The 45012-nt window shown below is 40.8% G+C and carries 35 protein-coding genes, 2 pseudogenes and 1 riboswitch (1 of these 38 cut by a window edge); of the genes and pseudogenes, 13 read left to right on the top strand and 24 right to left on the bottom strand.

The annotated features are described in order from the left end of the window. From ATS75_RS20690 to ATS75_RS18060, 8 genes and pseudogenes are all read right to left on the bottom strand, one after another. Positions 1–128: pseudogene (locus ATS75_RS20690) on the bottom strand (alpha-amylase family glycosyl hydrolase); the annotation flags it as partial. Positions 129–356: 228 nt separating this feature from the next. Next, positions 357–1085, bottom strand: coding sequence for a LytR/AlgR family response regulator transcription factor (locus tag ATS75_RS18090; protein ID WP_058561824.1), 729 nt, complete (start codon positions 1083–1085; stop codon positions 357–359). Positions 1086–1145: 60 nt separating this feature from the next. Then, positions 1146–2219 (bottom strand): sensor histidine kinase, encoded by a 1074-nt coding sequence (locus tag ATS75_RS18085; RefSeq protein WP_058561823.1) that lies wholly within the window; start codon positions 2217–2219, stop codon positions 1146–1148. Positions 2220–2341: 122 nt separating this feature from the next. Beyond that, entirely contained in the window at positions 2342–3700 is a 1359-nt protein-coding gene (locus ATS75_RS18080) for an alpha/beta hydrolase family protein (protein WP_058561822.1), read from the bottom strand. 321 nt (positions 3701–4021) lie between these two features. After that, positions 4022–4834, bottom strand: a pseudogene (locus ATS75_RS18075) (IS3 family transposase); the annotation flags it as partial. Positions 4835–4957: 123 nt separating this feature from the next. After that, positions 4958–6208 (bottom strand): NRAMP family divalent metal transporter, encoded by a 1251-nt coding sequence (locus ATS75_RS18070; RefSeq protein WP_058561820.1) that lies wholly within the window; start codon positions 6206–6208, stop codon positions 4958–4960. A gap of 132 nt (positions 6209–6340) precedes the next feature. Then, positions 6341–6697 carry a ribosome hibernation-promoting factor, HPF/YfiA family gene (gene hpf, locus ATS75_RS18065; protein WP_058561819.1) on the bottom strand — a complete coding sequence of 119 codons (357 nt, stop codon included), beginning with the start codon at positions 6695–6697 and terminating at the stop codon, positions 6341–6343. Between the two features lie 183 nt (positions 6698–6880). After that, positions 6881–7192 (bottom strand): pyrimidine/purine nucleoside phosphorylase, encoded by a 312-nt coding sequence (locus ATS75_RS18060; RefSeq protein ID WP_058561818.1) that lies wholly within the window; start codon positions 7190–7192, stop codon positions 6881–6883. 451 nt (positions 7193–7643) lie between these two features. On the opposite strand from ATS75_RS18060, the gene ATS75_RS18055 reads away from it, so the two are divergent. Beyond that, positions 7644–9608 carry a DUF1800 domain-containing protein gene (locus ATS75_RS18055; protein ID WP_058561817.1) on the top strand — a complete coding sequence of 655 codons (1965 nt, stop codon included), beginning with the start codon at positions 7644–7646 and terminating at the stop codon, positions 9606–9608. A 9-nt stretch (positions 9609–9617) separates the two neighbouring features. Then, positions 9618–10946, top strand: coding sequence for a DUF1501 domain-containing protein (locus ATS75_RS18050; protein ID WP_058561816.1), 1329 nt, complete (start codon positions 9618–9620; stop codon positions 10944–10946). Positions 10947–11086: 140 nt separating this feature from the next. Here ATS75_RS18050 and tkt read toward each other — a convergent pair whose 3' ends face one another. After that, positions 11087–13078 carry a transketolase gene (tkt, locus tag ATS75_RS18045; RefSeq protein ID WP_058561815.1) on the bottom strand — a complete coding sequence of 664 codons (1992 nt, stop codon included), beginning with the start codon at positions 13076–13078 and terminating at the stop codon, positions 11087–11089. Between the two features lie 277 nt (positions 13079–13355). Here tkt and metK point away from each other — a divergent pair, with 277 nt between their 5' ends. Next, positions 13356–14507 carry a methionine adenosyltransferase gene (gene metK, locus ATS75_RS18040; RefSeq protein WP_058561814.1) on the top strand — a complete coding sequence of 384 codons (1152 nt, stop codon included), beginning with the start codon at positions 13356–13358 and terminating at the stop codon, positions 14505–14507. 273 nt (positions 14508–14780) lie between these two features. Here the strand turns inward: metK and ATS75_RS18035 are convergent, their stop codons facing one another. From ATS75_RS18035 to ATS75_RS18020, 4 genes are all read right to left on the bottom strand, one after another. Further along, the gene (locus ATS75_RS18035) at positions 14781–15188 is read right to left on the bottom strand and encodes a diacylglycerol kinase (RefSeq protein ID WP_058561813.1); all 408 of its coding nucleotides are present in this window, start codon (positions 15186–15188) and stop codon (positions 14781–14783) included. A 53-nt stretch (positions 15189–15241) separates the two neighbouring features. After that, entirely contained in the window at positions 15242–17230 is a 1989-nt protein-coding gene (locus ATS75_RS18030) for an LTA synthase family protein (protein WP_058561812.1), read from the bottom strand. A gap of 339 nt (positions 17231–17569) precedes the next feature. Then, positions 17570–18232, bottom strand: a complete 663-nt coding sequence (locus ATS75_RS18025; protein WP_082665519.1) for an START domain-containing protein — start codon at positions 18230–18232, stop codon at positions 17570–17572. 32 nt (positions 18233–18264) lie between these two features. Continuing rightward, positions 18265–19785, bottom strand: a complete 1521-nt coding sequence (locus ATS75_RS18020) for a CYTH and CHAD domain-containing protein (protein WP_058561811.1) — start codon at positions 19783–19785, stop codon at positions 18265–18267. A gap of 209 nt (positions 19786–19994) precedes the next feature. Here ATS75_RS18020 and ATS75_RS18015 point away from each other — a divergent pair, with 209 nt between their 5' ends. Next, the gene (locus ATS75_RS18015) at positions 19995–20594 is read left to right on the top strand and encodes a TIGR04211 family SH3 domain-containing protein (RefSeq protein ID WP_058561810.1); all 600 of its coding nucleotides are present in this window, start codon (positions 19995–19997) and stop codon (positions 20592–20594) included. A gap of 55 nt (positions 20595–20649) precedes the next feature. Here the strand turns inward: ATS75_RS18015 and ATS75_RS18010 are convergent, their stop codons facing one another. Continuing rightward, positions 20650–21129, bottom strand: coding sequence for a winged helix-turn-helix transcriptional regulator (locus tag ATS75_RS18010; RefSeq protein WP_058561809.1), 480 nt, complete (start codon positions 21127–21129; stop codon positions 20650–20652). A gap of 170 nt (positions 21130–21299) precedes the next feature. Here ATS75_RS18010 and putA point away from each other — a divergent pair, with 170 nt between their 5' ends. Then, complete coding sequence (gene putA / locus ATS75_RS18005; RefSeq protein WP_058561808.1) at positions 21300–25103, top strand: bifunctional proline dehydrogenase/L-glutamate gamma-semialdehyde dehydrogenase PutA; 3804 nt, start codon at positions 21300–21302, stop codon at positions 25101–25103. A gap of 105 nt (positions 25104–25208) precedes the next feature. Then, on the top strand, positions 25209–26408 hold the full coding sequence (locus tag ATS75_RS18000; RefSeq protein WP_058561807.1) for an HD-GYP domain-containing protein: 1200 nt from the start codon (positions 25209–25211) through the stop codon (positions 26406–26408). 30 nt (positions 26409–26438) lie between these two features. Here the strand turns inward: ATS75_RS18000 and ATS75_RS17995 are convergent, their stop codons facing one another. Both ATS75_RS17995 and ATS75_RS17990 read right to left on the bottom strand, forming a co-directional pair. Then, entirely contained in the window at positions 26439–27491 is a 1053-nt protein-coding gene (locus ATS75_RS17995) for a general secretion pathway protein GspB (RefSeq protein ID WP_058561806.1), read from the bottom strand. Positions 27492–27503: 12 nt separating this feature from the next. Further along, a complete protein-coding gene (locus ATS75_RS17990) occupies positions 27504–28421 on the bottom strand; it encodes an ExeA family protein (RefSeq protein ID WP_058561805.1) in 918 nt (305 codons plus the stop codon). 127 nt (positions 28422–28548) lie between these two features. Between ATS75_RS17990 and ATS75_RS17985 the strand changes: the two genes are divergently transcribed. Further along, a complete protein-coding gene (locus ATS75_RS17985) occupies positions 28549–29673 on the top strand; it encodes a tRNA nucleotidyltransferase (protein WP_058561804.1) in 1125 nt (374 codons plus the stop codon). On the opposite strand, the gene ATS75_RS17980 is transcribed toward ATS75_RS17985, so the two are convergent. The 4 genes from ATS75_RS17980 to ATS75_RS17965 all read right to left on the bottom strand — a co-directional run bounded on the left by ATS75_RS17980 (position 29670) and on the right by ATS75_RS17965 (position 33015). Continuing rightward, a complete protein-coding gene (locus tag ATS75_RS17980) occupies positions 29670–30179 on the bottom strand; it encodes a DUF1566 domain-containing protein (RefSeq protein ID WP_058561803.1) in 510 nt (169 codons plus the stop codon). The two genes, ATS75_RS17985 and ATS75_RS17980, sit on opposite strands and share 4 nt — an antisense overlap. Next, positions 30176–31855: a DUF1566 domain-containing protein gene (locus tag ATS75_RS17975; RefSeq protein WP_058561802.1), complete on the bottom strand. Its 1680-nt coding sequence runs from the start codon at positions 31853–31855 to the stop codon at positions 30176–30178. The genes ATS75_RS17980 and ATS75_RS17975 overlap by 4 nt, the downstream gene beginning before the upstream one ends. 102 nt (positions 31856–31957) lie before the next feature. Further along, a complete protein-coding gene (locus ATS75_RS17970; RefSeq protein ID WP_058561801.1) occupies positions 31958–32290 on the bottom strand; it encodes a hypothetical protein in 333 nt (110 codons plus the stop codon). A gap of 23 nt (positions 32291–32313) precedes the next feature. After that, positions 32314–33015, bottom strand: a complete 702-nt coding sequence (locus tag ATS75_RS17965) for a DUF2982 domain-containing protein (protein ID WP_058561800.1) — start codon at positions 33013–33015, stop codon at positions 32314–32316. 244 nt (positions 33016–33259) lie between these two features. On the opposite strand from ATS75_RS17965, the gene ATS75_RS17960 reads away from it, so the two are divergent. From ATS75_RS17960 to msrA, 3 genes are all read left to right on the top strand, one after another. Next, positions 33260–34312, top strand: a complete 1053-nt coding sequence (locus ATS75_RS17960; RefSeq protein WP_058561799.1) for an efflux RND transporter periplasmic adaptor subunit — start codon at positions 33260–33262, stop codon at positions 34310–34312. 3 nt (positions 34313–34315) lie between these two features. Then, positions 34316–37414: an efflux RND transporter permease subunit gene (locus ATS75_RS17955; protein ID WP_058561798.1), complete on the top strand. Its 3099-nt coding sequence runs from the start codon at positions 34316–34318 to the stop codon at positions 37412–37414. A 142-nt stretch (positions 37415–37556) separates the two neighbouring features. Next, positions 37557–38090 (top strand): peptide-methionine (S)-S-oxide reductase MsrA, encoded by a 534-nt coding sequence (gene msrA / locus ATS75_RS17950; RefSeq protein ID WP_058561797.1) that lies wholly within the window; start codon positions 37557–37559, stop codon positions 38088–38090. A gap of 97 nt (positions 38091–38187) precedes the next feature. Here the strand turns inward: msrA and ATS75_RS17945 are convergent, their stop codons facing one another. Together ATS75_RS17945 and ATS75_RS17940 are read right to left on the bottom strand one after the other, a co-directional pair. Further along, positions 38188–40041: a TonB-dependent receptor domain-containing protein gene (locus ATS75_RS17945; RefSeq protein WP_058561796.1), complete on the bottom strand. Its 1854-nt coding sequence runs from the start codon at positions 40039–40041 to the stop codon at positions 38188–38190. Positions 40042–40074: 33 nt separating this feature from the next. Beyond that, a riboswitch (cobalamin riboswitch) is annotated at positions 40075–40233 on the bottom strand. Between the two features lie 369 nt (positions 40234–40602). Then, the gene (locus tag ATS75_RS17940; RefSeq protein ID WP_058561795.1) at positions 40603–41085 is read right to left on the bottom strand and encodes a YajQ family cyclic di-GMP-binding protein; all 483 of its coding nucleotides are present in this window, start codon (positions 41083–41085) and stop codon (positions 40603–40605) included. Between the two features lie 152 nt (positions 41086–41237). Between ATS75_RS17940 and ATS75_RS17935 the strand changes: the two genes are divergently transcribed. After that, positions 41238–41588, top strand: a complete 351-nt coding sequence (locus tag ATS75_RS17935) for a VanZ family protein (protein WP_058561794.1) — start codon at positions 41238–41240, stop codon at positions 41586–41588. After that, positions 41581–42480, top strand: coding sequence for a ketopantoate reductase family protein (locus ATS75_RS17930; protein WP_058561793.1), 900 nt, complete (start codon positions 41581–41583; stop codon positions 42478–42480). Before ATS75_RS17935 ends, ATS75_RS17930 begins: the two co-directional genes overlap by 8 nt. Positions 42481–42516: 36 nt before the next feature. Here ATS75_RS17930 and thiI read toward each other — a convergent pair whose 3' ends face one another. Continuing rightward, positions 42517–43974, bottom strand: coding sequence for a tRNA uracil 4-sulfurtransferase ThiI (gene thiI, locus ATS75_RS17925; protein ID WP_058561792.1), 1458 nt, complete (start codon positions 43972–43974; stop codon positions 42517–42519). 92 nt (positions 43975–44066) lie between these two features. Next, positions 44067–44729, bottom strand: coding sequence for a TetR/AcrR family transcriptional regulator (locus ATS75_RS17920; RefSeq protein ID WP_058561791.1), 663 nt, complete (start codon positions 44727–44729; stop codon positions 44067–44069). Between the two features lie 244 nt (positions 44730–44973). On the opposite strand from ATS75_RS17920, the gene coaD reads away from it, so the two are divergent. Next, positions 44974–45012, top strand: the start of a protein-coding gene (coaD, locus tag ATS75_RS17915; RefSeq protein ID WP_058561790.1) for a pantetheine-phosphate adenylyltransferase. The gene runs 444 nt beyond the window's last position; only the first 39 of its 483 coding nucleotides appear in the window; its start codon is at positions 44974–44976; its stop codon lies off the right edge, out of view.

Raw genomic sequence — 45012 nt, 5'->3', positions numbered from 1 at the left:
CGATGATCAAAGTTTTGACCTGTGTATTTATCATCTCCACACAAAAATGCGCGCCTAACACATCGTGAGATCAAGTGATAATAAGATGTGGATGCTAAATCAATCAGCTTTTTTCTTGCACGAGTCATAAAATATCAACTTTAGTTTAACTGTATATAACAACAGTAGTTGATACTGTGAGTTTTGCAAAAAATTTGTGCCTGTCCTATTTTACTCCCTTTGAATAACAGAATAGTCATGGGGTCTATATTGATTAGTTTTCAAAAGCGCGCTCAACATTGAGATAGTTCGCATTGAAGTTCAGTGGCTTAAAATTTTTTTGTCAGCCAATAAGTTAACTTATTTCAGTAGGCAAATTACAACGCTAACATTGACTTAAATACACTGGCTTGACGGCGCGACACCTCAGCTATGGCACCGCTTTTTAACATAAGTTCTAAGCCGCCGGAGCTGCAAGGGGTTATATTAACAATTTTATTTAATTGCACTATATTCTGTCGGCTTATTCGAAAAAAACTGTCACTAGGTAGGCGCGGTTCAATTTGCGCAAGTGTTCTATATATCATAGGTTTTTTATCTTCAAAATATACACGAGTATAATTGCCCATAGCTTCAAAACGTTCTACTTGATCAAGTTTAATTAACCAACAGCTTTTTCCATCTTTTACAAAGAACTGGCTCCCTAAGGTCATTAAACTATTAGGGTCAACCGGTACCTTATTATGCTCGTTAGCATTAATTAGTTTAAATTTATCACACGCTTGCCCTAACCTTTTTTGAGTGTAGGGTTTTAACAAATAGTCAATCGCATCTTGATCGAAAGCTTTTAAAGCAAACTCGTCAAAAGCCGTTGTAAAAATTACATGGGGGGCCTGTGCAAGTTGTGCTAAAAAGTCAAAGCCACTGCCGTCTGGTAAATTAATATCAAGAAACACTATATCTGGTTTGTGTACTTCATATACCTCAAGTGCCTGTTCAACACTTTCTGCCTCAGCAACACAATAGATGTCGCTAATTTCTTCTAGCTGCGACTTAAGCTCAAGCCTTGCTAACCTTGAGTCTTCAACAATAATTGCTTTTATCATTTCGGTTTCCACTGATTAAAGTTGCACACTAAACTATTTGCCCTGTTTGATATACGTAGTTTATAAAGGGAGCTTAATGGTAGCAATAACCCCCCTAGATGATGATGCAAGCGAAAAGCTAGCTTGTTCACCATAAACAAGCGATAAACGTTGTTTAATATTTTTTATTCCTACACCAGGATTCTCATGGTTTTGCGCCGTATCAAGTAATAATTCACCACTATTTTCGACAGTGATTGTCCAATAATGTTCATACGATTGGCTAGTGATCACAACCTTACCACCTTGCTTTAGTTTCCCAATACCATGCTTAAGTGCGTTTTCAATTAATAACTGTAAAATCATTGGGGGAAGCGAATAATTTAACGTTTTATCAACTACGTTATACTGCACTTGTAATTTGTCTTCAAATTGCAATTTATTTAATGCAATGAATTGCTTAACTACTTCTATTTCCTCACTAAAAAGGATTAACTCCTCTCGGTCTATCTGCATGGTATAGCGCATAACTCCAGATAAATCGGCCAACATGTCACGTGCTTTATTTGTATCTTCTAAAATCAACGCTCGAATATTGTTAATCGCGTTGAAGATAAAGTGAGGATTTATCTGACTTAGCAATACCTCTAATCTAGCCGCCTTTAATGATTGCACTAAAGTGTCTTGTTCTTGTTGAGCATATTTTAATTGTTGCTGTTTTTTGAACATTACATAGATAGCTGACCAAGCAAGTATTAAAAAGAATATCATCGGTGAGCTCAGTAGAATTTGTTGCCACAGCAATTCATCTTTCGTATTAAAAATAGCCACTTGATTGGGCACAATAACTACTGCATATAACAATATAGTGCCAAGTGCAGCAATCATTGAGCCGACTAATATTTGTAAAAAACCGGTCAACAAACTTTTTGCCTTTAGCTTATATTGATAGAATTTTCTTAACCCGCCAGTTGAAATAATCAAACAAACACCGAGCACTATTGAATTGACCAACTCAGAAAAATGAAAGTGAACAAAGTATTGTCTACCCGCTAAATTTAACAGAGTAAATAGGCCCCAACCGCCTATTTGCAGGCTCCAAAATAAGATATTTAAATTATTTATTTTTTCTGTCGTTTGGATTTTATTATTCATAGCGTTAGTTATCGTTCAATTGGGTAAATTGATTTTTACAGGTTACAAGAGGCAGCTGTCGTACTTTGCCTTTGCCAACCTCAAATAGCAAAGGCTTTATACAACTTTAACTAACAATTTTGTTAACCGAGTGACTTTATCCAGCGACTAATGTCTATGCTTACCTGTTCTGAAAAAGTAATATCAATTTGACTATACTCTTCAGGTAAACCGGTTACTGCAGGTTGGAATAAGTGATTTAACCCCGCATAAATAGTTGTGGTTAATTTTGATGAATTAACCGCTTGCTTAATGCCCGCTATGTTCTGGTCTGCCAACACTTGAGCATCTAACTCTCCATTCAGTGCGAGTACGGGAATATGTAATTGAGATAGGTATTTTTTAGGGTCTTCTTTTACAAAGAATTCAAACCAAGGAGAAGTCATCTGTTTTGCTTGTGCCTTGGCCTGTGCTACTGGAACCTTTTGATTAACCAGCAATTTAATAAGCATTTCTTCTGAAATTCCGTCAGCAATAGCGCTAACAACTTCTTTCTGCAATCTATCATCCTTTTCTAAGCGTTCTTTATCCATGCCTCTTAACTGTTGTATATGAAATGATTGGTCAATTAATATTTGTGCGCCACTAGTGCCCGGCCCCGCAAGACTGACAAAAAAATCAACATTCGGGTTTTCTGCTGCGGCAATTGCCCCAATCAACCCGCCTTCACTGTGGCCAATAAAGCCAATATTACTGCTCTTAAATTTAAGATTATTCGCTATAAATTGGTAAGCTGCATTAGCATCATTAGCAAAATCTTTACTGGTGGCTGCAGAAAAGTCGCCTGTAGACTTACCCACTCCCCGATCATCATATCTCAACACTGCAACATTTTGTCGTGTTAACTGATCAGCCAGCACCGCAAAAACCTTATGACCAAATGCATCTGCATCACGCGTTGTAGGCCCAGAACCCGAAAGTAATATAGCCACTGATTTAATATCACCCGCCGGATATGAAAGTGTACCTGATAACTGATGCTCACCCGTTATGCTACTAAACTGCACTTGTTCAACTGAATAAGGTAGATTGTCGAAGTTTTCTTGAATTTTTTTCTGTCTCATAGCCGTTTTAGTTGCTGGCACTAAAGTTAATGGCGCTTTAAAAGCTCCTTGAGAATAAGTTCCCGTAATTTCATTACTCGAGAATGTAGCGCTGTATTTCATATTAGCCACATCCATCGCTAACTCTACCTTATCACCATTAACGATCACTTTATTAAACTCTAAGCCAAACTGTTGTTGAACGGGCACATCTACTGTTGCCTTGAAGCCCGACTCTACTTTTTTGAAGTGAAATACCATTTCCATTGACTTTTCAGCTGTTATCGACAAGTTTCCTTGCCAGCTTCCTTCAACAAACTGTGTTTCTTGCGATTTAGCAGCACAAACACTAGTAAACAAAGCACCTGCTGCGAATGAAATTACTGTTAATTTATTCATTGTATTTTCCTTTTTAATTATTCTGATTCAGTAAAGTAAGCACTTAAATTGCTAGCGCTTAATTGTTCTGTGAATGACTATAACGAAACTAAAAAAACAGAAGTTAAAAACTATCTTAGTGGTTAATTTTCTATGTGAACGGCAGCAGTACATTAAATATCAAACAAGCAACATGCCAACAAGCTGCGATAAAGACAATGATGAAGTAAAAAGACGACGTTAAATTATCTTCTTTTAGTGACTGCTTATTATTCAAAAAATAAAAAATAGCTGTAGGCGGCTATCAATGCCGTGTCCCGTCCTGAAATAGGTTGACGGTTTTTAATGAAAGGCCAGTAGCTTTTGCTCCTGGTCTTTTTTGTGTACTTGATTTGGTGTTTGCATTCCCAAACTTAAGTGCGGTCTCATTTCATTATATATAAATATTGATTCTTCAACTAGTCGCTTTAATTCATCGATATTTCGACATTTATATAAAAGAAATTCTTGTTTTAATATACCGTTAATTCGCTCTGCTAGTGCGTTCTGATAACAATCATATCCATCGGTCATCGAAGGTGTAATGTTGTTACTTTCTATTAATTTAGCTTGGTACACCTCTGAGCAATACTGTAAGCCCCTATCAGAATGATGGATAGTATCATTCTGATATAGCCGCTCTTTTACAGTCATATCGAGCGCTTTTACGACATCTGTTGCTTTCATTTCATCACTTAATTCATATCCCATAATTTTTCGGCTATAGGCGTCAGTGACGAGAGATAAATAATGTACACCTTGCTCTGACTTTACATAAGTAATATCACTAACAAAGACTTCTTCAGCCGTACATGGTTTGTACTCTTTCAGTAAGTTAGGATGCTTACGCATCCAATGCTGACTGTTGGTTGTCTTGATATAGTTTTTCTTTGGTTTAACAAGCAAATGATTTTCCCTCAAATAATCAAAAAAGCTATCCCTTCCTAGCTTAATGCTGAGCGATTCAAGCTTTGGTTTGATAAGTTTGTACAGTTTTTTTCCTCCTATACGAGGCATAAACTGTCGCCAGTACATGACTAAACCTTTGACTGGCTCTAGTTGTTTTTCCCGAGCAACCATTCTACGTATGGCTTGATAATAACCTTGTGATGTTATGCTGTAGCATATCTTTATGGTGGCCTTGCAATAATGCAATAACATCTGGATGTGCAAGTTCGCCAGTTTTAATGTTCATTTATTCCTCTTTACTCGTTGTATTACGGTTTTATTTATTACTTTTTAAGCGGCTAATTTCCAAATTATAAACGCCAACGCAAAACCAATCAGATAAACCAAGCCTACCCAACTTAAAGTACGTACTCGTTTAGAATGTTGAATACTGGGCTCTGAGCGCACTAAACTAAAATTAAGCCATGCAAAAATGGGAGTCGTTACAAACGCAAGTGTCATGGCAAAGGTAAGCATGGGGCCGAGGGCTGATTTAAAAAATAAAATCACCGCCATGCCCGCGAATGATTGCAGTATTAGCCAGATATTTAAGCTGTGTTTAGATTGCTTAAAACCTAATAATTTATGTGATTCATTAAGTGTGCGGGCATAGCCATCGAGCACCGTCAAGGTAGTACCAAACATACATAAAAAAGCGATAACCGACACCAAAGGCCGCGCCCATTCGCCGATTGTGAAGGCGTACATATCAATAAGCTGCTTTGCGAATGCCACGCCGCCTAATGCAATTTCATTGTTTTGGCCGTATTGCACTAGCACACCCAAGGAGAAAAACACCAGCGCTAATGCGGCGGTTAGCCAATAACCAACATTAAAATCAAACAAGCCCTGCTCACATGTTACCATTTGTTGGCTTTGTTTTTCTTTAAGCCACAATGAGCTAAGCGCTGAAATTTCAATCGGTGCGGGCATCCACCCCATTAACGCCACCATAAACCCCAGCATAGCAAGCTCATACGGTGACGGGCCAATATAATCTACAGGTGCTAGTGTTCCATGGTTCATAGCGCCATTACTAACTGCAATAACAAGCGCTATCACGGTAGCTATAGTGAGTAAGCCCATAATCGCTTTAGCCACGTTATCAAGCGCTTTAAAATGGCCAAGTAATAAAATAACTAAGCAAACCGCTAATATTAACCAACATAATAAGGTTACTGAAATACTCATTGGCAGCGCATAGTGCAGCAGGCTTGCAGTGAGTAATAACACGCCAGCCGTATTCACTACCGCAGCTATAATATTCAAACCGATAAAGCTGTAAAAAAACCACGGGCCTTTACCTTGGTAGCCTTCAACTAGGCTTTTTTTAGTGGCGAGTGTGTATTCAATACCAAAGCGAAAAAACGGGTATTTAAGTACATTAATAACCACAATGAGCCAAAACAACTGCCAACCAAATATGGCGCCTGCTTGGGTTGATGCAACAAGGTGAGAACCACCAATTGCCGCCGTTGCCATTAATATACCGGGGCCTAATGCGTTTAAACGAGTGTGCCAAGTTGATGTTGTTGAATGCATGTCCATGCTTACATTTTATTTTTATTAATAAGCAAGTTACAGCGTTTTAGTGAGGATTGAAAGTGAGAAAGTGAGTGGAAGATTAAACGGTTCGCTAGATCCTAGTTACCTAGAACCTAGCGCCTTTAATTATTAACGTAAGTCCATTTCTTGAACTTTTTCGTGAGCAATCTCAGGTGTTGTGCTCACTGGTTTTTCGTGTAGGTTCGCTTTGATTTGTCCTTTACGATGCTTTAGTGCCGCATCGAGTTTTTTAGCTGCGCTTGAAATGGCAGGATAAAGAACTTCGTTCTCGCCTTTTACCGATAAACGCGCGCCTTCGTATATGGTGCTAATTTCTGCTTGGAGCTTATGATGCTCTTTCGAAAGAATAATATCGAGTGCGATCAGAGATGGAAAATGGCTCGCAATTTTTGAAAACTTTTCGTTGATGTGTTCTCTAATAGAGTCAGTAACGTCAACATGGTGACCAGAAAGATTAATTTTCATAGGGTATCCTTTTTATTGTTACCTCAACTCTAGTATTGGGGGCTATTTAGATTTACACAAGCGCAAAACACAGAAATATGACATTTATTTGTTAGTAAAGCTGATTCAGATCATTCTAAGAGCATTAAATATGCAAAACCCCGCGTGTTGCGGGGCTTTTAGCTTATTCACTTAATTTGTATATTAAGTGTACGAACAACAGTAATCGGCAAAATCAGTCACTTTTACTTGAAAAGTAATGTTAGCATCAACATTAAATGACTCACCCGCTGACATAGTTTTCCATTCGCTTTCACCGGGGAGTAACACTTCCCACTGACCACCGTTAAGTTCCATCAGCTCTTTTTTACTAGTCGCAAATTCAAACTCACCCGCTTGCATAAAGCCTAATGTTTTGGTGCTGCCATCTGCAAAAATCACTGTACGGCTTGACACTTTACCATCAAAGTACACGTTCGCTGTTTTAACAACACTGACATTATCAAACTGAGACATCCTCACTCCTGTTTATTGTTTTATAATTTATTAACACCCACAGTGCCTGATACTCATAAGCCTTGCAAGGAACAAGATGTGAAAAATGCTCACGTAAAAGGCTGTCACTTCCCCCCACCCAAGCCACATAAATGGTTTAGGCCTTAAAACTCACTTTATACATGATAAAAAGGGTAACGCAGTGCCTATCAAAGTAAGTGCCAACAACACAATGCCCGCATAGTTTATTGCAAACATGACTTAAGGCTCGCAGTATTTTAAAATTTTCTAACGTGAAAAATTAACCAACCGTTCAGGTTGTGTCCCTTATTTTTATTATGCGAACGAGTAGTAGCCACTTACTTGTTCAGGTATGACCAGAAACGTGAATAAAATTCATACCAAATAACTAAGCAACATTAAATTTACAATGCTAAATTACTAATAATTTAATTAACATTAAGGCATTGAAATGAGTAAGCGTATAGCACTGGCTATCCTTACAAGTTGTTTTTTAGTTGCATGTGGTGGTGGCAATGAAGCAAACACAAGTAAGGAAGCACCTGTATCAGATACCCCAACAACCCCTCCTGTTAGCGAGGACCCGTCAGATGACGATACGACCACCGATAACACAGCTCCGGTTATTAGCCTCTCCCCTCCCGATAATGTGAGCCACGGCCAAACCCTCACTTTAAACGCCAGCGCAAGTGATTCAGAAGGCGATACACTCAGTTATAGTTGGCAACAGCTTTCGGGCCAGCCAATTGAAACCTCAAGCGATGACGTGTTAACAGTGACTATTCCCTCTCCCCTTAGTGGATATGATGAAACGTATCGCTTTTTGCTTAGAGTAACGGATGAACACGGCGCACAAAGTGAGTTTGAATTTGGCTTTACAGCCAAAGCCACTATGGACCTTGCACACGCGGCTCGATTACTTCATCAGGCTAGTTTAGGTCCAACCTATGAAGAGATTTTATCGGCGCAGGGGTTAAGCGCTGAAGAGTGGATAGATGCTCAAATGCAGCTACCCATTAATTACCATGTTGATTACCTGGAAAACTACCCTGATAGAGATTACCCTCGGCAAATTAACCGTATTGATGCTTGGTGGAAAGGCAGCATTAACGCATCTGATCAACTCAGGCAACGTGTAGCCTATGCTATGAGCCAAATTTTTGTGGTGTCTGATTTTAATAACTCACTCGCCAATGAGCCTAAGGGTATGGTGAGTTACTACGATATGTTGTTAGAAAATGCATTTGGTAATTACCGTGATATTCTCGAAACCATCTCCCGATCGCCTATTATGGGAAAATATTTAGATCATTTGGGCAACGAAAAAGCCGACGAAGAGCGTAACATTCGCCCTGATGAAAACTATGCCAGAGAGCTTCTGCAGTTATTTAGCTTAGGCTTAGAAGAGCTCGAAATTAACGGCTTGCCAAAAAAAGACGAAAATGGCCTGCCTATTCCCGCTTACACCCAAGCTGATATTGAAGGGTTTGCTAAAGTGTTTACAGGGTGGACATTTGGTGCCAGTGAGTTTTGGGGTCGCCCGAGTAATAACCATTCAATTCTTATGAGCCCATTCGAGGCGTATCATTCTACCGCTGAAAAACATTTAATTAGTGATGTCGTTATTCCTGCCAATACTGATGCAGAAACCTCACTTAAAATAGCGCTCGATACCATATTTGAACACCCAAATACGGCCCCGTTTATAAGTAAGCAATTAATTTTAAAATTAATTACCTCAAACCCATCTCCTAATTACATTGCACGAGTAGCACAGGTTTTTAATGATAATGGCCAAGGTGTTAAAGGTGACTTGAGTGCGGTAATTAAAGCAATCTACCTTGACCCTGAGGCTCGGCAGTTCGCCGCCCCCCTTGCCTATTTTGGTAAAATTAGAGAGCCACTTCTTAAACAAATGCAACTGTGGCGGGTATTTAAGGCTAAGTCGTTAAATAATCGTTATTACACCAGCAATTTAAGCTTACAGTTTGGCCAAGGCCCGTTGCAATCCCCTTCTGTGTTTAACTTTTATCAGCCCGATCATCAACCTCAAGAGCTGTCAGGCTCTATGCTCGTTGCACCGGAATTGCAAATTGCCAACGATGCTTATGTTATCAATACACTGAATACTCATTTTAATGAAATGAGCCGACGCGTTGCAGAGCGTTATGACGAACTCAATGAAAACTACGTCTATCTATACATGGCTGATGACTTGGAGTTACTGGCTAACTTTGGCTTAAATGCAGTTATCGATAAGTACGACACATTATTTTTTGCAGGCTCCATGTCACAAGACATGCGCAACGCAATTTATGATATGGACGCTTATTTTTCGTCAAGTGAAAGCCATTTAAGGCTTTCGTATATCGTTTACTTAATTACCGTGTCAGCCGAATACAGCTTGCAACAATAGGAGAGAGTCATGGATAGAAGAAAATTTTTAGACCTATGTTTAAAAGGCGGGATATCAATGGCTGCATTGACCCAATTGCAATTGCAAGCTTTTCAAGGCTCGACCAGTGCCGTGGGGGATGAATATAAAGCGCTGGTATGTGTTTATTTAAGTGGCGGAAATGACTCTTTAAACATGCTAGTGCCAGTTGAAGGCGAAGCGCGCAGTTTGTATGAAGCAAGTCGACAAAATTTGGCGATTAGTAACCCTTTACCATTGTCACCTGATACTGCGCAGGAAGGCGGTGTTGGTTTACACAATTCTTTAGCGCCATTGCAAAGTATATTTGAAGAGCGCCAACTGGCCTTTGTTACCGGCGTTGGCAGTTTGATTGCGCCCACAACACAGCAAGATGTTATCAATAAATCAGTGCCGCTGCCGCTGCATCTTTTTTCACATAACAAACAGCGCGCAACGTGGATGTATGGTCAAGAGCAACGTTCCCTTAATAGTGGCTGGGGGGCAAGGCTATTAGAGCGCTTAGAGCAAAGTGAACAGTTTGGCGGAAATATTTCACTTTCAGGAATGAATCACTGGCAAACCAGCCGCGACAGTATGCCCTTTAGCTTAAGCAGCAATGGTATAAGTCGTATTGACGCATTAAGTGGCTCTCAAGAGCGAAGCGAGCACGTGAGCAATCTATTTAATCGCGTATTAACAGGGCAAACAAACCCAGTTTCACAGGCGTATGGTTCTCGCGTGAAAGCATCCATAGATAAAACTTCTGCGATGAATATAGCACTTCAGTCGTCTGATCCTATTGATGGTGTGTTTTCGAATTCAACACTATCACGCAGGCTTAAAACGATTGCGCGTACCATCTCTATTCAATCTCAGTTAGGGTGTAAACGTCAGGTGTTTTATGTGTCTATGGGTGGCTTTGATACTCATGGCAATCAAAATCGCAGTCATGCTTCATTACTGAGTCAATTATCGCAATCGCTGTCTGAGTTTAACCGCGCAATGGCTTACTTAAACCAACACAATAATGTAACCCTGTTTACCATGAGTGAATTTGGCCGAACGTTAACCTCTAATGGCGATGGCACAGACCATGGCTGGGCGGGTAATCATCTTGTTATGGGTGGCGCGGTTAATGGTGGCGATTTATATGGTTCATTATTGACTCAACATTTAGGTGGTCCAAAAGACACCCGAGGTGGCCGATTAATACCTGACGTTGCCAATGAGCAGTACTTTGCAACACTCGCTAAGTGGTTTGGGGTACCCGATTCAGAACTGGTGGATATATTCCCTAATTTAGCCAACTTTAACCAACATACTCTCGATTTTATTTAACGCTTACTCTGGCTAATTTGCTTATAATGTTAGCCTGCATTCAATGAGAAAATAATAAAAAACCCGCTTAGTTTATATCACTAAGCGGGTTTTCTCTTGTTAGGCTCGGCATTAATAGCTGACCATTAATACCTCAACACTTAGAACAGTTCGTTTGCCTTGTTGACGATGTTTTCTACTGTGAAACCAAAGTGTTCAAACAGCTCATTAGCAGGGGCAGACTCACCAAAGGTCGTCATGCCGACTACTGCGCCATTTAGGCCAACGTATTTGTACCAGTAATCAGCGATACCCGCTTCTACAGCTACGCGGCGTGAAACGCTTGCTGGCAATACGCTTTCTTTGTAAGCAGCATCTTGCGCATCAAATACATCTGTTGATGGCATTGATACAACACGCACCTTTTTACCTTGCTTACGTAATTCAGCCGCAGAGTCTTGTGCTAATTGCACCTCAGAGCCAGTCGCGATTAAGATAAGCTCAGGCTCACCATCACAGCTAAGTACATAACCGCCTTTTTTCACATCGCTTAATTGCTGCGCTGAACGAGTTTGTTGAGCAAGACCTTGGCGAGTAAAGATAAGTGACGTTGGACCGTCCTTACGTTCAATCGCTTGTTGCCATGCGATTGCAGACTCAACTTGGTCACACGGACGCCAATTAACTAGGTTAGGCGTTAAACGCATGCTCGCAATTTGCTCTACTGGTTGGTGAGTTGGACCATCTTCACCCAAACCAATTGAATCGTGCGTGTATACAAAAATGCTTGGCACTTTCATTAATGCAGCCATACGAACAGCGTTACGTGCGTATTCCATAAACATTAAGAAAGTCGCGCCGTAAGGGATAAAACCTTTATGCAGCGCAATACCATTCATAATTGCTGACATACCAAACTCACGCACACCGTAGTAGATGTAGTTACCGCTTGCGTCATTGGCTTCAAGGCCTTTAGAACCTTTCCAAATTGTTAGGTTTGAACCTGCTAAATCAGCAGAGCCGCCCATAAATTCTGGCAATAAAGGACCAAATGCATTCAGTGCATCTTGTGATGCTTTACGAGATGCAGGGTTTGCTGGGTTTGCATCAAGTTGCTCAATATAAGCTTGTGATTTTTCAGCCCAATCAGCTGGCAACTCGCCGCTTGTACGACGTTTAAACTCTGCTGCTAGCTCAGGATGTGCCGCTGCATAGGCTGCAAACTTTTCATCCCAACTTGCTTCAAGTTGCTTGCCTTTTTCTTTGCCATCCCACTCGCTGTAGATGTCAGCTGGAATGTCAAATGCCTCTCCAGTCCAACCAAGGAACTCACGTGCTGCTTTAATTTCGTCTTCACCTAATGGTGCACCGTGACAATCGTGGCTACCTGATTTATTAGGTGAACCGTAACCAATCACTGTTTTACAACAAATTAGTGTTGGCTTGTCTGTGATACTGCGTGCTTCTTCGATTGCTGCGCGAATAGCGTCTGAATCATGGCCATCAACACCGCTGATTACATGCCAGCCGTAAGCTTTAAAACGCGCAGGCGTATCATCGCTGAACCAGCCTTCGACTTCGCCATCGATTGAAATACCGTTGTCATCCCAAAATGCCACTAACTTACCTAGGCCTAACGTACCAGCAAGTGAACACGCTTCATGAGAAATACCTTCCATAAGGCAACCATCGCCCAGGAATGTGTATGTGAAGTGATCAACAATATCGTGGCCTTCACGGTTAAACTGAGCCGCTAGCGCTTTTTCAGCAATCGCCATACCGACAGCATTTGTGATCCCTTGACCAAGTGGGCCCGTAGTGGTCTCAATACCAGGTGCATACCCATACTCTGGGTGACCCGGTGTTTTTGAATGCATTTGACGGAAGTTTTTAATTTCGTCAATCGGCAAGTCATAACCACTTAAATGCAATAGAGAATAAATAAGCATTGAACCGTGGCCGTTTGAGAGTATAAATCGATCTCTGTCTACCCACTCTGGATTAGTTGGATTATGATTTAGATAATCGCGCCATAGTACTTCTGCGATATCTGCCATGCCCATAGGGGCTCCAGGGTGGCCAGATTTGGCCTGTTGTACTGCGTCCATTGATAAGACGCGAATAGCATTTGCAAGTTCTTTGCGAGACGGCATGAATTCTCCTACCTTTACTGTATTTGCGCTGGTTGATTGTGTGTTTTTCAAGAACACCCATTCTTACTTATTGTAGGGGCTGTGTGCAATTAAAAACCCTGATTAAATTGGCTATTATGAAAATTTTTTAAGAACTAAAAGTTATTAGTAATTTTATTTAGACGTCTAGGCGTAAAATTACTATGCAAATATATTTGTTTTAGATAAAATACGTCCCTTAATTTTTTAGCGCTCTTACCGACGTTTGTGAAGCGCAATATTTGTGAGCAGAAATACAATGGCAAAACATTTATTTACTTCTGAATCAGTTTCTGAAGGTCATCCGGATAAAATCGCGGATCAAATCTCTGACGCGGTACTAGATGCCATCTTAGAGCAAGATTCTCATGCACGTGTTGCGTGTGAAACTTACGTAAAAACCGGTATGGTCATGGTCGGTGGTGAAATCACTACTAGCGCATGGGTTGATATCGAAGAAATTACACGTAAAACGGTACGTGAAATTGGCTACACGCATTCAGACATGGGTTTTGATGCTGATTCGTGTGCAATTTTAAACACAATCGGTAAGCAATCACCTGATATCAACCAAGGTGTTGACCGTACAAGCCCTGAAGAACAAGGCGCTGGCGACCAAGGTTTAATGTTTGGTTACGCATGTAATGAAACTGAAGTGCTAATGCCTGCACCAATCACATACTCTCACCGTTTAGTTCAACGCCAAGCGCAAGTACGTAAAAGTGGCGAGCTTAACTGGTTACGTCCTGATGCAAAATCACAAGTAACGTTTGCATACGAAAATGGTAAGCCTGTTGGCATTGATGCGGTTGTTCTTTCTACTCAGCACAGTGAAGAAATTTCACAAAATGACTTAGTAGAAGCGGTTATGGAAACTATCATCAAACCAGTACTTCCTGCTGAGCTAATTACTAGCGCAACGAAATTCTTCATCAACCCAACTGGCCGTTTTGTTATCGGTGGCCCAATGGGTGACTGTGGTTTAACAGGTCGTAAAATCATTGTTGATACCTACGGCGGTATGGCACGTCACGGTGGTGGTGCTTTCTCAGGTAAAGATCCATCAAAAGTTGACCGTTCAGCTGCGTACGCTGCACGTTATGTCGCTAAAAACGTTGTTGCTGCTGGCCTTGCTGATAAGTGTGAGCTACAGGTTTCTTACGCTATCGGTGTTGCAGAGCCTACGTCAATCAGTGTTGAAACGTTTGGCACTAGCAAATTAGAAGAAGCTCGTTTAATCGAACTTATTCGTGAACACTTTGACTTACGCCCTTACGGCTTAATTCAAATGCTTGATCTTGAGCGCCCAATTTACTTACCAACAGCGGCTTACGGCCACTTTGGTCGTGATGAATTCCCATGGGAACGTACAGATAAAGCAGACGCACTTCGCGCAGCAGCTGGCTTATAAGCCACGCTTTGTGTGAACGAAAAAAAGCGCCTTTAGGCGCTTTTTTTGTCTCTGACGTTTATACTTTTTAAGTTAACCTGAACTCTGGTTAAGAGATGTACTTATATATTGATATTAAATAACAAATTTTTTTCTTAGTCTCCAGCCGGAGACTTTTAGCGATAACAAGACGAATTTACGCGTCAATAGCTGGCCTATTGCAAGTAAATTCAACGCAGTTAGCGTTGAAAGTAGCCGCTGGAGATATATTTATTATCCAGAGCTCAGGTTAAGTTAGTACATCAAGCTAATAACCTTCTCATACCCTGCTGCCGCCCATACTATCAACAAGACTATTAAAGCTAAGGTTACTGCTGCTGATGCTATGTCCTTAGCGCGCCCCGATAGCACATGATATTCAACCCCTACTCTATCTGTTAATGCTTCAATAGCCGAGTTAAGCAATTCAACAATCAATAAAAATAAAAAGCTAACAATGAGTATCACCCAGTGTTGTAGAGACTGTGCTAACCAGAACGATAAAGGCAACAAAATGACACCTAATGCCAACTCTGTTCTGAAGGCCGACTCTTCTTTAAAAGCCGCTTTAAACCCTTTTATAGAGCACTGAGTGGCTTTTATAATGCGGCCTATACCTATGCCGTTAGGTTTATTAACTAAATCTATTTCTGGTTTATTCATTTTATAATCTTTTAAAAGCGGCTTTAATTTTGTGGTGTATTACTAGCAAGGTTTCAATCCATACCACGAGTAAGCAAGTGCCATGCAGTGGCCATATAACGATTATAAGCTTGCTCTGTATCAGCATCAATATATTCAACTCCTGATGGACTGAATGACGTTAACTGAGCTTTATCGTGTTCATTCACCTTATAATACCCGTAAGTCGCCTTTAAATCTCCCTTCCACAGTTTTTCATTGCGACGAATAGTTTGAAAACCAAAAACGGTGCGCTGTTCCTGAGCACTTAACAATGATTGGCCCATACTATAAAACGCTGTATTTTTTGGTGCGATTAAATTAAGTAAGGTCGGCGCAATATCCATATGACTTGCAACGTGTTGCGATGACAATAAATCAGGTGTAATTCCTTGCCCATAAATCACCATTGGCACGTGTGTTAGTTCAAACAAATTAGGCCGGCTATGTAGGTAACGACGACTAAAATGATCCCCCGTGATCACAAAAAGTGCATCAGGGTAACGCTGTTCCATTTTACGCACAAACTCACCCAGCATTTTATCTGCATACCATAAATGCCCTAACACATAAGGGTCTAATAATTCCCCTTCTAACGATTGTATTGTTGCTGGGTAATCATCATAAGAGGCGTATGGGTAGTCAAGTTGCGCTAAGTCTAAGTTGAATGGGCCATGATAACTGCCGCTTAGAATTACATTAAAACTTTTCTGCTCGCTTTTAGCCGCTGCGAGTTCAAATAGTTGACCGTCATCAATTCCCCATACACCCGCGCTGCCTTTACCACCAGCATCTGTTGCGGAATAAATATTATCGACACCTTGCGATTCTACATATTCACCTACATTTTGCCATGAGAGTAATCCCCCATAAAAAAACTGACTGGTGTAACCAAGCCGCTCCATTTGATTAATAAAAGAAAGCTTACTGGCTGGTTGTTGCGGGCCAATACGACTCATGTTCACACCTGAAAATGGAATACCAGACAAAATACTTGATAGTGAATTCATCGTACTACTAGCAGCAGGTAGCATATTATCTAAATAGATCCCCTTGCGCGCTAAGCTTTTTAATTCATTAGTCACATTAAGTGATGCGTATTTTTGCTGCAGAGGCCACGAGTCATAACTTTCCATGATTATCAAAAATACCTGTGATGGAGGGTTAATAAACGCCCCTTTTGTATGTTGCTGATAATCAAGTAATGGGTTATTAAGTGGTGCTGCATTTGAACTCAAATATGGGTTTTTGCCATCCATTCCATGATTTTGCAGTTCGTTATAATCTTTTATTGCATATACAAAACTACGAAAAGGGTTAATGACTAGATTGTTTACAAACGGATCAGGTGTCACCGCTGACCACTTGCGGGAAGCCGGACGGGATTCGAATGAGCCGCGAATAGCGCAAATAAAAAGTACTGTAATCAAAATAACAAGTATTGATCGTTTCCATTTACAAACAGTATAAATGCGCGATAGAAAACCAAGGCTAGTGTGGTTAACATGCTTACAATATCTAAACGCAATAAACAGCAGAAGCACTAAACTTATAAGGCTTCCCCAAGGTTTGTATTGCTTTATTGCGGTTAATGCGATGGCCTGCTGGTCATCATGTAGCCCTTCAAACATAAAATAGTTAAATTGCGTACCATACTCAGAGATATAGGTGACGCTGGTAATGCATAATAAAATCATTACGCTAAAAAATACTCTCGCAGTAAAGACACGAATGTTTGAAACCCAGTGCCCTAATCGCATTGGTTGAAAAATACAATTGAGTAAAAAAGGAATGCTAAAACACACCCCACTCGCTGCTGAGTCAAAAGCAAAGCCAGTCTTTAACGTATTGTATAGAGCTGTTGCATCTAAAGGTGCTGCAATATGATCATAAAAATACACTAAGAAGAAAATTCGAAAGCTCATGAAGAGCAATACACCTGCAAACCAAAGCGCAGCTAAACGCCAACACTCTGTTACAAATGAAAACCAACGGCTAGAGGGCGTTGAAGTAACAGTAAACACTATCTATGTCCTTATAATACATATTCCTAAAAAAGGAACTGTACCATTAAGAGGCACAAATTCAATTTAGATTATGTGTTAATGTGTAAGAAAGTGTAATAAATACAATTGATTAACTTATAAAAAAAAGGAGGTAACACTATATAACCTGAACTCTGGTTAAGAGATGTACTAATATATTGATATTAAATAACAAATTTTTTTCTTAGTCTCCAGCCGGAGACTTTTAGCGATAACAAGACGAATTTAAGCGTCAATAGCTGGCCTATTGCAAGTAAATGCAACGCAGTTAGCGTTGAAAGTAGCCGCTGGAGATATATTTATTATCCAGAGCTCAGGTTATATAGAACAATGACCCTCTTTGATAACAGTAGGCGCAGCACGATATCGCTCTTGAGCCAGCTCACGACGTAATGCTTGTAGTGTTTTGAGTGTACTTTGCAGACCCACTTTATTGCTTAACCAATGGGGGATTGCACCACCTGGGTCGGCATAAACGGTGTGGGTGAGCGTCAAACTGACTTTTCCTGGGGTATTATTTTCTTCGAGTAACCAAGTCGCTTTTAAATCCTTGATGCGCACAACAGAGTCAACTTCATTTTTAAACCCTGGGTAAGCACTAATCGTTAATAACGTTTGCGTGGGACTGAGTTGTTTGTAGCAGGAATAACTCACCATATCCCTGTCTCTAACAGGCCACGGCGAGTTTATTTTTGTATAAACAATGGTTTCTGCGTCACTTGGCCGCGATAAAACCTCAACATGAGTCACGTTCTCTACCCATAAAGGGGCACGTTGAGTATCACTCAAGAGCATCATAAAATCGTCCGCGGTTCGATCGTTTATGCTTAAGGTGCCTTGTACTTCAAAAATACCATTTGTATGTTTAATAAAGGAAACACTAATTCCCTCTTGAGATTTCCATAATTGCCATTGCGATTGCTGCGCTGTTACTTCTGTACAGCAGAGTAACATTAATAACAGTGCAATGAGTTTGCGCATCTACATTCCTTTGTTTTAGATTCATTCACAAACTATTCCCAGTATGGCGAGATCTTAAATGATGCCAACCGGCTTTGCTCCATCGCACTCACTAAGAATTCAGATTTCATCTCAAGCCAATGCTGAATTTTGGCAAGCTCTTCATCTTCTTGGCCTGCACAGAGCTGTTTTAAATAATCAAGCGTACACAGTTCATAAATACCATGAGAAATATCTAGCCAAGGAATACGAAATTCACTGCGATCGTCTTTATCAAACAATGCGCCTAAACAGTTGCCGCTCAGTAAACTATTTTCAAGACGGGTACGTAAATTTAAATAGTCTTTACAGGTAAGGGTTTGCTGTTCTGGTAATAACTGATGTAAGTCCTGCCAGTCCTTTTGAAATAAGCGGTTTGCTATTTTATCAACTGAGCGCTCTGCAGCTTGAAACTCAGTTTGCCCCCAGCTTTTACGCCATTGTTTATCAACCAGCCATGTTGTTAAGCTCAGGAGTAATCGATTATACCGTGCGCTGTGAAATAACGCGTTGATGTCATCAATACTTGGCTGTAATTCTTTAAGGTCAGTAATAACTTGAGTAAGCTCTGGAGCACTATTAATTTTTTTGTAGTAAGCATGACGTTTTGATGTGTATGTTTTAAGCTGAATAGCATTCTCAACCCACGCCAGTTCACTTAACAACCATTTAAGCTCTACTCTCAATGACTCTGTGGTACTTTTATCTACAATGTCATCAAATAACCAAAATGTGTGGCGAATCAGGCTAATGCCATCAGTAACACGTTTAAGGGTTTTTAAGCTTGGTTTATCAAAGTAGCATTGCTCATGCTTTTGCACAAAACGAATACCAAACCCAATAGCTTCAATCAGTGCCTGCTCTTGCGTTGCCTTTCTTGGCAATGAAACAAACCCAATTGATTTACTTGGTTTGAGCGGTTTTTCGTCTGCTAAGCGATAGCCTCTTGCTGCTTTTGAATATAAACCAAGGCGAATATTACTTTGTGCAACTAGTTTATCAGCTAAAGCGAACAGCTCGTTGCGACTTCCTTCCACCAGTTCAATTTCAAGCTCACATATTGGCTCAACACGTCCAGAGGCTGACACTTCACCTTTGTCTAAAACCACCTCAATTTTTGCACCCTTTTCGGTTTCAATAAGCCAAGTACGGCGAATAAAGTGAGTACTGAATATAGGAAATAAATTAGCGGCTATGGCGTTCACTTGCATACCGTGAGGCCAAATACTGCTGTCAAAAGCAGTGATATCTGGACGGTTACTTTCAAGCGGCAAATTATATTCAGGGCGTTGGTGTAAACCTCCAACAACCTCGCCTGCCAGCTTGATTGTTTGCTCACATTGATTGTCTGCGCAACGTGTTCTAAAACCAATATCAAGCGCTCTTAACTCACGACTAGGAGTGTCATAGTAAGCATTTTGTAAACTGCGAGAAGGCTTGTTTGTGACGGTTTTTGCAAATTGAGTAATTAACGCGGGGATCAGTGGAACAACGGCATCTGACACCAAAAACTTCAGTTCTATCTCAGTATCCATTAGGCTTGAGGATTACCTTTAAAATAAATAAGAGCTCAAAATAAACAAAGCAAAGCGGTAATGCAAATTTTTTAATGAGATTTCATTTATTCGCTGTAAAGTGATTACAATATCAACCTTGCTATTAGCGTGTTAAATCCATACTATCTCTGTACTTAGAACGAAAAATATTGCCGTAACGATCACGGTTACATTAACAGGGTAGATTAATGTTTAAACATTCTTTATTAGCTTTACTTCTTAGTGCTGTTGCGTTTGTTAGCCACGGCGAAGAAGCAAATTCAGCAGACAATACAAATACGGCTTATATTGTTGATAATCTGTATACGTTTATGCATTCTGGTGCGAGTAAAAACTACCGTATTATCGGTTCAGTTGATGCGGGCACAAAACTAACGCAATTATCTCCTGAAGAAAATGGCTTCATAAAAGTCGTTGATGACAAAGAACGTGAAGGATGGGTTGAGGCAAAGTTTGTCTCTAAATCAGCCGGTATTCACCAACAATATCGTACCTTGAGTGAAGAGATGACATCAATGCAAGTGCAACTTCGCCAAGCACAAATTGAACTCCCGCAATTACAAGAACAAAATCAAAGCCTGACAGACCAAAACGACGTGTTATCCGATGAGATAATGCAGTTAAAAAATACGCTAGATGCTGAGCGTGAACAAAAACAACAAGCCGGTGCAAAAGAGAAACGCCAGTTATTAACGTATGGCGGGGCAATTGCCTTTATAGGTTTGTTTTTAGGAATTATATTAACCATCGTACTGTCACGCCGAAAGCGTTATGACGGTTGGGCATAGTTAACTGACAAATAAAAAAGCACCGACAGGTGCTTTTTTTATGAATATACATAATTTAAATCAGTCTTAAACCATTATCTTGTTTGACCTTTTCAATTACCATGTAGGTATGATGAGTGCCCACACCGGGTATATCAACTAAATCACCAAGTACTTGACGGTATTCATCCATGTCTGAAACGCGTATCTTTAATAAATAATCATAACCACCCGCCACCATATCGCACTCAACAACTTGAGTAATTCTCAAAATATGTTCTCGGAAAACTTTAAATACGGCGGTATTTGATGTTACTAATGACACTTGCACATGCGCTAATAAACTCTGATTAAGTTTTGCTTCGTTTAGCTTAGCAAAGTAGCCCTCTATGTAGCCCTCTTGTTCGAGTCGTTTTACTCGGTCGAGACAAGGGCTTGGGCTCAAGTTAACCTGCTTTGCAAGGTTCACATTAGATATTCTGCCGTTTTTTTGCAGAACGTCTAAAATTGCTAAATCAATACGATCAAGCAGGCGTAATCTATTGGGACTTGTCATAACAGAATTTTATGCGGATAAGTTTAACGTATGCCCTGTAAATTATCGTAAATCGGCAAATTTAACCAGCATATTCTGCTGGAATTTAATTAGAATGCACGCATTAAACAACATGATAATCGAGCAGCACTCTTTTTTTGCTGCAAGACTCCACACTTTTGAGGTTACTTATGTTATTCAACGGCGATTTGACTACAACGTGTCCAATTCGACAAAAAATCCGTGACTTTTACCGCATTGATGAAAATGCCGTTATTGATCACATTTTACCCCTTGCAGAAGTAGGTGTTAAAGCCCGCAGTCGCGCATGGGAACGTGCACGTCAAATAGTTCACAATATTCGTAAAGACCAAGACGGTCAAAGCGGTGTTGATGCACTTTTAAATGAGTTTTCACTTTCAAGTGAAGAAGGTGTGGTACTTATGTGTTTGGCTGAAGCCCTGCTTCGTGTGCCAGATAAAGCAACCCAAGAAACGCTTATTCGCGATAAGTTAGCGAAAGGTGATTGGAGCTCACATTTAGGAAGCAGTGACTCTCTGTTCGTTAATGCGTCGTCTTGGGGCTTATTAGTGACCGGTAAAATGGTTAACTACAACGACAAAACCAAAGATCAACAATTTGGTGTGTTGAAAAAAACCATTGGTCGTTTAGGCGAGCCAGTAATTCGTAAGTCAGTTAACTTCGCTATGAAGATCATGGGTAAGCAGTTCGTTATGGGCCGCACTATTGACGAAGCCATTGAACGTGCAGCAGACACAGAACGCAAGGGCTATGTATACTCATACGACATGCTAGGCGAAGGCGCGCGCACCATGAAAGATGCCGAGCGTTATTATCAAAGCTATCTCAATGCTATCCATTCAATTGGTAAAGCAGCTAGTGGCCGTGGCCCCATTAAAAGTCCGGGTATTTCAGTTAAACTTTCAGCTATTCACCCTCGTTATGAGTTCACGCATAAAGAACGTGTAATGGAAGAAATTGTACCAAAGCTAAAAGCATTGGCACTTGTCGCTAAAAGTTATGACATTGGCTTTACAGTAGATGCTGAAGAAGCTGACCGTTTAGATATCTCTCTAGATGTTATTGAAGCTGTATTCAGCGATGACGATCTAGCTGGTTGGAATGGCTTTGGCTTAGCGGTACAAGCTTACCAAAAGCGTGCCATTTTTGTTATTGAATGGCTAACAGAGCTTGCTACGCGGGTTGGTCGTAAATTAATGGTACGTTTAGTTAAAGGTGCGTACTGGGATACCGAAATCAAAACCACACAGCAAGATGGTTTAGATCACTTCCCTGTATTTACGCGTAAAGCAACGACTGACGTATCATATAAAGCCTGTGCGATTAAAATGCTTGAAGCACGTGACGTGCTTTATCCGCAATTTGCAACTCATAATGCCTATACAGCCGCGACTATTTTAGAAGTTGCTAAAGGTGATCATGATGGGTTTGAATTCCAACGTTTACATGGGATGGGTGAGTCATTATTTGACCAAATCGTAACGCAAGAAAAAATTCAATGCCGTGTGTATGCACCGGTTGGTCAACATGAAGATTTGCTGGCATACCTCGTTCGTCGCTTACTTGAAAACGGTGCAAATTCATCCTTTGTAAATGCCATTGTTGATACTACGAAGCCGGTAGAGTCATTGCTACCCGACCCGGTTGAAACGCTACAAGGTCTTCGTAATAAGTACAATACGCAAATTAAAATGCCAATCGATTTGTATGGTGCAGAGCGCGCAAACTCAAAAGGTATGGATTTAACCGATATAAACGTGATTACCCCGTTTAAAGAAAATCTTGATAACTGGTTTACAGAGCACCTTATCAGCGAAAATGATATCCCTGAAGGCTCAATGGCAGTTAAAAACCCTGCTAACCATAAAGAAATTATCGGTCATGTGAAATTGCATAACAGCGATGACATGCTTGCCCTGCTAGCAAATGCTGAAACAGCCTTTGAGTCGTGGTCGCAAACACCTGTCAAAGAGCGTGCAAATTTACTGCGTCGTATTGCAGATATTTTAGAGCGTCACCACGATGAACTTGTTGCTATCTGTATCAAAGAAGCTGGTAAAGTAGCTCAAGACGGTATTGATGAAGTGCGTGAAGCGGTCGATTTTTGTCGTTATTACGCAGCTCGTGCAGAAGAGCTTAGCGAAGATGAGCGCTTTGAGGCACGCGGTGTTATCTTATGTATCAGCCCATGGAACTTCCCGCTTGCTATTTTCTTAGGTCAGGTAGCTGCTGCTATCGTAACGGGTAACACCGTTATCGCAAAACCAGCTGAGCAAACAAGCTTTATTGCCCTTCGTACTATTGAGCTTATGTTATCTGTTGGCTTACCTGAGTTCGTTGTACAACCGGTTATTGCGCGTGGTAGTGACGTAGGCAAAACCATCGTACCTGACGAGCGCATTCAAGCGGTGATGTTCACCGGGTCAACTGAAACGGGCACGCTAATCTCGCAAACATTGGCTGCGCGTAACGATATTCAAGTGCCGTTAATCGCCGAAACAGGTGGTCAAAACTGTATGATTGTTGATTCAACAGCGCTTCCTGAGCAAATTGTTGACGATGTCATCAGCTCTGGTTTCCAAAGTGCTGGCCAACGTTGCTCTGCTCTTCGTGTATTATTTTTACAAGAAGACATCGCTGATGGCGTTATTGATATGATCAAAGGTGCGTTAAAAGAGTTACACATAGGCGACCCTTCATTGCTATCAACCGATATTGGTCCTGTCATTGATGAAAAAGCGCTAAAAAGTTTAAATGATCATGTTGAGTACTTAAAAGGTAACGCTACACTGCATTATCAGTGTGATATTCCTGATAATAATGAGAATGGTGCTTACTTCTTTGCCCCTCGCTTATATGAGATCAAAGATTTATCTGTTCTTAAACGTGAAGTATTTGGCCCATGTGTGCATGTAATTCGCTTTAAAGGCACTGAGCTTGACAACGTAGTTGACCAAATTAACAACACGGGGTTTGGTTTAACCATGGGTATCCATTCACGTATTGAAGAGCGCTGTGAGTATTTAGCTAAAATGTCTCGTGCGGGTAATGTCTACGTTAACCGTAACATGATTGGTGCTATCGTTGGTGTACAACCATTTGGTGGCCGTGGCTTATCTGGCACGGGTCCTAAAGCAGGTGGCCCTAACTATCTTCAACGTTTAGTGATTGAAAAAGCGTCACCAGATAACGTACAAATGACGAACTTAACGCCTGATGAGCTTGATTTACATCACTACTCAGGTGCAAACGAGCAAGTTGAAAAGTTAATGGCAAACTCAATGCGCGATGAAAAAATCTGGCGCGCAACACCATTGAATGACCGTGTTTCTGCGGTACGTCAGCTACTAGCAAAAGTCGCCACCGTTGATATTATCGATGAACTTGCAGACGATTTAGCCTTAACACTTGCTGATGCACGTGCTCAATTAAACCGTCTTGAAAAACATATGCGTAAATTTACTACGTTACCAGGGCCTACAGGTGAGTCAAATACCTTGCACCTTGAAGCGCGTGGGTGTGTAGTGTGTTATGCAGATAAGAGTACATCATTTAATTTTTGGGCTATTTCAATTATCACTGCGCTGGCGGCTGGTAATACGGTTATCACGGTAGCATCTGAGTTATTTTATGACGAAGCGGTTGCGTTTAAAGATAAATTTATTTCAACAGGTGTCGCTGAAGGAGTGTTCCAAGTTGCAAAACCGAACCAGCTACAAGCCATCTTAGCCCACTCTCATTTAGCGGGCGCAGTGGTTGCTGCACGTTCATCACGTCTTGGCTACTTTAGCCAGCAACTGGCACAACGTAAAGGCGCAATCTTACCTGTGATAAGCTCAGAGTACTACGATACGCTGATCAAACGTCTCATCACAGAAAAGACAATTAGTATTGATACGACGGCCTCTGGTGGTAACACATCGCTAATGACTTTGGTTGAAGATGACGAGTAAAATCAATAATTAAGCATCAAAGGGCGCATTTTAGCGCCCTTTTTTCTACTTATATTTTAAAAAGTTTGCTAACTTTAATGTACACATATCTTTTTTAAGTCAGCAATGTTCAAAGCCATCCAAATAAATAAACTCTTACCAGGCATGTTCGTACAAAAAGTGACGAAACAATCGGGTAATATAAAAATAAAAAACCAAGGATGGGTAAAAACACAGGCAGGCATTGATAAACTAATCAAAGCTGGCATTTTAGAGGTTGAAATTGACCCTGATAAAACCATCACAGAGCCCCCTAAAGAACTAAATGACGCACCGGTCATTAGTGATACCCCAATACAACGCGACCCATGGCATATTACTCACTCTGTTGAACAAGAGATGGGCAAGGCTCAAAAGCTATATTGTGAAGCTAAAGACTTACAAAGTAAGGCTTTTACTGACATTAAAGCTGGCAACACCATTGATATCGCACCATTTAAAGAGCTAGCAAGCGGGTTTATTGATTCGGTGTTTCGCAATCAAGATGCCCTAGCCTGTATCACTCGTATGCGAGAAAAAGACAGTTACCTGCTTGAACACTCAATAAACGTTTCAATTTTAATTAGTATTTTTGCCAAACATCTAAACTTTGAAAAGGAGCTCATAGAAGAGCTGGCAACAGGTGCTCTATTACACGACATAGGTAAAATTCAAATTCCGGATGAAATACTCCATAAACCGGGTAAACTAACCGAGCAAGAATTTAAAGTAATTCAAAATCATGCACTTTATAGCAAACAAATTTTAGAGGAAGCTGGCCTAAAAGGGATTGCTGTTGATATTGCTGGCTTTCATCATGAGCGCTTAGATGGCAGTGGCTACCCTTTCGGTAAGCACGCTCATGAAATCAGCCAATACGTACGGATGGCATCGATTGTCGACGTGTATGATGCCTTGACGGCAGAACGAGTTTACAAAGAAGGCATGGAGCCCATTAAAGCCTTTAAAATACTTAAAGATGGCTGCCCTGATAGCTTTGATGGCGAGCTACTGACCAAGTTTATTCAATGTATTGGGATTCACCCTGTTGGTACATTGGTCAAACTCTCAAGTCAAAAGGTTGGTTTGGTGACAAAAAGTAACCCTGCAAGTCCCCTGAAGCCTCAGGTTAAAATATTTTATCATGCTAAACATGCACGCTATACCGGCGTTGAAGATATTGATTTAGCGAATAGCCGAACACATGATGCATTAGAATCAGCCATTAAACCAAAAGATTTCAACATTGACTTAGTTCGGTTTTTTAAACATTCAATCTTGCCGTAATTTTACGGCAAGATTACAGCAATAAACCAATTACTCAGGCCAATCTTGCAATGCTTTTATGCTAAATTGATACCCATCAAAACTCAGCACACTTTGTTCTGGGGTTATTTCTAACACTTCAATATCATTTAAACTATCCCCCTCATACAACTCTCGGTTATTAAGCTTGATCCAACGCTTCTCGACAGACGATGAATAAATGTGTGCTTGATATTTTATGTTAGGTAACAACGCTAATAAGCCATCGGGTAACAATTCAATCGGCTCGGCATAAGAAGAGTTTCTTGTTGCTTGTGTGACTTGGTTGGTCGTTACTGTTTCAGTGTCTTTGATTGCTTGAGCAAACGCATTTTTAAGCTCACTTGGGACGGTCTCTAACTCATCGTCGCGCTGCGGCGTTATTTGGTTCGTTGAATTTGACTGCTCAATTGGCTTTCCAAGTACTTTGTACTGACTTAAATCAATATCTCTTGAGCGTGTATTTATTGGCTGTGATTGTGCAAACTGTTGAGGTTGAGCATATTGCGCTTGCTGAGAATACTGCTGCGGCTGATACTGAACCGTCGGTGCATTAATGACTTGCTGATAGCCATTGGGAGTCTGAACTAAAACAGTCTGCCCTTGAGGGTATGCGGGCATAGCGTTTACAGGCACTTGAACCCACTGATATTGTTGAGATTGATTGGGGTAAGTTTGAGGCAACACTGGCTGAGGTACATTGGCGGGCTGCGCGACTACATTTTGGACCTTTTGCGGTTCATTTTTTGCTAATAAATCACTGTCCTTTTGTACACTTGAAATTTCGCCCTGTGGCTGTGCAACTTTTGCCTCGATTGCTTCTGATTCTTTAAGATTCGGCGTTGATACACTCTCTGTTTGAATATTTTTAGCTTGTAACCACTTACCAATGGCAAATCCTGCCATTAAGGTCAGCGCTAAAGCCAACAACAGAGCGAGTGACATCGCGATTAAACGGTACCGTTTAAGCTCTTGTTGTTGTTTAAGTTGCTGTGCATTTTGATCAAAAGCAGATGCTTCATCATGATGCTCAGACTGTTTTAATGCATCTAATAAAAACGACATAATTTACCACGACTAAAAAATAAACGACAAGCCAACACCGGCACCCAGTACTGAAAGGAAAGCAAAAGGGATTAACCAGTTACTGGATTTTTTTTCATTTTGCACTTCGCTTTGTAACACGCTTGGCGGCAAGGCTTCTTCAGCGGAGCGCATGACGATATCACTGTCAACAACCATAACGTGTTTAGAAAACGCTCCCATTAAACAGCGCTCGCATAATAAGTTAACTAACCGTGGAATGCCTTTTGTCACAGCATAAACAGTTTTTAATGCATCAGCTGAAAACATCGCACGTTCACAACCGGCAACATATAAACGATGTTTTATATAAGCGATAGTTTGCCCTTCAGTCAACGGCAATAAATGATACCGAGCAGTGATCCGCTGGGCTAGTTGCCTTAACTCATTCCGTTTTAACAACTCTTGTAACTCTGGCTGACCGACTAAAACGATTTGCAGTAACTTTTTATGATTCGTCTCTATGTTAGTCAATAAGCGAAGTTGCTCAAGTACATCAGGTGATAAAAGCTGCGCTTCATCAATCAATAGTATAGTGTGGCCACCTGATGCATGATTTGCCTCTAAATGCTTTTTTATCGCATCCGTTAAGGTTTTTAATGTGGCATTTGCTTCATCGTAAGCAATTGAAAACTCATCGCAAATACTGGCTAATAACTCTAACTGTGACAAGGCAGGGTTATGGATCATTGCCACCTGTGTATTTTCTGGCAATTTCTCTTGCAGGCTTCGAGTCAATGTTGTTTTACCTGTCCCTACCTCACCTGTAAGTAAAACAAACCCACCAGCCTCACCTAAACCATAGGTAAGGTGAGCGAGCGCTTCTTTATGCCGTTCACTTAAAAATAGATATTGCGGATTTGGCGCTATTGAAAACGGTTTCTCCGACAAGCCAAAATAGCTTAAATACACCCTGAATTTCCTTACTGAGTAAATCAGCGTCTATAATGGCAAAAAAATGCACTAAGTGAAAACCTTGTTAGCGTTTTATTACTTAAATATCGTAAAATAAGCAGAACGGGAAATTTCTAGGTATATTATGCAAGTTTATTTAGTGGGTGGTGCAGTGCGAGATGAGCTTCTCGGACGTAAAATTAAAGAACGTGATTATGTCGTGGTAGGTGCAACTCCACATCAACTTTTACAGCAAGGGTTTGTACAAGTTGGTAAAGATTTTCCTGTTTTTTTACACCCAAAAACCAAAGAAGAATATGCGCTTGCACGTACAGAGCGAAAACAAGGTGAAGGCTACACTGGGTTTGCTTGTGAATTTTCTGCGGATGTGACACTTGAAGACGATTTACGCCGACGCGATCTCACTGTCAATGCCATTGCAAAAGCGGATGATGGCAGCTTAATTGATCCATACGGCGGTCAGCAAGATTTAGACAACCGCATTCTACGCCATGTATCCGATGCATTTAGTGAAGACCCACTTCGTATATTACGTGTTGCTCGCTTTGCAGCACGATATCATTACCTTGGTTTTACTATTGCTGATGAGACCCAAGCCCTATTAACGAATATGGTAGCCCAAGGCGAACTCAATACCCTAACGCCCGAGCGTATTTGGCTTGAATGTGAAAAATCACTCAACGATGGTGCGTTTGCTGACTTTTTGCAAACACTATACAGTCTCAATGCACTTCCTTCGATTAGCGACGCACTAGCTTCAACGTGGGCCCCTGATATATACAAACAGCTCAATGCCCGCTATCAATATGCCAATGAACATAAAGTTACTGAGCCAAGCTTGCTGCTTTGTCAAGCCACCACTAATTTATGTCGTGACTCAATAATCGCATTAGCGACATCGATTCGGTTGCCAAATGATGTTCGGGATATGGCGCTCTACTTGCAACAACACCTCGCAACCCTGAATGATGAACAACTTAACAGCAATGAATTACTGGCACTGTGTAATCAACTTGATTTATGGCGCCGACCAGAACGATTCCATGCTTTATTAAAAGCCGCTGAGGTAGCCAATTGCGGGCCACTAAAGCTGCAACAAACCCTAATAAATGCCACTGAAGCAGCTAAAAAAATTAGCCCACAACAGTTTATTGCTCAAGGTATAAAAGGGGCTGATATAAAAACCGCGCTTGAGCAAGCGCGGTTAGACATGTTTACACACTATTTAACCAAAGTTCAGGTTATTTAGTCTTCATACCGCACAAGGCGAAGATAAACATTCGAGGTTTTAGCATGCAAACTGTTAAGGCCTCTATCGAATGTATATACCCACGCAAAGCCTGGGTCGATAACGCCCGATGTATTCGTCCAATAGTTTTCGCTTTTATTGCCTTTAAAAATCGTCTCATTAATACTAGGTGTGACACAGCGGTGCTCTAAAATACTGGCCAGCTCTTTATTATTTGGCACTTGCCAATCATCATAATTAGCGGTGCGATCATTTACAGATGCTCTAAGCGCTTCTTGCCACGTCGTTTTAATTGCGCTATTCGTACAGCTCGTGGTATCAGCATCATAGCTTTGCCCGTAACTACACGTTTGCCACATTAATCCCGTCTCGCTATCACTCACCGTGCCATCAGTATTAAGTGTAAAACGCGCTGCGGGGGTTGTTTCCGGCACCGTGCTATAACACGTTTGCGCAGCCAAAATGCTTGGACTTAAAAGTAGGATACTCGCAAATAATGTTTTCATTGTGATGCCCCTGCTGTTCTAACTAAACGTACAAATGCTGTTTCACTCTTAGGGTAAGCTAAATCATTACCATCGCTCATATCGATTATGTAAGCTTGCGATAAACTGGTGCCATCTGCTGCAGTTTGCGAAGTCCAATAGGGTAAAAAAGGTTGTTTTACAAAAGCATGTTGGGTAGGCGTATTAACAAAATAGTCATTATCAATTAATAGAGACTGCCCATGTTGAGAGTAATCTAATAAGGTCATTAGTTCAGTATAAGTGGGTACTCGCCAATTGGTTCCTCCGCAATAGTCTGAGCTATTAACAGCATTTACGTATACTTGTAAGCCACAGTTATTGGTAGAGGAACACGTAGTAGTGGCACCTAATTGACTTCCGGCTTGTGCACCTGTTTCCCCATTTAGATACCATGTATAATGATTTTGCCCTTCTCTGAGTGACGTTCCGTTAGGTAAAGTGCCTGTACTTGGGCTTTTTACCTCCCAAATTAAACCAGTAACATTATCGCGAACGCAACTAAAGTCACTCGCATTATCAGGGAGTTCATCTGCGAATTCATTTAACTTTGTAAAATCAAAAGCGGAATCGCCGGCCCCCACCTTGTTGATGTGCGTATTAACAACACTATCGCGACCCAAAGCTGCATCTTGGCGAGGAAAGTCAGGGCTGTCACACGTCACTTGTTGGGTATTGTTGTAACAGGTGTTCATTCCCGTATCATTTATCAGACCTAACGGTTTAGATTCTATGTTGATTTGAACAACATCAGAATCTGTTCGGCCTTTACTATCTGTCACTGTTACTTCGAAACTAAATGTATTAACAGCTTCTGTTTTCGGTGCAGTAAACGACGTAATGCATTGCTCTTGGTTTGCCAAAGTAACGGTGCCAAGAACTTGTTCCCAATGACAAGAAAATGTGTCTGTTACGGTTTCACTCGCAGTTGCATCTAACGTAACAAGCTCAACCTCATTTACGGTTTGATCAGCCCCCGCATTCGCAATAACAACCTTATCTGTTTTATTTAATTTGTGATTATATTGAATGCTTGCTTCTCCCCCTTCATCATCGGTGACCGTTAACTGCCACACTAATGTTGTGTTCACATCTAACAGAGGGTGAGAAAAACTGATTGTTTCATTACTGAAGCTATCAACTGTAACCGTTGGACCGGCGATCTGTTGCCAGCGGAAACTATTAACAGCACCATTTTCATCAGGATCAGATGACTCTGAGCCACTCAACGTGATGGTATCTTTGTAATCTGATGGTAATTCTGTAGGCGCTATTTGAGTAACAACCGCTTCTGGGAGCTGATTATTCGAGACAATATCAATCATTACATCATCACTGACTAATTGACCATCTGCCGTTTGATAATTAACCCGCAATAAAAGTTGGCTGTCCGTCTTAACATCTGGCGCTGTTAACGTTTGTTCATCGCCATCAGCAGGTAACCCTTCAACGGCGGGCCCATTGATTCTTTGCCAAGAAAACGTTCCATTTGCAGGTGAGCCTATAGCTGTTAGGGTGAATTCACTCTTCTCAATAACTTGCTGATCTATCCCGGCATTAACCGATGCAGCTACATCGGGATTATCATTCCCACCACCTGAGCCGCCGCAGGCACTGAGCAAGCTAACAACAGGCAGTAAAGTGAATAGAGCTCTCATGCAATGTTTCCTCATTTTCATCATATAGGTATATAGCACGCTTATTTAGGCTACATTCTTTAATTAGATAATAAGCAACAACAATGCCAGTTATGCAGGGGGTTACATATAACTATCTTGATGGATACGTACAAATAGTTTTGTGCCAATTTTACTGTAATCTACTTTATATTCTCTACCATCTAAGGCTTGTATGAATAACAGTCGCTTTTCTTCACCGAATACATCTGCACTACTAATATATACCATATCGAGATAACGTTCTTTTGCTTCACGACGGTTTTTTGGCAGCTCTTCTTTGAATGGCTCTAGCCCATTTTGAGTCACTTTTATTCTAGGGTGCTCTTCCGAGTTCACGATAACTAAATCGAGCTTTTTTTCTTTGTGGATAATCGTATTACGTCCACTTTTAATAAATGATCTTTCTTGACTCATCGCACTTCCTGCTTACATCTACGTTAGGCTTTTTCAACCTTAATTTGTGACTGTATAAATTGCTTGGGATCTCGTTGCCACCGAGTTAGTGCAGAACTAAAATCCCAGATACTTCTATCTAATACACTCGCAGGTAACAGCAAGTCATACCCTGTTAATTGCTGCAAATGCCGCGTTCGATTGGCGAACATTGCAATTAATCCATTAAATTTGCGACCATTTAAAGAAGTGTAATTATTGTCTTCTACTAACCATTCTGATGGGCAATTGCCATTTTTGCAATGTTTTTGAACAACCTGCATAAAAAGGTGTCGTTGTTCTATTAATAATTTACCCGCTAATCGAGGCGAAATATTCATTAAAAAGTCATCGGTATCGTTAAGTTTAATACCTACAGCATTTAACTCAAGGTGTTCTAATCCCTGCTCTACTTTAGGTATTCCACTGTGGTGGAAATTTTCTCGATTTAAAGACCATGACCCATATTTGTGATGATAAGTAAGTAATTGCTCTGTAATAATTAAACTGTAAAAAGGCTCTTGTGTCTTTAAAAATCCAATAAAGATAGCCACAAGACTTACACTCACCAAAAATATTTCTAATATACTAATCACATCAGGTCGAAGCAAATTAATCAGCATAATAAAGACTAAACCGAATGACCCTACTAACAGAATTTCCATCCCATTTTTAGAACCTTGTGAACGAAGCTTTAAACATAACATGCGCGTTTAACCATCATAATAAATCATATAAAAAACAAACATAATTATAGCCCAAATAACTAATTTACGAATTTTCCGACATCGTTCACAGCCTGTTTTCATCTTCATGTGTGCAATTTTTCCTTTCAAAAAAGGGACGCTGACTAATTTTACGGCTAACTGACAGATTTCTGAGATACACGGGCAGTCTTTTTAAGCCGTTATTTCGTACACTATAAGTAATTAATCTTCCGGTATAACTAAGATGTATTTTAAGCAATCAGGCAAAGCATTATTTCCATTTATTATCACAGTGCTGTTTGGGTTGTGTGTGTACCTGTATTTACCAAGTAGTCAGGGTGAACAAGCGGGTTATACACCAACAGCAACAAAAGTGACGGCTCATACGGTAACAACCCAAGAAAACCCGATACTTATTGAGGCTATCGGGAGTGCCCGCGCGAATCAAGCTATTTATATCAACAGCGCCCAAAGCGACTACGTGACGGGTATTTATTTTAATGACGGCGACACAGTCAACAAGGGGCAAAGGCTCGTTCAGTTACAATCTCAGCAAGAGCAACTCACAGTTAAAGAACTTGCGATTAATTTAAAAGAAGAAGAACGACAACTTGCAAGATTAACGGAGCTTTCTCGTTCTCAAGCCACCGCTAAATCGTTGCTTGAAGAGCAACTATCTCAGGTTGATGCGACTAAAGCACAACTACAAAATGCAAAAACGAAACTTGCCGAGATGACTATCACTGCACCGTTTTCTGGTATTTTAGGAAAACGACTCATCTCTGTGGGAGCCTTTGTGAATAGTAGTACGGTGTTAACCAGCTTAGATGATATCAGCATTATCAAAGTTGACTTTAAAGTACCCGAAAAATACCTAGCCCAGCTGACTTTAGGCATGAAAGTCATCACACAAAATGATGCTTATCCAGATAAAACATTTACTGGCCAAGTGACCCACATCAGTTCCCGCATCGACTCTGTAACACGCAGCATAGAGGTCACTGCGAGCTTTGTTAATGAATCGGGCTTATTGCGCCCAGGTATGCTTTTAAAAACCGCTTTGCAATTAAGTACGAATAAAGCACTGATGGTGCCTGAAAAGGCCATTATCCCGCAGCAAGATAGACACTACGTATTCCAAATAACCGAAGGCGTTGCGACAAAAGTAGAAGTGCATGTGACTGGCCGACACAACGGCTGGGTAGCGATTGATGAAGGCCTAAATGATGGCCACCAAGTTGTAACCGAAGGAATTATCAAAATTCGTTCTGGTAGCAAAGTAACAGTGAAGGGATAAACAGTGAAAATTACTGATACCAGCGTTAAACGCCCTGTATTTGCTATTGTAATTAACTTATTACTCCTTACTTTTGGTTTAGTTGCATTTTCAATGCTACCACTGCGCGAATACCCAGATATAGAATCACCAATTGTAAGTGTGAGCACGAGTTATACAGGTGCGTCGGCTGAAATTATAGAAACAAAAATAACCCAAGTACTGGAAAACCGCATTTCAGGTATTGAGGGAATAAAAAGTATTAACTCATCGAGCCGTAATGGCCGCTCTAACATCACCATTGAGTTTAATATTAGCCGTGACATTGATGCTGCATCCAATGATGTAAGAGAACGTGTTGCACGCGCTTTAGATAGTCTGCCAGAGCAAGTGCGCCCGCCTGAAGTGTCAAAATCAAACAGTGATGAGAGCCCTATCGCTTGGTTCGTCCTTAACAGTACAACAATGGACTCCTTACAGCTTTCAGATTATGCGCAACGTTATATTGTTGATCGCTTAGCCGTTGTGGATGGTGTGTCCAATGTGCGTGTTGGTGGCGAACGTAAATATGCCATGAAGGTGTGGCTAAATCGTCAAGCAATGGCTGCGCGCGGTATTACTTCAAGCGATATAGAAAATACGCTTCGTACAGAAAATGTTGAATTACCCGCCGGTGAAATTGAATCTATCGATCGCGACTTCACCGTTCGCACAGCGCGTAGTTACAAAGATCAACAGGACTTTAGAAACCTCGTCATCAAGCGCGGCGAAGATGGCTATTTAGTTCGCCTAGGTGAAGTGGCCGATGTACACCTTGAAGCCGCCGATGACGAAAGCCTATTCCGTGGCAATGGCCGAAACATGATTGGTTTGGGTATTGTCAAACAAGCTAAAGCAAATACGTTAACCGTTGTTGATAATGCACGTGCTGAGCTTGAAAAAATCAAACGCAACCTTCCTGAAGGCACGACGATTGAAGACAGCTACGATTCTTCCATCTTTATCAAAGAGTCAATCGATGAGGTGTATCGTACTTTAGCTATCTCAATGGCGTTGGTGGTTTTAGTTATTTACCTTTTCTTGGGTAATATACGCGCGACACTTATTCCTGCAATTACGGTCCCCGTAGCGCTAGTAGGTAGTTTTATGTTTTTACTCGCGATGGACTACTCTATCAACTTACTGACTCTGTTAGCCTTAGTGTTAGCAATCGGTTTAGTTGTCGATGATGCGATTGTCATGCTTGAAAATATTCACCGGCGAATAGAGCTTGGTGAACCACCACTTTTAGCTGCCTATCGTGGTGCCCGTGAAGTAGGGTTTGCGATTGTTGCAACAACCTTAGTGCTTATCTCTGTCTTTGTTCCTTTAGTGTTTATGGATGGCCGCATCGGCTCATTATTTACTGAATTTGCAATGGCGGTGAGTGCAGCTGTATTCTTCTCTAGTATTACAGCACTTACACTCTCCCCTGCATTATGTTCAAAAATTCTCAAACCGTCAGAAAAAGAAAGCAAGTTTAGTCAAAAAATGGATCTCTTCTTTGGCAAAATAGAACATGCTTATAGTCGTTCACTGAGATCAAATATGGCGAGAAAGTGGAGCTTAATACTAACGATGGTATTGGCTGGTTTAGCAAGCTTTATGTTGTATCAACAAGTGCCCTCTGAGCTCACCCCGAAAGAAGACCGAGGCACCTTTTTTATTATGATGAGTGGCCCTGAAGGTGTCAGTTATGAAAATAACGCCGCCAATATGGCAAAGATAGAGGAACGCCTCTTACCGTACTCTGAATCAGGCGAACTAAGCCGCGTACTTGTGCGAGTACCGGGCTGGGGTGGCAATGGTGGCGTGGCAATCATTGGTATGGCCGACTGGGATGAGCGCAAGCGTTCTACATGGGAAGTCATGGGTGAAATAAGTGGCAAAATGAGAGAAGTCACTGACGTGCGCGCTTTTGCGATAATGCGCCGCGGCATTGGCGGTGGTGGCTCTTCTCGCCCCATTGAGTTTGTATTGCAGGGCAATGACTACGCTCAATTAGCTGATTGGCGTGACAGAATCATTGAACGTGCAGAAAAGAATCCTGGTTTGGTTCGTATTGATCATGATTACAAAGAAACTTTCCCGCAGTTTTTGATCAATATTGACAAAAATAAAGCTGCGGATCTTGGTGTCTCTGTTTCTGATATTGGCCGCACACTTGAGACCATGCTAGGCCAACGCCGTGCAACGACATTTATTGACCGAGGTGAAGAGTACGATGTCATACTAAAAGGAACCAAAGCTGACTTTGCCGATCCAACTGATATCTCAAATATCTATTTGAAATCGCGTAGCGGTGAATTGGTCCCTCTGGATAGTATTATTAGCTTAAAAGAAGAAGCAACGGCTTCTCGACTCAATCGCTACAACCGCATGCGCTCTATTACTTTAAGCGCAAATTTAGCGGATGGCTACACATTAGAAGAAGCACTTAATTTCTTAAACAAAGTAGCTGCAGAAGAAAACGACATTGACGGTGCGGTAGATTATAAAGGTGAATCTCAGCTGTTTTATGAAGGCGCGTCAGCTATGACGTATGTATTCATTTTGGCATTAACAGTGACCTTTTTGGTGCTTGCTGCGCAATTTGAGAGCTTTGTTCATCCATTTGTCATTATGCTTACGGTGCCTCTTGGCTTGGTAGGCGCATTGTTTGGGCTATGGTTTACAGGCCTAACCCTTAATATTTATAGCCAAATAGGTATTGTCATGTTGATTGGTCTCAGTGCTAAAAATGGTATTTTGATTGTTGAATTTACCAACCAACTGCGTGATAAAGGCGTTGAATTCAGTGAAGCAATTGTTCAAGCTGCAACTCAGCGCTTACGTCCTATTATAATGACTTCGTTAACCACTGTTATGAGTTCAGTACCGTTAGTGTTAGCCAGTGGACCTGGCGCTGAAAGCAGAATGGTAATAGGTGTGGTTGTATTTACGGGGGTCATTGTTGCCACGTTACTGACTCTGTTTATCGTGCCTGCAGCTTACTCTGCGCTTGCACGTAATACTCAGTCGCCAGAGTTTTTACAGCAAAAGCTCAATCAACAAGAAGCTGAAAAACCGCTTAAAAAAATATAAGGTACTTATAGCGTTGCTGCACTAGGCAGCAACGCCTCTCTCCTTTCCTCGCTCTACCTAATCTATGAAATAAAACCCTGCTATTACCGTTCTTCTGTTAGGCTAGAACATGTTAGTGATTTAACGTTTTTGGGAGTAAACAATGAGCAAAAAAATTGAAGTAGCAACGTTTGGTGGAGGCTGTTTTTGGTGTATTGATGCTGCTTTTCGCCGTGTAGAAGGCGTAATAAATGTCAACTCTGGGTATACGGGTGGTGATACCGATAACCCTACGTATAAACAGATATGCACTGGACTTTCAGGCCATGCAGAAGTTGTTCAACTTGAATTTGATGCAAACCAAATAAGCTACAGCACGTTACTAGAGATGTTTTTTACACTACATGATGCTACCCAGTTAAATCGTCAAGGTAACGATGTTGGCACCCAGTACCGCAGCGTTATTTATTATCATGATGAGCAGCAACAATTACAGGCGAATGCGACGATCAGTGCATTGCAAAAACAGATCCGTGAACCAATTGTTACCGAAGTAAGCGCAGCAAGTCATTTTTACTCGGCAGAGCAATACCACCAAGATTACTACAATGAAAACCCAAACCAAGGATATTGCAGTATTTTGATTGCCCCTAAACTTAAAAAGTTTGCACAGCTTTACGCGAGTAAATTGATTTAGCCCGAACTCTGTTTAAGAGATGTAGCAACATACTGATTTAAATAAAGCTCGCCCAGTAGGTGGCGAGCTTTAAACTCAGTACTAATTATCCTTACTATTAGAACTGGTATTGGGCTCCAACAAACACACGACGCTCTGCGGTGTTGTAGTAATAAATTTCATCATTTATATAATCGCCATCAATATCTTTACCGTATGCATCAACAGCGTTGTAGTTTCTATCAAATAGATTCTCTACGCGCAACGACACGGTCAGGTTATCCGTTGCTTGATAATGACCCACTAAGTTCCACAGCGTATAAGAAGGTAATTGAGATAATTTACCACGGCGATCACCACGGTATTGCATTTCAAGGCCAGCATCGAATGCACCCCATGCTTTATTTAGCGACCAATTTATACTTTGCTTAGAGACATACGTCAGTGATTCGCCCGTTTGTGCATCATCAGCAGATAAATAAGTCATGTTGAACGCGTGATCAAACCCAAACACCTGCTGAATAAGACTAAACTCAATCCCTTCATGACGTGCTTGATTGATATTAGTAGGTATCCACTTGCCTGCGGCATTTGGTGCCCAAGCAATTTTATTCTCAATATCACTTCTAAAGATAGCCACGTCTAAACTGATATCTTTCACATTTAATGACAAGCCAAGCTCTTGGTTATCAGAAGTCTCAGGGGTGAGCGCTGGGTTGCCAGAACCCGGGTAATAAAGGTCGTTAAACGAAGGTGATTTAAAGCCCGTGCTTTGGCTTACCCTAAACGTTGCAATCTCGTTTAAGTGATAACCCACAGCGGCTGTGTAAGTCGATTCATTACCAAACTGCTGATCATCATCTTGACGAAGTGTTAAATTTGCAAGCACCTGCTCATCATCGTAATAAGCACCAGCAAAAACTGCAAACACCTCTCGACTGTCTTTTAAGTAGCTGCCTGAACTAGTGTTTATTTGGTCTTTATACCAGTTTATACCGCCACTGACAGTCAAAGCTTGATTTAAAAAGTATTGGCCGTTGTAATCAATTTGCTCACGCTCGGTTTCAAATGTATCAATAACCGCATCGCCGGTATAACTGACTCTTGAATCATCAGAGCGCTCGTTTGAAGTAGCAATATCGAGCGAGTGGCTGTGATTATCAAACGTTTTCTTCCAGCCGATTGACGCTTGATAGTTTTCAAATTCACTTTGCTCAACAGTACTATCCGCGGGGCTATAAGCACTATCATAGCTCGCTTCTCCTTCAGAGTACTGCCCTTGAGCTAAAAACGTGCCTAACTGTTCATTTTGATATGCGATGTTAAAGCCAAGATTTTTATTCTCGTAGCCATCTTCATCTGGCGCTAATCCTTGCAACACATCAAAGCCATCGGTTTTTTCATACCCGGCGTTTAAAGCCACATCAACACCACTAAACTGCCCACTTGTTCCAAGCTGTAGCTGTTTATAAGAATCGGAACCCGCTGTAATGTCGATCGTCGTGTTTTGTGCTTGTCGGGTGACAATGTTTATTACACCCGCTAATGCATCAGAACCATACACCGCTGCACGCGATCCCTTTATGATCTCTACTCTTTCAATACTATTAAGTGGAATATTACTAATACTCTTATAGCCAAGAGTAGCTGAACCCGTGCGTACGCCATCAATTAGAATAAGCGTATGACGCGAGCTTGCGCCGCGAAGAGACAGCCCTGCATTTTGACCAAAACCACCATTTGCATTAATTTGAAAGCCGGCTTCTTTTGATAACAAGCTTGGTAGGTCACGTACATAGCTTGATTCAATATCAGCACGGTCAATCACCGTGACACTGGCAAGTACATCATTAATGTTTTGTTCAAACTTATTGGCAGAAACCGTAATGTGTTCAATTGGTTGTTGTTCAGCAGACGCTGAAAATGATAACGCAGCTGTCATAGCTACGCCTAAAGTTGATTTGTTTAGCATGAGTTCCCCAAGCCTGTGCCCACCGCACACGCAAATAGTAAATTACCTCAAGGCCGGTCTCCGGACTCAGCTTGTGCTTAGCACTTGCATTACCGTTGCGGGGGCAGTGTTGGCATTGTAGCCTTCATGGCAACGCACCAACTTCCCGATTATCTCACTAAAAATTTCAATACCTTGAAACCTATACCTTAATATTTAGTAAGCACCTTGAAAATAGGTCGCCATTGTGATGATTTCAGGGATAAATGTCAATGGACGTCTATACAGCTAAAATAGAGTTAAATATAGAAAAGCCCAACAAAATTGTATTTCACTCAACTTAACACTCATTAAAACCATTGAATTTAGATAGTTAAAAATAAAAAAGCCAAGCAACACATCAATGTCGATTGGCTTTTAAAATAGGATTCAAGGCTTATTTAGCAAGCCTAGGGTCGATTTACTCTTTGTTGCTCGGTTTTGACTTAGCCCACTAGGTTACAAACCTCGTGCAGCGATCAAACCGCCCCTAGTTTGAACGAATTTTAATCCAAAAGGTCAACAGACCCCAGTCATAAACGATTAATCGCGAAAGTTTTTAAACTGGAACGGCTGACCTAATTCAGCGCTGCGTACAACTTGCATGGCCTCTTGTAAATCATCACGCTTTTTGCCTGTTACACGTACTTCTTCACCTTGGATAGCGGCTTGCACTTTTACTTTTGAGTCTTTAATTGCTTTAACTACTTTTTTCGCTACGTCTTTTTCAATGCCTTGCTTAAGCGCTACATTACGAAACACGTTTTTACCTGCACGCGAGATGTCTTGTAATTCAAGACTTGATACGTCCATGCCACGCTTAGAAATTTTGTTCGCTAAAATATCAAATAACTGCATAACTTGTGAGTCAGCTTCAGCTTTTAGCTTAATCGTTTTATCGTTAAGCTCAATTGATGCATCAACGCCCCTAAAGTCAAAGCGGGTTTCTAGTTCACGATTTGCATTATCAACCGCATTTTTGGCTTCGTTCATTTCTACTTCAGATACAATATCAAAAGAAGGCATTCGTCTCTCCTAACAAAATTTTAAAAATTAATATGCTAAGGATTATAACGCCAAAATTATAAATCTTTACATATTTCTGTGTATCGTTCAGATGCAGTACGAAATTAGTTTGATATACTGAGGCTCTATTTATAGACGATTTAGGATTTTTTGTGACTCGGCGTGTTTATCAAGTACTCTTTCTAGTCAGCATAGTGGCCTTTACTTTTTTATTTGCCAAAGAAATTAAAGGTGCTGCTAGCTTATTTCCGCATGTTGATAAAGTGGCTCACTTTGGAATCTTTTTTGCTCTTGCTGTCGTGATGGACAAAGCATTTAAACTACCTTTATGGGTGCAAATTTTTCTGCTTGCAGGGTATGGTGCAGCCATTGAAGTAATGCAAGGTATGCTCCCTTACCGACAAGCATCGGTAGCTGATTTTTTTGCTGACTTTGCAGGGGCTGCCAGTTATTTTGTTATCAAGCTAGCATGTCATATTGGAAAAAAGCCGAGCCATGAGTAATATCGTTATTGTGGGTGATGGCGCTATTGGACTTTTATATAGTTATTTTCTAAGTGCCACAAACAATGTCACTTTAATCACCCGTAGCAAAAAGTCAGGCCAGCAATATTACTATCAAGGTAATAATGGCAAACAGTTAATTAAAATTAAAACGCTCAACAACCAAAATTTAACCTGCTTAGGCGGTATTGATATTGTTATTATTGCGGTTAAAGCATATCAAGTGCAGACTGCTTTGAGTCAGTTAACTCCTTACCTTCACGATTCATGTGAAGTGATTTTATCTCATAATGGGATGACTGATTTAGCGCCGATTATGGGCATGCTAAATGAGCAACCCGTTTATTTTTTGACAACGCGATTAGCTGGCTTCAAAGCAAACTCTGCAACGGTAATACACACCGGGAACGGTGAGAGTATATTAGGGGCCTGTTATAGTGCTGCCGATAAAAAATACCACACATTAGTATCGACTCTTTGTGCTATCCCAAGCCTTAGCTATAGTGAGCAAATTGACACCATTCGCTGGCAGAAATTATTAATAAATATAGCGATTAATCCACTAAGTGCATTTTATAATGTGAAAAATGGCGCGCTTAACTCACCTAAATACAACAGTGATATTTTCAACTTAGTAAGTGAGGCTTGCTTTGTCGCCAATAAATTGGGCGCTGGCGTAACACTCCCAGACTCATTAGAAAACGCATATAAGGTAATGAGTGCCACTGCGGATAACTTTTCATCTATGCATCAGGACAGTGTACATAATCGGCCAACTGAAATTGACGCGATGTGTGGCTATATTTGTCAGCAAGCTAAATTACTTAATTTAAAAGCGCCGTACAACCAATATTATTTAGATAAAATCAGGCATAAAAAAAGCGCGAATTAATTCGCGCTCCCACATTTAGATAAGCAACTGTACTCGTTATGGACGGTATACTTTTACATTTTCGAAACCGTTCTCATGCAATATAAGTGCTTGTAATTGACTCATTACCCCTTTGGCGCAATACAAGTAGTAATCCTTATCTTGCGGTAAATCACCAAACTTAGTCGCTAAGCGGAAAAACGGTAAGTGCAATACTTCAGCTCCTTCAAGCTCAAGCGGGTTGGCGTCTTCTTCTTCTGGCGAGCGAATATCAACAACCACGGCACCGACAGGTAAATCAGATACCGACTCAGCCTCTTTAAGCTCTTGCTTTGCTTCTACATCAATATCACGAATATCCATAATACGTGCGTTTTTCACAACAGTATTTAATACATCAAAATCAAAGTTTTGCTCTTGTGTTTCTATCACTTCAATCTTTGCTTTAACCGTCGGTTTTTTAGATATAACACCACAGTATTCTGGCATAGTCTCGGCCATTTCAGCCGTGCCAATTTTGCGCGCAATATTAATAATTTCTTGTTTATCATGCTGAATCAATGGACGCAAAATAAGTGTTTCTGTTACACGGTCTATGACACTTAGGTTAGCCAACGTTTGACTTGAAACTTGGCCGATACTTTCACCAGTAACCAGTGCCTGCACGCCCATTTTTTCTGCTATTTTACTACCCGCACGCATCATCATTCGTTTAAGCACAACACCCATTTGGCTGTTTTCAACGTTTTCAAGAATTTCTGCAACCACAGGCTCAAAGTCTACGCTCACAAATTTTACCTTGTGCGTAGAACTAAACTGTTTCCAAATATAATAACTGGCCTGCTTCACGCCAATTTCGTGAGCGGCACCACCAAGGTTAAAGAATAAGAAGTGAGTTCGTGCGCCTTTACGGATCATCTGATAACTAGCCACACCTGAATCAAAACCACCTGACATGAGTGATAGCACATCTTCTTGTGTGGGTAATGGGAAGCCCGCCATACCAAAATGAGTTTGCGTCACGATATACGCTTTATCATCTTTAATTTCTATACGAATAGTGACTTCTGGGCGGCTAAGTTGAACGCGAGCACCTTCAACGTGCTGATTTAATCCGCCCCCCACATAACGCTCAACATCTGTTGAGGTGAATTCATGTTTACCTTGGCGCTTACATCGCACACAAAATGACTTACCCGCAATTGTGTGGCCAATTAAATCATAGGCAATTTCGTAAATATCATGAAGGTTATCGTACTGGGTTTCTGTTACTTCTATAAACTGAACGATACCTGGAATTCGTTGCAAACCATCGATAAAATCAAGGCGCATTTGTGTATCATCACTTTTTGTGACAACCGAAATGTTATCCCAGTTATTTTTAACTTGTACTTTTTCGTCTAGCTTACGTAGTACGATTTTAATGTTATTTTCTAACACTTTTGTAAAACGTTTACGAACTGAACGGCTCTTAATGGCTATTTCAGGATGAAGTTTGACGATAAATTTAAGCATAGTTTACTCGTTTGGCAATTTAAGAATTCACGCACCCACGTGCTGGGCGCGCGATTATAGCAAAAAATCTAACGTCTAGGAAATAAACAAATCTAGCAAGCTTGAGCCGCTGGTTCTGTCTGTTGTGACAGTTGAATGTACTTTTCTTTTAGTTTATTCAGTTTAGGAATACTTTGCTCTGCCGCATAAGCTTTAAACAGTACAATAACTTTTAAAATACCTTTGTATATGTCTTGCTGGGCAAGTTCGCCGCTTAACCGACGCGCTTTTATATAAGGCGTCCAAAAACTGACAGTTAGCTTTAACATGTGTGCAAGTTCAGTGGCATCTTCATCATCAAGTTCCATTAAACCACTGTCGCGTAGACTAATTATAATGCCACGTACTTGAGTAAGTAGCGCGGCTTGAAAGGCGATGTAATTCTTTTTAAGTTCGTCATCGCGCGATAAAATATCGCCTAAATTATCGTAGAAAAAATGGAATCGCCACATCAATTCAAACAATGCATCCAGGTAGCCACTTAATTGCACAAAGCCATCTTCATTTTTATCAACAGGGCTAAACTGAGTATGTAAATGCTCACTGTATAACGCAAAAATATGACGAATAATGTCTTCTTTATTTTTAAAGTGATAGTAAAGATTGCCGGGGCTAATCCCCATGTGAGAAGCAATATGGTTGGTTGTGATTGCACGTTCCCCGTGCTGATTAAACAGCGCTATGCTGGTCTTAATTATTTTGTCCTTGGTACTCATATTCGGCTACTCTAGATTTTTTAAAGCAAATGCTCAAAGTTTACGCAATTAATACTAGCCGCGCAGTATATACAAATCCACTCGAATAAAACACCACCATGAAAATTTCTATCTTAAAAATAGAGTTCACTTTATCCATAGTGAATTAAACTAACGTTAGCACTAAATCTGAATGAGTATGAGGGCTGATTTGCATTGCAAACACTGCTAATATAGCGAACAAAATAACACTAAGCTAAATCTTATGAAAGTTACAGCAATTTACCCGGGTACCTTTGACCCA

Origin of the sequence: Pseudoalteromonas sp. H105 (assembly GCF_001469215.1) — a bacterium.
Classification (GTDB): Bacteria; Pseudomonadota; Gammaproteobacteria; order Enterobacterales; family Alteromonadaceae; genus Pseudoalteromonas.
The sequence above is the reverse complement of the archived record's forward strand: the minus strand, read 5'-3'. Positions and strand labels throughout refer to the sequence as shown.

What these genes read in the sequence shown, in the direction of transcription:
- ATS75_RS18090 (WP_058561824.1), bottom strand. Translation starts at nt 1,085, where the DNA reads ATGATAAAAGCAATTATTGTTGAAGACTCAAGGTTAGCAAGGCTTGAG.
- ATS75_RS18085 (WP_058561823.1), bottom strand. Translation starts at nt 2,219, where the DNA reads ATGAATAATAAAATCCAAACGACAGAAAAAATAAATAATTTAAATATC.
- ATS75_RS18080 (WP_058561822.1), bottom strand. Translation starts at nt 3,700, where the DNA reads ATGAATAAATTAACAGTAATTTCATTCGCAGCAGGTGCTTTGTTTACT.
- ATS75_RS18070 (WP_058561820.1), bottom strand. Translation starts at nt 6,208, where the DNA reads ATGCATTCAACAACATCAACTTGGCACACTCGTTTAAACGCATTAGGC.
- hpf (WP_058561819.1), bottom strand. Translation starts at nt 6,697, where the DNA reads ATGAAAATTAATCTTTCTGGTCACCATGTTGACGTTACTGACTCTATT.
- ATS75_RS18060 (WP_058561818.1), bottom strand. Translation starts at nt 7,192, where the DNA reads ATGTCTCAGTTTGATAATGTCAGTGTTGTTAAAACAGCGAACGTGTAC.
- ATS75_RS18055 (WP_058561817.1), top strand. Translation starts at nt 7,644, where the DNA reads ATGAGTAAGCGTATAGCACTGGCTATCCTTACAAGTTGTTTTTTAGTT.
- ATS75_RS18050 (WP_058561816.1), top strand. Translation starts at nt 9,618, where the DNA reads ATGGATAGAAGAAAATTTTTAGACCTATGTTTAAAAGGCGGGATATCA.
- tkt (WP_058561815.1), bottom strand. Translation starts at nt 13,078, where the DNA reads ATGCCGTCTCGCAAAGAACTTGCAAATGCTATTCGCGTCTTATCAATG.
- metK (WP_058561814.1), top strand. Translation starts at nt 13,356, where the DNA reads ATGGCAAAACATTTATTTACTTCTGAATCAGTTTCTGAAGGTCATCCG.
- ATS75_RS18035 (WP_058561813.1), bottom strand. Translation starts at nt 15,188, where the DNA reads ATGAATAAACCAGAAATAGATTTAGTTAATAAACCTAACGGCATAGGT.
- ATS75_RS18025 (WP_082665519.1), bottom strand. Translation starts at nt 18,232, where the DNA reads ATGCGCAAACTCATTGCACTGTTATTAATGTTACTCTGCTGTACAGAA.
- ATS75_RS18020 (WP_058561811.1), bottom strand. Translation starts at nt 19,785, where the DNA reads ATGGATACTGAGATAGAACTGAAGTTTTTGGTGTCAGATGCCGTTGTT.
- ATS75_RS18015 (WP_058561810.1), top strand. Translation starts at nt 19,995, where the DNA reads ATGTTTAAACATTCTTTATTAGCTTTACTTCTTAGTGCTGTTGCGTTT.
- ATS75_RS18010 (WP_058561809.1), bottom strand. Translation starts at nt 21,129, where the DNA reads ATGACAAGTCCCAATAGATTACGCCTGCTTGATCGTATTGATTTAGCA.
- putA (WP_058561808.1), top strand. Translation starts at nt 21,300, where the DNA reads ATGTTATTCAACGGCGATTTGACTACAACGTGTCCAATTCGACAAAAA.
- ATS75_RS18000 (WP_058561807.1), top strand. Translation starts at nt 25,209, where the DNA reads ATGTTCAAAGCCATCCAAATAAATAAACTCTTACCAGGCATGTTCGTA.
- ATS75_RS17995 (WP_058561806.1), bottom strand. Translation starts at nt 27,491, where the DNA reads ATGTCGTTTTTATTAGATGCATTAAAACAGTCTGAGCATCATGATGAA.
- ATS75_RS17985 (WP_058561804.1), top strand. Translation starts at nt 28,549, where the DNA reads ATGCAAGTTTATTTAGTGGGTGGTGCAGTGCGAGATGAGCTTCTCGGA.
- ATS75_RS17980 (WP_058561803.1), bottom strand. Translation starts at nt 30,179, where the DNA reads ATGAAAACATTATTTGCGAGTATCCTACTTTTAAGTCCAAGCATTTTG.
- ATS75_RS17975 (WP_058561802.1), bottom strand. Translation starts at nt 31,855, where the DNA reads ATGAGAGCTCTATTCACTTTACTGCCTGTTGTTAGCTTGCTCAGTGCC.
- ATS75_RS17970 (WP_058561801.1), bottom strand. Translation starts at nt 32,290, where the DNA reads ATGAGTCAAGAAAGATCATTTATTAAAAGTGGACGTAATACGATTATC.
- ATS75_RS17965 (WP_058561800.1), bottom strand. Translation starts at nt 33,015, where the DNA reads ATGTTATGTTTAAAGCTTCGTTCACAAGGTTCTAAAAATGGGATGGAA.
- ATS75_RS17960 (WP_058561799.1), top strand. Translation starts at nt 33,260, where the DNA reads ATGTATTTTAAGCAATCAGGCAAAGCATTATTTCCATTTATTATCACA.
- msrA (WP_058561797.1), top strand. Translation starts at nt 37,557, where the DNA reads ATGAGCAAAAAAATTGAAGTAGCAACGTTTGGTGGAGGCTGTTTTTGG.
- ATS75_RS17945 (WP_058561796.1), bottom strand. Translation starts at nt 40,041, where the DNA reads ATGCTAAACAAATCAACTTTAGGCGTAGCTATGACAGCTGCGTTATCA.
- ATS75_RS17940 (WP_058561795.1), bottom strand. Translation starts at nt 41,085, where the DNA reads ATGCCTTCTTTTGATATTGTATCTGAAGTAGAAATGAACGAAGCCAAA.
- ATS75_RS17930 (WP_058561793.1), top strand. Translation starts at nt 41,581, where the DNA reads ATGAGTAATATCGTTATTGTGGGTGATGGCGCTATTGGACTTTTATAT.
- thiI (WP_058561792.1), bottom strand. Translation starts at nt 43,974, where the DNA reads ATGCTTAAATTTATCGTCAAACTTCATCCTGAAATAGCCATTAAGAGC.
- ATS75_RS17920 (WP_058561791.1), bottom strand. Translation starts at nt 44,729, where the DNA reads ATGAGTACCAAGGACAAAATAATTAAGACCAGCATAGCGCTGTTTAAT.